53 protein-coding genes are annotated in these 55,851 nt (G+C 65.1%); 32 read left to right on the top strand and 21 right to left on the bottom strand.

What is annotated here, in order from left to right:
• Positions 1-420 precede the first annotated feature (420 nt).
• Entirely contained in the window at positions 421-648 is a 228-nt protein-coding gene (gene rpmE, locus ACFFWD_RS38455; RefSeq protein WP_016845230.1) for a 50S ribosomal protein L31, read from the bottom strand.
• Positions 649-868: 220 nt separating this feature from the next.
• On the opposite strand from rpmE, the gene ACFFWD_RS38460 reads away from it, so the two are divergent.
• The gene (locus ACFFWD_RS38460) at positions 869-2,725 is read left to right on the top strand and encodes an ABC transporter ATP-binding protein/permease (RefSeq protein ID WP_376974580.1); all 1,857 of its coding nucleotides are present in this window, start codon (positions 869-871) and stop codon (positions 2,723-2,725) included.
• Positions 2,726-2,870: 145 nt separating this feature from the next.
• Here ACFFWD_RS38460 and ACFFWD_RS38465 read toward each other — a convergent pair whose 3' ends face one another.
• Complete coding sequence (locus ACFFWD_RS38465) at positions 2,871-3,428, bottom strand: HNH endonuclease (protein ID WP_376974581.1); 558 nt, start codon at positions 3,426-3,428, stop codon at positions 2,871-2,873.
• Between the two features lie 198 nt (positions 3,429-3,626).
• Between ACFFWD_RS38465 and ACFFWD_RS38470 the strand changes: the two genes are divergently transcribed.
• Positions 3,627-5,387: a chloride channel protein gene (locus tag ACFFWD_RS38470; RefSeq protein WP_376974582.1), complete on the top strand. Its 1,761-nt coding sequence runs from the start codon at positions 3,627-3,629 to the stop codon at positions 5,385-5,387.
• Positions 5,388-5,457: 70 nt separating this feature from the next.
• Positions 5,458-6,438, top strand: coding sequence for a Bug family tripartite tricarboxylate transporter substrate binding protein (locus ACFFWD_RS38475; RefSeq protein WP_376974583.1), 981 nt, complete (start codon positions 5,458-5,460; stop codon positions 6,436-6,438).
• Between the two features lie 8 nt (positions 6,439-6,446).
• On the opposite strand, the gene ACFFWD_RS38480 is transcribed toward ACFFWD_RS38475, so the two are convergent.
• From ACFFWD_RS38480 to ACFFWD_RS38500, 5 genes are all read right to left on the bottom strand, one after another.
• Positions 6,447-8,249 carry a flavin-containing monooxygenase gene (locus tag ACFFWD_RS38480; protein ID WP_376974584.1) on the bottom strand — a complete coding sequence of 601 codons (1,803 nt, stop codon included), beginning with the start codon at positions 8,247-8,249 and terminating at the stop codon, positions 6,447-6,449.
• A gap of 98 nt (positions 8,250-8,347) precedes the next feature.
• Entirely contained in the window at positions 8,348-9,439 is a 1,092-nt protein-coding gene (locus ACFFWD_RS38485) for a DUF2855 family protein (protein WP_376974585.1), read from the bottom strand.
• An 88-nt stretch (positions 9,440-9,527) separates the two neighbouring features.
• Positions 9,528-11,054: an acyl-CoA synthetase gene (locus ACFFWD_RS38490; protein WP_376974586.1), complete on the bottom strand. Its 1,527-nt coding sequence runs from the start codon at positions 11,052-11,054 to the stop codon at positions 9,528-9,530.
• Between the two features lie 15 nt (positions 11,055-11,069).
• The gene (locus ACFFWD_RS38495; RefSeq protein ID WP_376974587.1) at positions 11,070-12,257 is read right to left on the bottom strand and encodes an ABC transporter substrate-binding protein; all 1,188 of its coding nucleotides are present in this window, start codon (positions 12,255-12,257) and stop codon (positions 11,070-11,072) included.
• Positions 12,258-12,286: 29 nt separating this feature from the next.
• Positions 12,287-13,258: an NAD(P)H-dependent flavin oxidoreductase gene (locus ACFFWD_RS38500; RefSeq protein WP_376974588.1), complete on the bottom strand. Its 972-nt coding sequence runs from the start codon at positions 13,256-13,258 to the stop codon at positions 12,287-12,289.
• A 209-nt stretch (positions 13,259-13,467) separates the two neighbouring features.
• Here ACFFWD_RS38500 and ACFFWD_RS38505 point away from each other — a divergent pair, with 209 nt between their 5' ends.
• Positions 13,468-14,355 (top strand): LysR family transcriptional regulator, encoded by an 888-nt coding sequence (locus ACFFWD_RS38505; protein ID WP_376974590.1) that lies wholly within the window; start codon positions 13,468-13,470, stop codon positions 14,353-14,355.
• A gap of 7 nt (positions 14,356-14,362) precedes the next feature.
• Here the strand turns inward: ACFFWD_RS38505 and ACFFWD_RS38510 are convergent, their stop codons facing one another.
• Positions 14,363-15,016: a DNA-3-methyladenine glycosylase family protein gene (locus ACFFWD_RS38510; RefSeq protein WP_376974704.1), complete on the bottom strand. Its 654-nt coding sequence runs from the start codon at positions 15,014-15,016 to the stop codon at positions 14,363-14,365.
• Positions 15,017-15,139: 123 nt separating this feature from the next.
• On the opposite strand from ACFFWD_RS38510, the gene gluQRS reads away from it, so the two are divergent.
• Entirely contained in the window at positions 15,140-16,042 is a 903-nt protein-coding gene (gene gluQRS / locus ACFFWD_RS38515) for a tRNA glutamyl-Q(34) synthetase GluQRS (protein ID WP_376974591.1), read from the top strand.
• A 57-nt stretch (positions 16,043-16,099) separates the two neighbouring features.
• The gene (locus ACFFWD_RS38520; protein ID WP_376974592.1) at positions 16,100-17,359 is read left to right on the top strand and encodes an ATP-binding protein; all 1,260 of its coding nucleotides are present in this window, start codon (positions 16,100-16,102) and stop codon (positions 17,357-17,359) included.
• On the opposite strand, the gene ACFFWD_RS38525 is transcribed toward ACFFWD_RS38520, so the two are convergent.
• Positions 17,286-18,179, bottom strand: a complete 894-nt coding sequence (locus ACFFWD_RS38525) for a YihY/virulence factor BrkB family protein (RefSeq protein WP_376974593.1) — start codon at positions 18,177-18,179, stop codon at positions 17,286-17,288. The two genes, ACFFWD_RS38520 and ACFFWD_RS38525, sit on opposite strands and share 74 nt — an antisense overlap.
• 136 nt (positions 18,180-18,315) lie before the next feature.
• On the opposite strand from ACFFWD_RS38525, the gene ACFFWD_RS38530 reads away from it, so the two are divergent.
• The 6 genes from ACFFWD_RS38530 to ACFFWD_RS38555 all read left to right on the top strand — a co-directional run bounded on the left by ACFFWD_RS38530 (position 18,316) and on the right by ACFFWD_RS38555 (position 22,260).
• Positions 18,316-18,510 (top strand): twin transmembrane helix small protein, encoded by a 195-nt coding sequence (locus ACFFWD_RS38530; protein ID WP_376974594.1) that lies wholly within the window; start codon positions 18,316-18,318, stop codon positions 18,508-18,510.
• 47 nt (positions 18,511-18,557) lie between these two features.
• Complete coding sequence (locus ACFFWD_RS38535) at positions 18,558-19,130, top strand: cob(I)yrinic acid a,c-diamide adenosyltransferase (RefSeq protein WP_376974595.1); 573 nt, start codon at positions 18,558-18,560, stop codon at positions 19,128-19,130.
• Positions 19,131-19,245: 115 nt separating this feature from the next.
• Positions 19,246-19,995, top strand: a complete 750-nt coding sequence (locus tag ACFFWD_RS38540) for an electron transfer flavoprotein subunit beta/FixA family protein (protein ID WP_376974596.1) — start codon at positions 19,246-19,248, stop codon at positions 19,993-19,995.
• A complete protein-coding gene (locus tag ACFFWD_RS38545; protein WP_376974598.1) occupies positions 19,995-20,942 on the top strand; it encodes an electron transfer flavoprotein subunit alpha/FixB family protein in 948 nt (315 codons plus the stop codon). Before ACFFWD_RS38540 ends, ACFFWD_RS38545 begins: the two co-directional genes overlap by 1 nt.
• 155 nt (positions 20,943-21,097) lie before the next feature.
• Complete coding sequence (locus ACFFWD_RS38550; protein ID WP_376974599.1) at positions 21,098-21,979, top strand: 3-hydroxybutyryl-CoA dehydrogenase; 882 nt, start codon at positions 21,098-21,100, stop codon at positions 21,977-21,979.
• 92 nt (positions 21,980-22,071) lie between these two features.
• On the top strand, positions 22,072-22,260 hold the full coding sequence (locus tag ACFFWD_RS38555) for a YjfB family protein (protein ID WP_376974600.1): 189 nt from the start codon (positions 22,072-22,074) through the stop codon (positions 22,258-22,260).
• A gap of 57 nt (positions 22,261-22,317) precedes the next feature.
• On the opposite strand, the gene tlpA is transcribed toward ACFFWD_RS38555, so the two are convergent.
• Positions 22,318-22,998 carry a thiol:disulfide interchange protein TlpA gene (tlpA, locus tag ACFFWD_RS38560; protein ID WP_376974601.1) on the bottom strand — a complete coding sequence of 227 codons (681 nt, stop codon included), beginning with the start codon at positions 22,996-22,998 and terminating at the stop codon, positions 22,318-22,320.
• Between the two features lie 99 nt (positions 22,999-23,097).
• Here tlpA and argH point away from each other — a divergent pair, with 99 nt between their 5' ends.
• The 3 genes from argH (at position 23,098) to lysA (ending at position 26,222) form a co-directional block, all read left to right on the top strand.
• Positions 23,098-24,495, top strand: coding sequence for an argininosuccinate lyase (gene argH / locus ACFFWD_RS38565; protein WP_376974602.1), 1,398 nt, complete (start codon positions 23,098-23,100; stop codon positions 24,493-24,495).
• A 91-nt stretch (positions 24,496-24,586) separates the two neighbouring features.
• On the top strand, positions 24,587-24,856 hold the full coding sequence (lptM, locus tag ACFFWD_RS38570; RefSeq protein WP_376974603.1) for an LPS translocon maturation chaperone LptM: 270 nt from the start codon (positions 24,587-24,589) through the stop codon (positions 24,854-24,856).
• Positions 24,857-24,956: 100 nt separating this feature from the next.
• Complete coding sequence (lysA, locus tag ACFFWD_RS38575) at positions 24,957-26,222, top strand: diaminopimelate decarboxylase (RefSeq protein WP_376974604.1); 1,266 nt, start codon at positions 24,957-24,959, stop codon at positions 26,220-26,222.
• A gap of 100 nt (positions 26,223-26,322) precedes the next feature.
• On the opposite strand, the gene ACFFWD_RS38580 is transcribed toward lysA, so the two are convergent.
• Complete coding sequence (locus ACFFWD_RS38580; RefSeq protein ID WP_376974606.1) at positions 26,323-27,234, bottom strand: NAD(P)-dependent oxidoreductase; 912 nt, start codon at positions 27,232-27,234, stop codon at positions 26,323-26,325.
• A 138-nt stretch (positions 27,235-27,372) separates the two neighbouring features.
• On the bottom strand, positions 27,373-27,753 hold the full coding sequence (locus tag ACFFWD_RS38585; RefSeq protein WP_376974607.1) for a carboxymuconolactone decarboxylase family protein: 381 nt from the start codon (positions 27,751-27,753) through the stop codon (positions 27,373-27,375).
• Between the two features lie 171 nt (positions 27,754-27,924).
• On the opposite strand from ACFFWD_RS38585, the gene ACFFWD_RS38590 reads away from it, so the two are divergent.
• Entirely contained in the window at positions 27,925-30,492 is a 2,568-nt protein-coding gene (locus ACFFWD_RS38590; RefSeq protein WP_376974609.1) for a TIGR02302 family protein, read from the top strand.
• Positions 30,493-30,609: 117 nt separating this feature from the next.
• Here the strand turns inward: ACFFWD_RS38590 and ACFFWD_RS38595 are convergent, their stop codons facing one another.
• Entirely contained in the window at positions 30,610-30,984 is a 375-nt protein-coding gene (locus tag ACFFWD_RS38595; protein WP_376974610.1) for a response regulator, read from the bottom strand.
• A 38-nt stretch (positions 30,985-31,022) separates the two neighbouring features.
• Positions 31,023-31,886, bottom strand: coding sequence for an MJ0042-type zinc finger domain-containing protein (locus ACFFWD_RS38600; RefSeq protein ID WP_376974611.1), 864 nt, complete (start codon positions 31,884-31,886; stop codon positions 31,023-31,025).
• Positions 31,887-32,045: 159 nt separating this feature from the next.
• Here ACFFWD_RS38600 and ftsE point away from each other — a divergent pair, with 159 nt between their 5' ends.
• The 4 genes from ftsE to ACFFWD_RS38620 all read left to right on the top strand — a co-directional run bounded on the left by ftsE (position 32,046) and on the right by ACFFWD_RS38620 (position 35,259).
• The gene (gene ftsE, locus ACFFWD_RS38605) at positions 32,046-32,705 is read left to right on the top strand and encodes a cell division ATP-binding protein FtsE (RefSeq protein WP_376974612.1); all 660 of its coding nucleotides are present in this window, start codon (positions 32,046-32,048) and stop codon (positions 32,703-32,705) included.
• Positions 32,698-33,669 carry a cell division protein FtsX gene (locus ACFFWD_RS38610; RefSeq protein ID WP_376974613.1) on the top strand — a complete coding sequence of 324 codons (972 nt, stop codon included), beginning with the start codon at positions 32,698-32,700 and terminating at the stop codon, positions 33,667-33,669. The genes ftsE and ACFFWD_RS38610 overlap by 8 nt, the downstream gene beginning before the upstream one ends.
• 98 nt (positions 33,670-33,767) lie before the next feature.
• Entirely contained in the window at positions 33,768-34,472 is a 705-nt protein-coding gene (locus tag ACFFWD_RS38615) for a YdcF family protein (RefSeq protein WP_376974614.1), read from the top strand.
• A gap of 13 nt (positions 34,473-34,485) precedes the next feature.
• Positions 34,486-35,259: a lysophospholipid acyltransferase family protein gene (locus ACFFWD_RS38620; RefSeq protein WP_376974615.1), complete on the top strand. Its 774-nt coding sequence runs from the start codon at positions 34,486-34,488 to the stop codon at positions 35,257-35,259.
• A 6-nt stretch (positions 35,260-35,265) separates the two neighbouring features.
• Here ACFFWD_RS38620 and ACFFWD_RS38625 read toward each other — a convergent pair whose 3' ends face one another.
• Positions 35,266-35,871 (bottom strand): gamma-glutamylcyclotransferase, encoded by a 606-nt coding sequence (locus tag ACFFWD_RS38625; RefSeq protein ID WP_376974616.1) that lies wholly within the window; start codon positions 35,869-35,871, stop codon positions 35,266-35,268.
• Between the two features lie 109 nt (positions 35,872-35,980).
• On the opposite strand from ACFFWD_RS38625, the gene ACFFWD_RS38630 reads away from it, so the two are divergent.
• The 12 genes from ACFFWD_RS38630 (at position 35,981) to ACFFWD_RS38685 (ending at position 51,007) form a co-directional block, all read left to right on the top strand.
• On the top strand, positions 35,981-37,168 hold the full coding sequence (locus ACFFWD_RS38630) for a DUF2125 domain-containing protein (protein WP_376974618.1): 1,188 nt from the start codon (positions 35,981-35,983) through the stop codon (positions 37,166-37,168).
• Positions 37,169-37,470: 302 nt separating this feature from the next.
• Entirely contained in the window at positions 37,471-39,441 is a 1,971-nt protein-coding gene (locus tag ACFFWD_RS38635; protein ID WP_376974619.1) for an AMP-binding protein, read from the top strand.
• On the top strand, positions 39,438-40,223 hold the full coding sequence (locus ACFFWD_RS38640; RefSeq protein ID WP_376974621.1) for an ABC transporter ATP-binding protein: 786 nt from the start codon (positions 39,438-39,440) through the stop codon (positions 40,221-40,223). Before ACFFWD_RS38635 ends, ACFFWD_RS38640 begins: the two co-directional genes overlap by 4 nt.
• A 9-nt stretch (positions 40,224-40,232) precedes the next feature.
• Entirely contained in the window at positions 40,233-41,162 is a 930-nt protein-coding gene (locus ACFFWD_RS38645; protein ID WP_376974623.1) for a branched-chain amino acid ABC transporter permease, read from the top strand.
• A 15-nt stretch (positions 41,163-41,177) separates the two neighbouring features.
• The gene (locus tag ACFFWD_RS38650; RefSeq protein WP_376974625.1) at positions 41,178-42,305 is read left to right on the top strand and encodes a branched-chain amino acid ABC transporter permease; all 1,128 of its coding nucleotides are present in this window, start codon (positions 41,178-41,180) and stop codon (positions 42,303-42,305) included.
• A 110-nt stretch (positions 42,306-42,415) separates the two neighbouring features.
• Positions 42,416-43,744: an ABC transporter substrate-binding protein gene (locus ACFFWD_RS38655; protein WP_376974705.1), complete on the top strand. Its 1,329-nt coding sequence runs from the start codon at positions 42,416-42,418 to the stop codon at positions 43,742-43,744.
• Between the two features lie 77 nt (positions 43,745-43,821).
• Positions 43,822-44,661: an ABC transporter ATP-binding protein gene (locus ACFFWD_RS38660; protein ID WP_376974627.1), complete on the top strand. Its 840-nt coding sequence runs from the start codon at positions 43,822-43,824 to the stop codon at positions 44,659-44,661.
• Positions 44,662-44,936: 275 nt separating this feature from the next.
• Positions 44,937-46,511 (top strand): hypothetical protein, encoded by a 1,575-nt coding sequence (locus ACFFWD_RS38665; RefSeq protein WP_376974629.1) that lies wholly within the window; start codon positions 44,937-44,939, stop codon positions 46,509-46,511.
• A 15-nt stretch (positions 46,512-46,526) separates the two neighbouring features.
• Positions 46,527-47,027 carry a hypothetical protein gene (locus ACFFWD_RS38670; RefSeq protein WP_376974631.1) on the top strand — a complete coding sequence of 167 codons (501 nt, stop codon included), beginning with the start codon at positions 46,527-46,529 and terminating at the stop codon, positions 47,025-47,027.
• 317 nt (positions 47,028-47,344) lie between these two features.
• Positions 47,345-48,514, top strand: coding sequence for a peptidase M15 (locus ACFFWD_RS38675; RefSeq protein WP_446680540.1), 1,170 nt, complete (start codon positions 47,345-47,347; stop codon positions 48,512-48,514).
• 129 nt (positions 48,515-48,643) lie between these two features.
• Positions 48,644-50,155 (top strand): L,D-transpeptidase family protein, encoded by a 1,512-nt coding sequence (locus ACFFWD_RS38680; RefSeq protein WP_376974635.1) that lies wholly within the window; start codon positions 48,644-48,646, stop codon positions 50,153-50,155.
• A gap of 123 nt (positions 50,156-50,278) precedes the next feature.
• On the top strand, positions 50,279-51,007 hold the full coding sequence (locus ACFFWD_RS38685; RefSeq protein WP_376974637.1) for an SDR family oxidoreductase: 729 nt from the start codon (positions 50,279-50,281) through the stop codon (positions 51,005-51,007).
• 75 nt (positions 51,008-51,082) lie between these two features.
• Here ACFFWD_RS38685 and ACFFWD_RS38690 read toward each other — a convergent pair whose 3' ends face one another.
• The 6 genes from ACFFWD_RS38690 to ACFFWD_RS38715 form a co-directional block, all read right to left on the bottom strand.
• Complete coding sequence (locus tag ACFFWD_RS38690; protein ID WP_376974639.1) at positions 51,083-51,238, bottom strand: hypothetical protein; 156 nt, start codon at positions 51,236-51,238, stop codon at positions 51,083-51,085.
• Positions 51,239-51,522: 284 nt separating this feature from the next.
• Positions 51,523-51,969, bottom strand: a complete 447-nt coding sequence (gene paaI / locus ACFFWD_RS38695; protein WP_376974641.1) for a hydroxyphenylacetyl-CoA thioesterase PaaI — start codon at positions 51,967-51,969, stop codon at positions 51,523-51,525.
• A complete protein-coding gene (meaB, locus tag ACFFWD_RS38700) occupies positions 51,953-52,954 on the bottom strand; it encodes a methylmalonyl Co-A mutase-associated GTPase MeaB (protein ID WP_376974643.1) in 1,002 nt (333 codons plus the stop codon). Before meaB ends, paaI begins: the two co-directional genes overlap by 17 nt.
• Positions 52,955-52,958: 4 nt before the next feature.
• The gene (locus ACFFWD_RS38705) at positions 52,959-54,638 is read right to left on the bottom strand and encodes an acyl-CoA mutase large subunit family protein (protein ID WP_376974645.1); all 1,680 of its coding nucleotides are present in this window, start codon (positions 54,636-54,638) and stop codon (positions 52,959-52,961) included.
• Entirely contained in the window at positions 54,635-55,081 is a 447-nt protein-coding gene (locus ACFFWD_RS38710) for a cobalamin B12-binding domain-containing protein (RefSeq protein WP_376974647.1), read from the bottom strand. The genes ACFFWD_RS38705 and ACFFWD_RS38710 overlap by 4 nt, the downstream gene beginning before the upstream one ends.
• The gene (locus tag ACFFWD_RS38715) at positions 55,078-55,689 is read right to left on the bottom strand and encodes a TetR/AcrR family transcriptional regulator (RefSeq protein WP_376974649.1); all 612 of its coding nucleotides are present in this window, start codon (positions 55,687-55,689) and stop codon (positions 55,078-55,080) included. Before ACFFWD_RS38715 ends, ACFFWD_RS38710 begins: the two co-directional genes overlap by 4 nt.
• Positions 55,690-55,851: the final 162 nt, after the last annotated feature.

Raw genomic sequence — 55,851 nt, forward strand, 5'->3', positions numbered from 1 at the left:
CGGATTCGTCCACCTCGCCGCCGCCATGGTCTGGCTCCGGTGAATGTCGATCCGGCCTAGTGGCAGGTGTCTCATTAGCGAGGGGCAAGATCTCTCGCTGATGACGGTGACAAGAAAGCCCTGTCTCGCCGGGGAGAGCACGTATAAGCCGTAACCCATCGCGCAGGGAAAGCCGGCGTGTTTTCCGGTTTCACCTGTGGTCCTACCCCCGTGCTCTATTGCACGGGACCCATGGGTGCGATCGGCACCCGGCTTTCCCTGCGCCCTCTGCTTTTCAGAGAGCGTCGAATGCTTGCAATCCTCGGACACATCGTGCCGCGAGAACGGGAATTCATGTCCTGCTGTTTCTTCGTGATCAAACAAAAACGCCCCCGCGATGGGGGCGTTTGGCGCGACCGCAAACGGCGATCGAAGCGGACTTTAGTCCTTCTTGAGGAAGCCCGAGAACTTCTTCTGGAAGCGCGACACGCGGCCGCCACGGTCCATCAGCTGCTGGGTGCCGCCGGTCCAGGCCGGGTGCGACTTGGGGTCGATATCGAGGTTCAGCGTGTCGCCTTCCTTGCCCCAGGTCGAGCGGGTCAGGTACTCGGTGCCGTCGGTCATGACGACCTTAATCGTATGATAATTCGGATGAATATCGGCTTTCATGGCAGTTCCTTCGGCGCGCCGGCGCCCGTCTCAAGATGTCTGGGATACGGGATTTAGCCGGCTCTATAACGCAAGGAGCCCCCCAAAACAAGGCCAAGAACAAGGCCAAGAACACGGCCAAGTCGGTGCCCTCAAGCCCATCACCGCATTGGGACTTTCCCGGATTTGCCAGCCGGGGGTTAGCGGGCCTATCTGGGGGCAGAGAAACCGGTCCGGATTGATGAGCGTAGCCGAACAGCTTGAGACCCCCCGCAGCGCCCCGCAGCATCAGCGCGATGCGCTGCTCGAGGACGAGGCCTTTATCGAAAGCCAATTGACGGAGCCGGCCAAGAACCGCGCCCGCCTGAGGCCGCTGTTGGCGCTGGCGCCCTATGTGGCGCGCTACAAGGGCCGCGCGATCCTCGCCTTCATCTCGCTGACAACAGCGGCGATGACCACGCTGATCGTGCCGGTCGCGGTGCGGCGGATGATCGATTTCGGCTTCACGCCGGAAGGCATCGCGATGATCAACAGCTACTTCAGCGTGATGATCGCGGTCGTGGCCGTGCTCGCCGGTGCCAGCGCGTCGCGCTACTACCTCGTCATGACGATCGGCGAGCGCATCGTCGCCGATCTCCGCCGCGATGTGTTTACGCATCTGATCTCATTGTCGCCGGCGTTCTTCGATTCCTCGCGCTCCGGCGAGCTGGTGTCGCGGCTCACCGCCGACACCACCCAGATTAAGTCCGCGGTCGGCGCGTCGGTCTCGATCGCGCTCCGCAACATGATGCTGTTCATTGGCGCCACCGCCATGATGGTGATCACGAGCCCGCGGCTGTCCGGCTTCGTGCTGCTGGCGATCCCGATCATCGTGATCCCGCTGGTGGCGTTCGGCCGCTGGGTCAGGCGGCTGTCGCGCAACGCGCAGGATACTTTGGCCGACGCCAGCGCCTATGCCTCCGAACTGATCGGCGCGATCAGGACCGTGCAGGCTTACACCAGCGAGCGGTTCGCCGACACGCGCTTTACCCGCGAGGTCGAGCAGGCCTATCAGGCAGCGCGCAGCTCGACCAAGGCGCGCGCGGTGCTGACGCTGATCATCATCTTCATCGTCTTCACCAGCGTCGTCGTGATCCTCTGGGTCGGCTCGCACGACGTGCTGACGGGGTCGATCAGCGCGGGCCGGCTCGGCCAGTTCATCCTCTACACCGCCTTTGCCGCGACCGGCCTCGGCCAGCTCAGCGAGGTCTGGGGTGAGGTCTCGGCCGCGTCTGGCGCCGCCGAGCGGCTGTTCGAAATCCTCCGCGTCAAGCCGGAGATCGCTGCGCCCGTTAAGCCCCGTGCGCTGCCGCAGCCGCCGCGCGGCGACGTCGGTTTCGACGATGTCAGCTTCGCCTATCCGACGCGGCCGAATGTATCAGCCGTCGACGGCGTGTCGCTGAAGGTCAGCTCGGGCGAGAAGGTCGCGATCGTCGGCCCGTCGGGCGCCGGCAAGAGCACGCTGTTCCACCTGTTACTGCGCTTCTACGATCCGAAATCGGGCACGATCTCGCTCGATGGCGTGCCGGTCAAAGAGGCCGATCCGATCGACGTGCGCGCGCGCATCGCGCTGGTGCCGCAGGACACCGTCGTGTTCGCAGCCAGCGCGCGCGAAAACATCCGCTTCGGCCGTCCCGATGCAACGGATGCGGAGGTCGAGCGCGCCGCCGACCTCGCCCACGCCACCGAATTCCTCCGGAAGCTGCCGGGCGGCTTCGAGGCGCAGCTCGGCGAGCGCGGCGTGACGCTGTCGGGCGGCCAGCGCCAGCGCATCGCGATCGCCCGCGCGATCCTGCGCGACGCGCCGCTGCTCCTGCTCGATGAGGCGACCTCGGCGCTCGATGCCGAGAGCGAGACGCTGGTGCAGACCGCGCTCGAGGAATTGATGCGCCACCGCACCACGCTCGTCATCGCCCATCGGCTGGCGACCGTCTTGTCCTGCGACCGCATCCTGGTGATGGACCAGGGCAGGATCGTCGAGCAGGGCACCCATGCCGAGCTGGTCGCGGCAAACGGCCTCTATGCGCGGCTCGCGCGGCTGCAGTTCGAGGGGATTTGAGGGCGCGTTGACCGACCGAACTTCATCTCGTCGCTGCGCTTCGACAGCAATTGGGGCCGGTACAGGCGGCGAGTTGGTGCACCCGCACCAAAGACGAGTTCGCAGCTACGCGATGCCGCCTTATCGGCGGCGCGCGCCAAGCCGCTTACGGATCCAGTTCCGTATCCCAGTAGAGATAGTCGAGCCAGCTTTCGTGCAGATAGTTCGGCGGGAACAGCCGGCCGTTGCGGTGAAGCTGGTGCACCGTCGGCGCATAGGGCGCCTGCTTCGGAAACATCCTGGCCTGTTGCGGCGTCAGGTTGCCCTTGCGCAGATTGCAGGGCGAGCAGGCGGCGACGACGTTTTCCCAGGTGGTCTGACCACCCTTGCTGCGCGGGATGATGTGGTCGAAGGTCAGGTCGTCGCCGGAGAGGCAATATTGGCAGACGAAGCGGTCGCGCAAGAAAACGTTGAAACGGGTAAAGGCGGGGTGGGTAGAGGGTTTGACGAAGGATTTGAGGGATACGACGCTCGGCAGCTGGATTTCGAAGGAAGGACTTCGTACCGCCCGGTCGTAGTATTCGACGATATTCACGCGGTCGAGAAACACCGCCTTGATCGCGTCCTGCCAGGACCAGAGCGACAGCGGGTAATAACTGAGCGGCCGGAAGTCCGCGTTCAGCACGAGCACCGGCCAACCGCCTTGTGAGACATGTGCGTTCAAATAACGCTCCTGACTCCCATTAGCTGCGAAGCAGCATGCACTCACATACTACAGGCAGCGTGACGGGATTGTGAAGAGCAATGAGCGGCTTATCCTTAGGCCGCTCGCCATGTTCCCGCCGCGATTGCCACCCGGCCGCGAAGCCCGCTAAACCGGTTTCCTCGGGCCTTTCTCGCCCGCCGACGGACCTTAAGCCACATGACCACCTCGTCCCGTTATCTCGAAGCGCCGCGCCGGCTCCGTGCCTTCGTTCGCGCGCATGAAACGAGCCTGGTGGTGCTGGCGGCGCTCGCCGGAACCGTCGGCGGCGTGGTCGTGTTGGCGATGAGCGTGGCGGTCGCGGGTCTCCACGCGCTGTTGTTCAACATCAGCATCCACGAGCGGCTGTCCGCCCAGCCCTTGATCGATTCGCTGCGGGCCCTGCTTGTTCCGAGCCTCGGCGGCTTTGTGCTGGGGGTCGCGTTCCTGCTGCTGTTGCGCTGGCGCCCGGCGCGCGAGGTCGACCCGATCGAGGCCAATGCGCTTTATGGCGGGCGGATGTCGTTCCGCGGCAGCGTGATCGTGGCGCTACAGACGATCTGGTCGAGCGGCGTCGGCGCCTCGGTCGGGCTGGAGGCCGGCTACACCCAGCTCTCGAGCGGGCTCGCCGCCTCGCTCGGGCGCGCGTTCCACATGCGCCGGAACGACCAGCGGATCATGGTCGGATGCGGCGCGGCGGCCGCCATCGCAGGCGCGTTCGGCGCGCCGCTCGCTGGTGCGTTCTACGCCTTCGAGCTTGTGATCGGCGGCTATACGCCGGCGAGTCTGGCGCCGGTCGGGGTTGCCGCGGTCGCGGGCTATTTCGTCACCCACGGTTTTGCGGAGCTGAAGCTCGGCATCGCGGTCGGCGCGGTCGGTGACGTGCTCGGCCGCGACCTTGCGATTGCTGTCGTGTTCGGGGCGCTGGCGGCGCTGACCGGCATCACCATCATGCGCGGCGTCACGCTGTTGGAGGCGGTGCTCGCGAAGACGAAGCTGTGGCCGCCGCTGCGTCCCGCGCTCGGTGGGCTCGCGGTCGGTGGGCTCGCCGTGCTGACCCCGCAGGTGATGTCGTCCGGGCACGGCGCGCTGCACTTTGCCTCGATCGTGTCGATGCCGCTCGGCTTCATCGCCTTCGTGTTCGTGCTCAAGGCGCTTGCCTCCATCCTCTCGCTCGGCTCCGGCTTTCGCGGCGGCCTGTTCTTCGCCACGCTGTTCATGGGCGCGCTCGGCGGCCGCCTGTTCGCCGCCGGTGTCGATATCGTCTGGCCGGGGCTGAACCTTGACCCCAACGCCTATGCGGTGATCGGCATGAGTGCGCTGTCGGCCTCGGTGATCGGCGGACCGCTGACGATGTCGTTCATCGCGCTGGAATCGACCGGCAATCTTTGGCTCACGACCGCGGTGCTGGTTGCCGTCATCATCTCGACCACGATCACGCGCGAGCTGTTCGGCTATTCGTTTGCGACCTGGCGGCTGCATTTGCGCGGCGAGACCATCCGCAGCGCGGCCGATGTCGGCTGGATCCGCGATCTCACCGTCGGGCGGATGATGCGGCGGGACCTGACCACGGTGGACGCGGCAATGCCGATGGAGGAATTCCGCGACAAGTTCCCGCCGGGCTCGAAGACGCAGGTCGTCGCTGTGGACGGCGAAGGCAGTTACGCCGGGCTGGTGCTGGTCGCGGAGGCGCATGCGCCCGATATCCAGACCGGCAAGGGGCTTGCCGCCATCCTGCATCACACCGACGTGGTGCTGCATCCCGGGATGAACATCCAGGAGGCGATCGCGGTGTTCGACGCGGCCGAAGCGGAATCGCTCGCGGTGATCGAGGGCGATGGCGACCGGCGGCCGATCGGGACCCTGACCGAAGCGCATGCGATGCGGCGCTATGCCGAAGAATCCGAACAGCGCCGGCGCGAGGTGATCGGGGAGGTTTGATTTCGCGGACAAAAGCCGCAAAGAATAGCCGATGACACGCGCCCGAAGAGCGCGACGCGGGAGGATGCCGATGCACAGGTGGCTCGCAGTGTTGGCGGCGATGGTGCTGTCTGGCGCGGTCGCAACTGAACCCGGTTTCGCGCAGGGCTACCCATCGCGGCCGATCACCATGATCGTGCCGTTCTCCGCCGGCGGCGCCACCGACACGCTGGCGCGCTTCCTGGCCGAGAGCATGCGGCCCGTGCTCGGCCAGCCGATCGTGATCGAGAATGTCGGCGGCGCGGCCGGGAGCATCGGCGTCACCCGCGCGGTGCGTTCGCCGAACGACGGCTACACGCTGTCGATCGGCACCTCGACAACGCATATGCTGACCGGCGGTCTCTACGCGCTGCCGTTCGATCTGCTGAGGGATCTCGAGCCGGTCATCGAGATCGGCAGCGAGCCGCTCCTGATCGTCGGCAAGAAGAGCCTTCCGGCCGACGACCTCAAGGGCCTGATCGCCTGGCTCAAGGCCAATCCCGACAAGGCCTCGGTCGGTATCGCCGGCGTCGGCGCCACCGGCCAGCTGGCCGGCATCGCGTTTCAAAAGGCCACAGGCACCAAATTCCAGTTCGTGCCCTATCGCGGCAACGGACCGGCGATGCAGGATTTGCTCGCCGAACAGATCGATTTCATGATCGAACCGGCGTCGAATTTCCGCGCGCTGCTCAGCGCCGGCAGCGTGAAGCCGTTCGCGATCGCCGGTCACGCGCGGCTGCGGTCGTCGCCCACGATTCCGACTGCCGATGAGGCCGGGCTGCCCGGCTTCTTCGCCTCGCTCTGGTACGGGCTCCGGGTGCCGAAGGGCACGTCGAAGGACATCATCGCCAAGCTGAACGCGACCATGACGCAGGTGCTGGCCAGCCCCAAGGTGAAGCAGCGCTTCGACGAACTCGGCATCGAGATCACACCGCTACAACAGCAGTCGCCGGAAGCGCTGCGGGCGTTCCAGAAGCAGGAAGCCGACCGCTGGTGGCCGATCATCAAGGCCTCGGGCATCAAGGCGGAGTGATGAGCTGCTTATGGCCGCGGGATTTGCGAAAGGTCCGCCCTTGGCCCGACGTCGCGCGGCAATAGCCCTTCCTCGATCGCCTTGATCTGCAGCGCCAGATAGAGCGAGTTGATCCGGCATTGCGCGAGGCTGCCGGCGATGAACCAGAGGCCCGGCTGCGGCGTGCGCGTGTACATGTTGCGCAGCTCCTGTCCGTCGCCGAAGCCCCAGATCGGGCCGACCCGTTCGGCCATGGCGTCGCCGAACAGCTTCTTCACCAGCTCCTCCTGCGGCCGGTAGCCGGTCGCGAGCACGATGAGGTCGGCGGCAACCGTTTCGCCATCCTTCAGCAGCGCGCCGTCGGCGACGAAGGTCTCGACATCCGAAAACTGCTTCAGCTTGATCGCGCCGCTGGCGACGAGGTCCGAGCAGCCGACGTTGAAATAATAACCGCCGCCGCGGGTGAGATATTTGAACTGCCAGCCGGTGCCACCGTCGCCGAAATCGAGCTTGAAGCCGACGTGCTTCAGCCCGTCGAGCAGCGCCTTGTCGAGCTCCTTCGATCGCTCGGTCATCAGGGTGTGGCTGCGCTTGGCGAGCGTCAGCGGCATCGAGGTCGCGATCAGGTCGTTGTCCTCGAGCGTGCCTTCATTGTAGGCGGCATAGGCGAGCTGCGCCGACGGCTCGATATTGGTGATCAGGGTCGAGGAGCGCTGCACCAGCGTGACCTCGGCGCCGGAGGAATGCAGGTCCTGCGCGATGTCATGGCCACTGTTGCCGGTGCCGATCACCAGCGCACGCTTGCCGTTCCAGTCCTCACCGTCGCCATAGCCGCTGGAATGCACCACCTTGCCGGCAAAGTTGTTCAAGCCGGCAATATCGGGCAGGTTCGGAATGCCGCTGACGCCGGTCGCCATCACCACATGGCGCGGCTGCATCTTGCGCGTAGTGCCGCCGGCGCGGCGCAGCGCCACGTTCCAGCGGCCCTGCGCCTCGTCATAGCTACCGCCGGCGAATTCGGTGCCGGTCCAGAAGTTCAGCTCCATCGCGTCGACGTAGGATTCGAACCAGTTGGCGAGCTTGTCCTTGGGGATATAGACCGGCCAGTTCGGCGGGAACGGCATGTAGGGCAGGTGATTGACCTGCACCTGGTTGTGCAGCGTCAGCGCGTGATAGCGCTTGCGCCAGTTGTCGCCGACGCGCGCCTCGCGGTCGACGATCAGCGTGTCAATCCCAAGCTGCGTCAGCCGCGCCGCGATCGCGAGCCCGGCCTGTCCGCCGCCGACCACCAGCACGGCGGGATCACGGTCGGTGTATTCGGCGGAAGCCTTGCGCTTGTCGAGCCAATTGGGGCCGCGGAAATCGCGCGAATGGGCCTGCCCGCGCGGTCGCGTGTGGCCCTGCTGCTCCTCGAAACCCTTGAGTTCCTCGAGCGCGGTGAGCAGCGTCCACGCCTTCAGCCGATCGTCGTCGGCCGCATCGGGGATCAGCCGCACGATGCCGTGGCCGCGGCCGACGGATGTTTCGAACTTGAAGATCGCCTCGATCGCGGTGGTGCCGGCGCGCATCACCCGCCGCGGCGCGGTGCGATCGGCATCGATGCGGAAATTATGGGGTTCGCTGCGCCGCGCATGCGCGGGCAATTCCTCGAGGATCGCGAAGGCACGATTGACGGTCTGGATATTCCAGCTCAGCGCCAGCACGTCGCGCCAGTAGCTGTCGGGGTGGAACAGTGGTTTCAGCAGCACGTCGTCGGGGCTTGCCAGCGCATCCTCAAACTGCACAAGCCAATTGTCGGCGGCAACCGAAATGTCGTCCGTCTTGTCGAGCATCGGGCGTTTCTCGTCATCGGCCGTCTGTGCGGCGTTTCCTTAGGCCCGAAGCCTATACCCATTCGGAGGCCCGCAGAAAGAGCGTGACGAGATGCCGCCTATTCGGCCAGCGACAGGATCAAGCCCTGGTTTGGCGGAACGCGGCCCTGAAGGGTATCGAGATAGGCCTCCCGCACCGCTGATGGCCCGCGCCGCTCGATCACCTCGAGCCAATCGGGCAGTCGCGGCGCTAGGCCGGCCCACGCGGCGCCAAAGCGCTGGTCGACACCGCCCGGTCCCCATTCCTTGGCGCGCTTGCGGATCTGGTCGGGGGCGAAGAACCAGGTCGGCTTGGCGCCCGGCAATGCCGGCTCGTCGGGTGCGCTGGCGCGGTGGGTCAGCCCGACCCGGCCGGAATATTTCATCTGCGCGCCGAAATGCCGATGCAGCGTCTCGCGCAGCGCGGAACTGCCGGCCATGTCGACATAGGCGACCGGTTCGGTTGCCGGTATCGACGTGACGCGGTCATAGGTGACGACCTTGTCGTAGCAGCCGAGCGATTTGACGAAATCGACATTGCCTGCCGATGTCAGCCCGACCACGCGGACGCTCGGGCGCTGCGTGTGCACGAGATGCGCAAGCCCGAAGGCGGTCTTGCTCGAGGCTGACGACAACAGGACGCTGCGGGCGCCATAGAAGTCGTTCTCGGCGAGGAAATCGTCGACCAGGAACGACAGCATGAACAAGGGGCGGAGCAGCGCCTGGTAATCGCCCTGCCGGCCGGCAAAGGCGGGTTCGCCGGAGACGCGGGCATAGGCATTGTAGACCGGTGCCACGCCCTGGCGGTGCGCGGCGGCATCGCGCAAGCCCCGCTTGCTGACGTCGGCGGCCTCGATGACGAGATGGGTCGCCATCGGGAAATAGCCAAACAGCGTTTCGCCGACCGCGACCGCAGGATGCCGCGAGGCGATCACCTCGCCAAAGCCCCACACCGGGATGTTGCCGTAGCCCTCAGGCGTCGGGAACAACTGCCAGTATTTCAGCTCCTCGCCGATCACGGCGTAGGTGATGTTGTTGGCGGTGAGAGCGAAACGCGTCACCTTCACCAGCAGGGTGTCGGCCGGCAGGGCGGCGGCGTCGGGCAGTTGCGTCTCGATCACCTTGCATTGCTGCAGATCGTTGCGGACGACGATGAAGTCGGTGGATTTCATGATGACGATCCCGGATCAGATGCGCCGCATCATTGCGTCGAGCGATGACCCTTTTGCAACAGCAACAAAGTTTGAAACGCTGTTCGTTTCACCCCGCGCCGCGGAGCTGCCCGTCGCGGTAGAGATCGCGCAGCTTGCGCTTGAAGATCTTGCCGGTGGCTTCGCGAGGCAGGGCATCCATGAACTGGATGTCCCTCGGCACCTTGAAGTTGGCGAGCTTGCCGCGCAGGAAATCCTTGATGGCGTCGATTGACAGTGTCGCACCGGCCTCCGGCTCGACGCAGGCGAACAGCCGCTCGCCATATTCATCGTCGGGCACGCCGAACACCGCGCAGTCGCGGACACCAGCCATGCCGATCAGCGCATTCTCGATTTCGGCGGGATAGATGTTGACGCCGCCCGAGATCACCATGTCGCGCTTGCGGTCGCACAGGAAGAGATAACCGTCGGCATCGAGATAGCCGACGTCGCCGACGCTGACGAGACCGTCGCGGTCGGCCTCGGCGCGCGCCTTGGCATTGCCGTGATAGTCGAAATCCGACGTCGCCGTCTGCCGCATGAAGATCTCGCCGGGCTCGCCGACGTCGCACGGCGTGCCGTCGGGGCGGAAGATCTTGACGATGCCGCCCTCGATCACGCGGCCGACGGTGCCGGGCTTCGCCAGCGCTTCCGCGGCCGAATGCCAGACCGGGATGCCGGTCTCGGTGGAGCCGAGATACTCGTTCACCACCGGTCCCCACCAGTCGATCATCGCGCGCTTGACGTCGACCGGGCAGGGTGCCGCGCCATGGACGATGAAGCGCAGCGAGGACAAATCGTAGCGGCGCCGTGTCTCCTCGGGCAGGCGCAGCAGCCGCACGAACATGGTCGGCACCATGTGCATGTGGGTGACGCGGTGGCGTTCGATCAATTGCAGCAAATCCTCGGGATCGAAGCGCGGCTCGAGCACGATGCTGCAGCCGTTGCGGAATGCGAGCATGCCGTAGGAGTGCGGGGCCGAATGGTACATCGGCCCGTTCATCAGGATCACCTGATCCTCGTTCGGCTTGATGCCGTAGGTGACGGCGCCGACGCGGGCCGCGGCCGCCTGCTGCTCGGGCCGCATCGGCTTGCGCTTGACTCCCTTCGGCAGGCCCGTGGTGCCCGACGTGTAGAACATCGGCGCCGCGCCGATCGGCGCCTCGGCTAGCGGCGGGTGCGTGTCGCGCCAGCGGTCCCAGTCGGTCATATCGGCCGGCACCTCGGCAAGCGCCGGGGCCACGCCGTAGGCAGCAGCGATCTCGGGCGGCGTCGTCACGACCAGGAGCTTGAGCCCTTCCGGCAAGCCATCCTTGATCTGCGGCAGCAGATCGGCGTGGCAGACCAGGGTGTCGGCGCCACTGTCGGCGAGGATGTAGGCGACCTCCTCGGCCTTCAGATGCCAGTTGATCGGCACGACGGGACTGCCGAGCGCGGCTGACGCCGCCACCACCTCGAACAGCGCGAAATCATTGCGCAGCATCATGCCGACCGGCTTGCCGTCGCGCACGCTGAGCGCACGGAAGCCGCTGGCCGCCCGCGCGATGCGGGCGTGGATATCGCCGTAGCTGATTTTTCTCTCGCCGCTGATGATCATGTCATGTCTCGTCTGTTAGCGGTCGTCCAGGATGCCGCCGATGTTGATCCAGCTCTTGCCGTTGAAGCGGCGGAGCTGCAATTGCTGGAACGGCAGATAATCGTCCGGCCCGGTCGAAACCGTCATGCCCGGCAACAACAGCGGCAGCGGAACCTCGCGCAGCGATGCCGCCTGGCGCAGGATGTTCTCGCGGCTGAAATCCTCCTTGCAGGCCTTGAGCACGGCCATCAGCAGCGTCGCATAGTGGTAGCCGGCCGCATAGTTCGAATTGTTGAGATCGGCATTGGGCAGATACTGCTTCATGAAGGCAAGATACTCCTTCACCGCCGCGTCGTCGGCCCATTGCGCGTCCATCGTGTCCTTCTGGTTGCTCGACGAGATCAGGCCGACCGCATTGTCGAGGCCCGCGGGTTCCAGGAACGAGATCGAGGAGGCCGAGGTCGGGACGAAGAACAGCTCCGGCTTCCAGCCGATTTCGGCGACGCCCTTGATCATCTGGGACGTGAATTTGCCGAGCACGACGCCGAACAGCACGTTGGCGCCGGACGCCTTCAACGTCGCAAGCTGCGAGCTGATGGTCGGCGCGGTCGGCTCATAGCTCGCCTCCGCCACGATCATGCTCGCGGCCTTGCCGCCGAGCGCGCGCTTGAAGCCGGCGACGTAGTCGCGGCCGAAATCGTCGTTCTGCGAAAGGATCGCGATCTTCGCATCCGGCTTGGTCTGCAGCACGTGTTTGGCGTAGACTACGCCCTCGGATTCGTAGGCCGCCATGCCCGGCATGGTCCAGGGATAGGCCTTCGGGTCGGCCCATTTGGTCGCGCCGCTCAGCACGAATAGCTGAGGGATTTTCTTGGTGTTGAGATAGCGGTGCACGGCGTTGTTGGTGGCGGTTCCGAGCGAGCCGAACATCATCAGCATCTCGTCCTGCTCAACCAGCTTGCGGGTCTGCTCGACGGTCTTCGGCGGGGAATAGGCGTCGTCCAGCGTGATGAATTTCACCTTGCGGCCGTTGATGCCGCCCTCCGCGTTGATCTTGGCGAAGAACGCCTCCTGCGTCCGTCCGATGGTGCCGAAGCCGGACAGCGGCCCGCTATAGGGCAGGGTCTGGCCGATCCGGATTTCCTCCTTGCCGTTGTCGGCGGCGGCGCCCGTGATCGCGCAGGCGGCCAGCACGGCCGCCAGCGCATATTGCGCGCGTTTCATCGTTCACTCCCGGTCTTGATCTGATTGAGTCAGGCGCTGGCGCGCATGAAATCGTTGCGCGCCTCGGCGAATTCCGACTTCAGCCGCGCCACCAGTTCGGCGACCGGCGGTGCGTCGGCGATCTGGCCGATGCCCTGGCCGGAGCCCCAGATGTCGCGCCAGGCCTTGGCCTTCATGTTGCCGCCGGAGCCGAAGTTCATCTTGGATTTGTCGGCGACCGGCAGGTTGTCGGGATCGAGGCCCGCGGCCGCGATCGACGGCCCGAGATAATTGCCGTGCACGCCGGTGAACAGGTTCGAATAGACGATGTCGTGCGCGGCGTATTCGGTCAGCGCCTGCTTGTATTTGACATCGGCGTTGGCCTCTTCGGTCGCGATGAAGCGGGTGCCGATATAGGCGAGGTCGGCGCCGAGCGCGAGCGCGGAGGCGATGCTCGCGCCGTCGGAGATCGCGCCCGACAGCAGGATCGTGCCCTTGAACCATTGCTTGACCTCGCGCACCAGCGCGAACGGCGACAGCGTGCCGGCATGCCCACCGGCGCCGGCGCAGACCAGGATCAGGCCGTCGACGCCCTGTTCGGCGGCCTTGCGCGCGTGCTTGACGTTGATGACGTCATGGAACACGACGCCGCCATAGGAATGCGCGGCCTCGACGATCTCGGACGGCGGGCGCAGCGAGGTGATGATGACAGGCACCTTGTGCTTCACGCAGGTTTCCATGTCGCGCATCAGGCGGTCGTTGGAGGCGTGACAGATCTGGTTGACCGCGTAGGGCGCGACCTTCTTCTCCGGATGCAGCGCCTGGTACTCGCCGAGTTCGTTCTCGATCCGCGTCAGCCACTCGTCGAGTTTTTCGACCGGGCGGGCATTCAGCGCCGGGAACGAGCCGACAATGCCGGCCTTGCACTGGGCGATCACGAGCTCGGGCCCCGACACGATGAACAGCGGCGAGCCGACGACGGGCAGTTCAAGCTTGTTGGCGAGCGAAGCGGGTAGCGGCATCTCTTGGGGTCCTCCATGCATGCCAATCGGCCGGTGGCCGGGGGGTGGATCGCGCCTTGTTGTGATGGCTGGAGCGGCGGCGCCTGTCTCTGGTCGGCGCCCGGCTCTCTTGGGAAGGCAATATAAGGCTGGACGGAAGCGGCACGACGTTCAATATTGAACGATGGTTCGATCAAGAATGAACACGGGTACAAGGGCGGCGGAGCGGCATGGACTGGGAGCTTTGCAGAATCTTCGTCGCGGTGGCCGAGACGCGCAGCCTGGCCGGCGCCGCGCGCCGCCTGCGCATCAGCCACCCGACCGTCGGCCGCAACGTCGCGGCGCTGGAGAAGCAGCTCGGCACGCGCCTGTTCGCCCGCGCCAATGACGGCCTGTCGTTGACCTCGCAGGGAAGAAAGTTTCGCGAACACGTTGACGCCATGGCGGCCGCGGCATTGCGCGCCGAGGCAGCCGTGTCGGCGACCGGAGCGCAGGCGCGCGGAGTGGTCAAGCTGTCGATCGGGGCGTCGCTGGCCTCGGACTGGCTTATCCCGCGGTTGGAGCCGTTCCTGCTCGCGCATGACCATATTCAGCTCGAGATCATCACCCACCCATTTCCGGCCAGCGTCCGCCGCCGCGAAGCCGATATCGTGCTGCGCCCGGTCGATAGCGGCGAGGAGAATTTGATCGGGCGGCGGATCGGCCGACTCGGCACCGGCTTCTACGCCTCGCGCGACTACGCGGCGCGACGGCCGCTGCCGCAACGGCGTGACGAATGGAAGGGGCATAGCGTCATCGGCTTCGCCGACCCGACGTCATACGTTGGGCTCGCGCGCTGGAGCGAGGTCATCACCCGGCAAGGGACGGTGGTGCTGCGCTGCTCGTCACGGGAAGAAATGCTGGCCGCTGCAAAGGCTGGCCTCGGCATCTCGACGCTCTCCTGTTTCGTCGCCGCCGGCGATCCCGATCTGGTTCGGGTCGCCCCGCAAAAATTGGTCAACGTGGCCGATCTCTGGCTACTAGCGCATCCCGATCTCGTCGAGCTTCCGGCGGTGCGGGCCGTGATCGGTTTCGTCACCGATTGCGCGCGCGAGGATCGCGTCAGGCTGCGCGGCTAGAGCGCTCCTACTTCGCACTGTCCATGACACCCTCGCGCTTCTTGAGCACGCGGTAATAGGCCCACCACAAATGCGCGGCGGCGCCGCGCAGCGGGCGCCATGGTTCGGCGAGCGGCGCCATCTGCTTTGGCGTCGGGCGCGTCTTCAGCCCGAGACCGGCCTTGACGGCTTCCTGGACGGCGAGGTCGCCGGCCGGCCAGGCGTCGCCATGACCGAGGCAGAACAGCAGGTAGATGTCGGCGGTCCACGGGCCGATGCCGGGCAGCGCCGTCAGCGTGTTGTGCGCGGCGTCGGCCTCTTCATTGGCGAGCACCTCGAGGTTCAGCCGCTCCTCGGCGAGCTCGCGCGCGATGTGCTTCAACGTCTTGATCTTGGCTGCCGACAGGCCGAGCCGGCCGAGCCGGTCGGCCCGGGCTTTGCGGATCGTGTCGTGATGGAACGGATCGAACGCCGTGCTGACGCGGCCCCAGATCGCCGCAGCGCTCGCGGTCGAAAGCTGCTGGCCGCAGATGATCGCGGCCAAGCCGGCAAAGCCCGGCTCGCGCTGGCGGATCGCCGGCATGCCGGTCTGTTCGAGGATCGGCCGCAGCCGCCGATCCTGGTCGACCAGCTTGTGGATCGCGTCGTCGAGGTCGGTCTGGGTTTCGAGGTGGATCAGCATGGCGGAATCAACTTTGTCGTGCGCGGGCTTGACCTGCGCATCCATCTTCTATCGTAACAGAGTCTTGCTCAGATGGATTGCCGGGTCGAGCCCCGGCAGTGAAGTGACGTGCGACCAACTGCCATGCCACCCGTTTTCCGCTTCGCCCCCAGTCCGAACGGCTATCTGCATCTCGGCCACGCCTATTCGGCGCTGCTCAATTTCGATTTGGCGCAGCAGTCGGGCGGGCGCTTCCTGCTGCGGATCGAGGACATCGACGGGACGCGCTGTCGACCCGAATTTGAGGCCGCGATCTACGAGGACCTGGCCTGGCTCGGCATCGCCTGGGAGACGCCGGTGCGGCGGCAGTCGGAGCACTTTGCCGCCTATCGCGAGGCGATCGACCGCTTGCAGGCCGACGGCCTGATCTATCCGAGTTTCGAGAGCCGCGCCGAGATCGCGCGGCTCGTTGCCGAGAGGGAGGCGCGCGGTGCGTGGCCGCGCGATCCGGACGGCGCGCCGCTCTATCCGGGGACGGCCAAATCGCTCACGGAGGACGAGCGCGGCCGGCTGATGGAACAGGGCGCGCCTTATGCGTTGCGGCTCGACATGGCGGCAGCGTGCGCGCGCGCCGGCGACTTGCACTGGCGCGAGCAGGGCGAAGGGCCCGCCGGGGAGACCGGCGATGTCGCCGCCCGGCCGCAAGCCTGGGGCAACGTCATCCTGGCGCGCAAGGAGACCCCGACCAGCTATCACCTCTCCGTGGTGATCGACGACGCCTTGCAGGGTGTCACTGAGGTGGTCCGGGGCACTGACTTGTTCTGGTCGACCAGCGTCCATCGCCTGCTGCAGGATTTGCTCGGCCTGCCCGCACCGGCATACCGGCATCACCGGCTGATCCCGGATGACGCCGGAAACAAGCTCTCGAAATCGACCCGGGCGACCGGCCTCCGCGAGCTGCGGGCTGCGGGGGCAAGTCCGGCCGATATCCGCCGCCTGATCGGCCTGCCGCCGTTTTGTGGTGGTCAGCCGGCGTCGCCGCCGTGACTCCGACAGTCCTGGCATGCCATTCTGTTCCGCAAGGGGCGGGGGACAGCGGAGACCATGGCGGCAACATCGCGCGCACGGCGCAGCACGCGGCAACCGAAGCGGAAGCTGCCGAAGAAGCGCGTCCCCAAGCGCGCTGCAAAGGCTGCCGCGAAGCCGCGCCGCAAGCCCGCCTCGGCCAAGGCCGGCGCTGCAATGGTCGAGACCGCGCTGGCGGCCTTTGCCCATGAGGTGCGGACGCCGCTGACCGGGATTCTGGCGATCAGCAACCTGCTTGCGACCTCCGATCTCGGCGAGCGCGAACGGCGTTGGGTCGACACCATCAGGGCCGGTGCTGAGCATCTGGCGAGCCTTGCGACCTTGTTCGTCGACGCTGCCCGCAGCGAGGGGCCGGGGTTGGCGGTCCGGCAGGATTTCTTCGATCTGCACACGCTGGCGCGGAACATCGGGGATTCGCTCTCAGGCCGCGCGGCGGCCAAGGGGCTGCAAGCCGCTATCGAGATTTCCGGCCAACTTCCCGTCTTCGCGGTCGGCGATCCCGTCCGCCTGCGCGCGGCGCTGGAGAATTTGATCGACAATGCGGTGAAGTTCACCGAGCGGGGGGCCGTCGCGCTCAAGGTGTCGCCGCTGCGGGCCGGGAAGGGCAGGATCGGCGTCGCGTTTGCGGTGTCCGACAGCGGCATCGGCCTGACACTGTCGGAGGTGAAGCGCCTGTTCCGGCCATTCTCGCAGGCCAATGTCGCGATCGCCTCCAGGTTTGGAGGCGCCGGGCTCGGCCTTTCGTCGGTCAGGCAGCTCGCGCGCGCCATGGGCGGCGACATCGTCGCAACTGCGCGCAAAGGCGGCGGCACCACCTTCACGCTGAACGTGGTGCTGACGGCGGCCGAAGGGGCCGTGACCTTGATGCCCGACAGCGAAGCCGCCGCGGGCGAGACGCAGCGGCTGCGGTTGCTCAGTGTCGAGGACAATCCGTTCGGCCGCGTCGTGCTCAACACGATCCTGACCGAGCTCGGCCATCAGACCGAGTTCATCGGCCAGGGCGAAGCCGCGCCTGAAAGGCTCGGGCAGCGGGCATTCGACGCCGTGCTGATGGACATGGTGCTGCCGGGCATCGGCGGGGTCGAGGCGATCAGGCGGATCCGCGCGCTGCCGTCGCCGCTCGGCCGCATCGCCATCATCGGGATCTCCGGCAAGGCCGAGGACGAGGCCGCCGCGCGCGCGGCCGGCGCCGACGCCTTCCTGGTCAAGCCTGTGTCTCCGCGGGCTTTAGCGACTGCGCTGCTTGCAGCGACACGCCCTGCGGCAGGCGCGACTTGATGATCGCCGCGTTCAGTTCGCCGCCATAGACGAAGATCGCGGCGATGAAATACAGGAACACCAGCGCGATGATGACGGATGCCAGCCCCGCATACATCGTGACGTAGTTGTTGGCGAAGCGCGCCAGATACTGGCCGAACACGATGCCCGAGATCAGCGACGCCACCATGGTGAAGATGATGCCGGGCAGGATCTGTAGGAAGCGGCGGCGGCCGGCCGGCACCCAGGCATGCAGGATGAACAGCGCAATCGTCAGCGCGCTGATCGTGATTCCATAGCGAGCAAAATTGAGGATGCGCTCGTTGCTCTCGACAAAGAACGGGATGTGGCGCCGCGCCGCCTCGATCATCAACGGACCGAGCACGATCAGGAACGCCATTGCCAGCGACGTGACCGCCGCCACCAGCGTGTAGCCGATCGATTCCAGCCGCAGCCAGTACCACCGCCGCGTTTCGACCACGGCGTAGGCGCGGTTCAGCGCGATGCGCAGCGCCTCGACGCCGTTGGAGGCGAAGTAGACCGCGAGCACCGCGCCGATGGTCAGGATATCGCCGCGCGTGGTGGTCAGGACGTCGTGGATTTCGCCCGACAGCGTGTCGGCGACCTGCTTCGGCCAGACCTGCAGCAAGAGCCCGGCGGCCTGGTCGGCAAGCTCCTTGGAGCCGAAGAAGCCGGCCAGCGAGGTCAGCACGATCAGGAACGGAAACAGCGCCATCAGGGTCGAGAGCGCGATGTGGCTCGCGATCGCCCAGCCGTCATCGGTCAGGAACGTGTAAAAGGCATCGATCACGACGTGGAAGACGTAACGAAGCTGTTTCACATTCCACCTTGACCTGGCCAGACGGGGCGGTCCGTCAATGGACCTAGCTTCCGACATAATCGGGTTAAAGACCAGATGGTTGCACACTCCGCCCGGGCGTGTGGAAGTCCGCCCGATGCGGTGTTATGTAGCGTCGATGACATCCATTCTAAGCATGATTATCCTTCCTATCGCGGTCGGCGCCGTGGCGCTGGTGCTGCTGCTCGGCCTCGTCAACATGATGAGGGGCGGTTCGCCGAACCGTTCGCAGAACCTGATGCGGCTGCGCGTGCTGTTGCAGTTCATCGCGATCATCATCACCATGGTCACGGTCTGGGCGATGGGCCGCTAGCGCGCCCCTGCCGTCGGGGCGCGCGCAAACTCTAGGAGACCACGACAATGGTCGTTCTCAACCGCATCTATACGCGCACCGGCGATGACGGCACCACCGCGCTCGGCTCCGGCGAGCGGCGGCCGAAATACGATCTGCGCGTCGCGGCCTATGGCACGGTCGATGAAACCAACGCCGCGATCGGCGCGGTGCGGTTGCATCTCGCTGATAGCCCAGACGTCGATGCGATGCTCGGCCGGATCCAGAACGACCTGTTCGATCTCGGTGCCGACCTCGCGGTGCCCGAGCGCGAAGGCAAGGCCGAGCGCTTGCGGATGCTGGCGAGCCAGGTCGAGCGGCTCGAGCGTGACATCGACAGTCTGAACGACCAGCTCGCGCCGCTGACCTCGTTCGTGCTGCCAGGCGGCACGCCCGCTTCCACATATCTGCATCTTGCGCGCACCATATGCCGCAGAGCGGAACGGATGATGGTGGAACTCGCAGCCCGGCCGGACGAGCCGGTCAATGCCGCTGGTATCCAGTATATGAACCGGCTGTCGGATTTCCTGTTCGTTGCCAGCCGTTTCCTGAATAACAAAGGCGCTGGAGACGTGTTGTGGGTGCCCGGCCAGAACAGATAGACTACCCGGATCGGGGGCCGGTTTTTTGGCTTTCGCGCGTTGACCGAGGGTAACGGGACCTTTAGGTTCCGCGCCAGCCAACCAAAACCCACAAAATCAAAGCGAAAGAGGATCGATGAAGGTTCTTGTGCCGGTAAAGCGGGTCGTCGACTACAACGTCAAGGTCCGCGTCAAGAGTGACGGATCGGGCGTTGAGCTCGCCAACGTCAAGATGTCGATGAACCCGTTCGACGAAATCGCCGTCGAGGAAGCGCTGCGGCTGAAGGAAGCCGGCAAGGCGACCGAGGTGGTGGTGGTGTCGATCGGACCCGCGCAGGCTTCGGAGACCATCCGCACCGGCCTTGCGATGGGCGCCGACCGCGGCATCCTCGTGAAGGCCGACGGCAATGTCGAGCCGCTCGCGGTCGCCAAGATCCTGAAGGCGGTGGTCGAGGCCGAGAAGCCCGGCCTCGTCATCCTCGGCAAGCAGGCGATCGACGACGATTCCAACCAGACCGGCCAGATGCTGGCCGCGCTGCTTGGCTGGTCGCAGGCGACGTTTGCCTCCAAGCTCGAGGTCGAAGGTTCGGACTTCAAGGTCACGCGCGAAGTCGACGGCGGCCTGCAGACCATCAAGCTGAAGGGCCCGGCGATCGTCACCACTGACCTGCGCCTCAACGAGCCGCGCTATGCGTCGCTGCCCAACATCATGAAGGCGAAGAAGAAGCCGATCGACGAGAAGGCGGCGGCTGATTACGGCGTCGATCTCGCGCCGCGCCTTGAAGTGCTGAAGACTTCGGAACCGGCAGGCCGCAAGGCGGGCGTCAAGGTCAAGGACGTTGCCGAACTCGTGAACAAGCTCAAGACCGAAGCCGGGGTTCTCTGATGACGACGCTGTTGATTGCCGAACACGACCAGGGGTCGCTGAAGGACTCCACCAACAAGGCGCTGACGGCGGCAAGCCAGCTCGGCGGCGACGTCCATGTGCTGGTCGCCGGCGGCGCAGGCGCCAAGGCGGCCGCGGAAGCCGCTGCCAAGCTCGCCGGCGTGAAGAAGGTGCTGGTCGCCGAGGGCGACGCCTATGCCCACGACCTCGCCGAGCCGCTGGCCGCGCTGATCGTGTCGCTGGCGGGAGGCTATGACGCCTTCGTCGCGCCCGCGACCTCGCGCTTCAAGAACGTGATGCCGCGCGTCGCCGCCCTACTCGACGTCATGCAGGTGTCGGAGATCATCAAGGTGGTCGCCCCCGATACCTTCGAGCGGCCGATCTATGCCGGCAACGCGATTCAGACCGTGAAGTCGAAGGACGCCAAGAAGGTCATCACCGTCCGCACCTCGACCTTCGCCGCGGCCGGCGAAGGCGGCAGCGCGCCGGTCGAGGGCGCCGCGGCGGCGGCCGATCCGGGCCTCTCCAGCTTCGTCGGCGAGGAGGTCGCCAAGAGCGATCGTCCCGAACTCACGTCCGCCAAGATCATCGTCTCCGGCGGTCGCGCGATGCAGAGCCGCGAGAACTTCGCCAAGTACATCGAGCCGCTCGCCGACAAGCTCGGTGCCGGCGTCGGCGCCTCGCGCGCCGCGGTCGATGCCGGCTATGCGCCGAACGACTGGCAGGTCGGCCAGACCGGCAAGGTGGTGGCTCCGGAACTCTATGTCGCGGTCGGCATTTCCGGCGCGATCCAGCATCTGGCCGGTATGAAGGACTCCAAGGTGATCGTCGCCATCAACAAGGATGAGGACGCGCCGATCTTCCAGGTGGCCGATTACGGCCTGGTGGCGGACCTCTACCAGGCGGTTCCGGAGCTGACCGAAGCGCTCGGCAAGCTCGGAAAGTAAGCGACAAGACACCGGCCGGATGGGTAAACTCCGGCCGGTGTTATTATTTTTGAGGGGAGCGTTTTCCGGCGAATTGGGCACCCGGAAGGCCGCGCTTTCAGGTATCGTTGGGATTGGGCAGGTGCGATGTGCGCGCCGTTCCGGTGGATGAGAAGATGACGGTGGCAATCAAGAAAGTCGGCGTGATCGGTTCGGGCCAGATGGGCAATGGCATTGCGCATGTGGCGGCGCTGGCCGGCTTCGACGTGGCGCTCAATGACGTGTCGGCGGAGCGGCTGAAATCGGCGCTCGCGACCATCAACGGCAATCTGACCCGCCAAGTCGCAAAGAAGCACATCACCGACGACGAGCGCAAGCAGGCGCTCGACCGCATCTCATCGGCCGATTCGCTGGATGCGCTGGCGGATTGCGATCTCGTGATCGAGACCGCGGTCGAGAAGGAAGAGACCAAGCGCAAGATCTTCCACGACGTCTGCGCGGTCCTGAAGCCCGAGGCGATCGTCGCGTCCAACACCTCGTCGATCTCGATCACGCGACTGGCTGCCTCGACCGACCGTCCCGAGCGCTTCATCGGCATTCATTTCATGAATCCCGTGCCGGTGATGGAACTCGTCGAGCTGATCCGCGGCATTGCTACCGACGACGCCACCTTCGACGCCGCGAAGGGGTTCGTCGGCAAGCTCGGCAAGCAGGTCGCAGTTTCGGAGGATTTTCCGGCCTTCATCGTCAATCGCGTCCTGCTGCCGATGATCAACGAGGCGATCTACACCCTCTATGAGGGCGTCGGTAACGTCGAGGCGATCGATGCGGCGATGAAGCTCGGCGCGCATCATCCGATGGGACCGCTTGAGCTTGCCGATTTCATCGGCCTCGACACCTGTCTGTCGATCATGCAGGTGCTGCATGAGGGGCTCGCCGATTCCAAGTACCGGCCGTGCCCGCTGCTGGTGAAGTATGTCGAGGCCGGTTGGCTCGGGCGCAAAACCCAGCGCGGCTTCTACGATTATCGCGGCGACAAGCCGGTCCCGACGCGCTAAGGCGCCCTGAGCGGTGCCCGATGTCGTACACACGGGAAACAATCGTTAACCGTTAGCCGACTAGGCTGCTCCTGGAATTGGGAGTGCCGCGTATGGACACGGTCAGCATGGTCACCAGCCTTCTGTCGATGCAGCAAGGCAATCTGCAGGGCCAGATCGCAACCAGCGTGATGAAGCAGAATCTCGACGCCGAGAAGTCAGCGGTTCAGACCCTGCTCGGCACCCCCTCGACCGCCAATCTGACGCCCGGCGTCGGCGGCAATCTCAACGTCGTCGCCTAGCGCATGACCCGGAAAAGTGGGAACCGGTTTTCCGCTGGGATCATGCGCCAATAATAATTAGAATCCTGCCGCGGCCGGCTGCAGCGCCGCCTTCACCAGATTGATCGCGTCGTCGCTCGCCCATTCCGCAGGCCCCGCGATATTGGCGATTTCGCAGCCCTTGGCGTCGACCAGCAGTGACGTTGGCATGCCCAGCGCCTTGCCTATATTCTTAAGATCCTGAAAAACCTTGGCTTTCTGATCGCTGAAATAATCGAGCCTGGTCAGATTGGCGTCTTTCAGGAAGGCCTTCGGCTTGTCGGGGTCGCGGGTGTCGATGTTGATCGCCACCACCTCGAAATCCTTGCCGCCGAGCTTGGCCTGCAGGCTGTCCAGCGCCGGCATTTCCTTGCGACAGGGCACGCACCAGGTGGCCCAGAGGTTCACCAGCACCGTCTTGCCACGCCAGTCCGAAAGCTTCTTTGGCTTGCCGTCGGCATCCTCGAACGCCAAATCCGGCAGCCGCAACGGTGTGGTGGCCATAGTCAGCGCGGCCACCTCACCATGGGCCAGCGGCGCGATCTTTTTCGCGAGCTCGACCGCGCCGGTGCAGGCGGTATCCCCGCCGGGGGCGCGCTTGAAGCTGGACACCCCGACATAGCCGAGCACGGCGCCGACCAGCACTGCGCCGACGACGAGCGGGATCCGGCGCATGGCGGCAGGCTTCAGCGGGGTCGTCTCGGGCATATCGTTTGTCATCCTGGGTCAGATATGGCTATGCAGTGCCTGACATTACGGTCGGCGCCGCAACGGCGTTTCGCCGTTACGGCTAAAAAAACAAGGCGTGAGCAAGAGGTCATGAGCAACAAGATGTGGGGCGGCCGGTTCTCGGAGCGTCCCGACGCGATCATGGAGGAAATCAACGTCTCCATCGACGTCGACCGTCACCTTTATGCCCAGGACATTGCCGCGTCCAAGGCCCACGCGGCCATGCTGGCCGCGCAAGGCATCATCACCGCGGGTGATGCGAAAAATATCGGCAGAGGTCTAGACACGATTTTGTCAGAGATCGGCAAGGGCGATTTCGACTTCAAGCGCGCGCTCGAAGACATCCATATGAACGTCGAGAGCCGGCTGTCCGAGCTGATCGGGCCCGCCGCCGGACGGCTGCACACCGCGCGCTCGCGCAACGACCAGGTCGCGACCGACTTCCGCCTCTATGTCCGCGACACTATCGACGAGACCGACGCCGCCCTGGCCGCGTTCCAACAGGCGCTGGTGGCGCGCGCGCTGGAGCATGCCGCAACCGTGATGCCGGGCTTCACCCATCTGCAGACCGCGCAGCCGGTGACCTTCGGCCACCATCTGCTCGCCTATGTCGAGATGGCCTCCCGCGACCGCGGCCGCTTTGTCGATGCACGCAAGCGGCTGAACGAATCGCCGCTGGGCGCCGCCGCGCTTGCCGGCACCTCGTTCCCGATCGACCGCGCGGCGACGGCAAAAGCGCTCGGCTTCGACCGGCCGATGGCCAACTCGCTCGATGCGGTGTCCGATCGCGACTTCGTGCTGGAGACGCTGTCGGCGGCTTCGATCTGCGCGGTGCATATGTCGCGCTTTGCTGAGGAGATCGTGATCTGGACCTCGCCGCTGGTCGGCCTTGTCAAGCTCAGCGACAAGTTCACCACCGGCTCGTCGATCATGCCGCAGAAGCGCAACCCGGACGCCGCAGAGCTGGTGCGCGCCAAGACCGGCCGCGTGATCGGCGCGCTCACCGCGCTCCTGATCGTGATGAAGGGCCTGCCGCTCGCCTATCAAAAGGACATGCAGGAGGACAAGCAGGGCGCGATGGAGGCCTTCGCGGCGCTGTCGCTTGCGATCCGCGCCATGACTGGCATGGTCGAGGACCTCGTCCCCGACGAGGCGCGCATGAAGCTCGCTGCCGGCGAGGGCTATGCCACCGCGACCGACCTCGCCGACTGGCTGGTGCGGACGCTGAAAATGCCGTTCCGCGACGCCCACCATGTGACCGGCCGCATCGTCGGATTGGCCTCGAAGCAGGGCGTGGCGCTGCACGAGCTGCCGCTGAAGGCGATGCAGGAGGTCGAGCCGAAGATTACGGCCGAGGCGTTGAAGGTGCTCAGCGTGGAGTCCTCGGTGAAGAGCCGGACGAGCTTTGGCGGCACCGCGCCGAAGAACGTGACCGCGCAGGCCAAAGCCTGGGCCAAGCGGCTGGAAAAAGAGCGAAAATTGGGCTGAACGAAAAATTTCGCCGTGGTTTCATGGCTATCCGGGTCTCGCCAGAGCATAGCAATGTTTGTATGGTGCGGCCCGCATTGGGGATTTCGTCGTGATTAGCAAGCATCGCCTGACCCCGTCGGGATGGGCCATCATTGTGCTGAGCGCCACAGCGCTCGCGCTCGGCGGCTGCGGCCGCAAGGGACCGCTCGACCTGCCGCCGACCGCGAACGTCGCGCCGACGGCGGCACCGGCCGATACCGAGGCCGAGCGGGCGGCGCAGCCCAGCGTGTTCAATCCGACCTACGGAACGGACGCGGGACCGACCGCGCCGAAAGGCGCCAAGAAACCCTTTATCCTCGATCCGCTGCTCGGTAACTAGAGCAGCGGTCTTGAGAGCCGCGGCTCCGGTCTCCTGTTTTGATGCGTTTTCCTGACGCGAGCCGGTCCCCACTTCGCTTGAAAACGCCATAGAGCGAACCATGAACCATTTCGACTATCGCGACGGCGTACTGCACGCCGAAGCGGTCAATCTCATTGAGCTCGCCGAGACCGTCGGCACGCCGTTCTACTGCTATTCGACGGCGACGCTCGAGCGTCACTACCGCGTCTTCACCGAGGCCTTTGCCGGCGAGAAAGCCCTTGTCTGCTACGCGATGAAGGCCAATTCGAACCAGTCGGTGCTGCGCACGCTGGCCAAGCTCGGTGCCGGCGCCGACGTCGTGTCCGGCGGCGAGTTGAAGCGCGCGCTGGCCGCCGGCTTCCCGCGCGAGAAGATCCTGTTCTCCGGCGTCGGCAAGACCGAAGCCGAGCTGCGCGCCGCGCTCGCGGCCGACATCCTCTGCATCAACGTCGAATCCGAGCCCGAGCTCGAGCAGTTGTCGCGCCTTGCGGCCGAGATGGGCAAGACCGCGCGCATCTCGGTGCGCGTCAATCCGGACGTCGATGCCGGCACGCATGCCAAGATTTCCACCGGCAAGTCCGAGAACAAGTTCGGCATTCCGCTCGAACGGGCGCGCGACGTCTATGCGCGTGCGGCCAAGCTGCCGGGGATCAAGGTGACGGGCGCCGATGTGCATATCGGCAGCCAGATCACCGATCTCGGGCCGCTTGAGGTCGCATTCAGGCTGCTGGCCGAATTCGTCCAGACGCTGCGCGCCGACGGGCACACCATCTCGCATATCGATTTCGGCGGCGGGCTCGGCATTCCCTATTACATGGACCGCGAGGCCCCGCCGGCGCCCGACGCCTACGCCGCGATGGTCAAGCGCGTGACCCACAATCTCGGCTGCACGCTGATGTTCGAGCCGGGCCGCATGATCGTCGGCAATGCCGGCATCCTCGTCACCCGCGTGATCTATGTGAAGCCGGGCGACGCCAAGAACTTCGTCATCATCGATGCCGCGATGAACGATCTGATCCGGCCGACGCTCTACGAAGCGCATCACGACATTCTGCCGGTGCGTGAGCCGGCAAAGGGCACGCCGACCATCGTCGCCGACGTGGTCGGCCCGGTCTGCGAGACCGGCGACTATCTTGCGCTCGATCGCTCGCTGCCCGAGCCCAAGGCCGGTGATCTCTTGGCGATCATGACCGCCGGCGCCTACGGCGCAGTGCAGTCCGGGACCTACAACACGCGCCCCCTCGTGCCGGAGGTGCTGGTCAAGAACGACCAATACGCCGTGATCCGTCCGCGCATCGACGTCGAAGCATTGATCGCGATGGACAAGCCCGCGCCGTGGCTGTGATTGCGTAGCCCGGATGGAGCGAAGCGAAATCCGGGACAGTCCATCAGGTGGTGCGAACCCCGGATTGCGCTGCGCTCCATCCGGGCTACGGTTTTCTGGTTTACTTGGCGGCGTGACTGCCCTTTCCACCGCTACCCACGATCACGCCGGCCGCCTTCTCGATGGGCTTGATCGCCGCGGTGAAATCCGACTCCGCGCCCTCATCGCGGATGATGACTTCCCAGAGGCGGCCGACGGCTTCGGCGACTTCCATCGACAGGCCGAGCGACCTCATTTCCTCGACCGCGAGCCGCACGTCCTTCACCATCAACCCGGTGGCAAAGCCGAAGTCGAAGGTGCGCGGCAACACCGCGCGCGGAAACTTGTCGCGGCTTGCGGTGTTCAGGCCGGAGCCGGCGTTGATGACGTCGATCATCACGGCCGGATCGAGGCCCGACTTCACGCCCATCACCACCGCTTCCGAGGTCGCGACCATCGCGGTGGCCGAGAGGAAATTGTTGGCGAGCTTCATGGTCTGGCCGGAGCCCGGCTTGGTGCCGATGAAGAACACCTTGCCGATCACGTCGAGCGCCGGCTTCACCAGCTCGAAGTCGGCTTTCGGCCCCGACACCATCACCGCCAGCGTGCCCTTCTCGGCACCGCCGACGCCGCCGGAGACCGGGCTGTCGATCTGCACGATGCCGCGCCTGGCGAGCAAGTCATGAATCTTCACGGCCATCTGCGAGCCGACTGTGGAGAGATCGATGAAGCGCTTTGCCCGTTTGCCCTCGATCACGCCGCCCGTGCCGGTCGCCACCTCGAGCGAAGCCTGCAGCGAGGGCAGGCTCGCCATTATTGTCTCGACGCGGTCGGCGACGTCCTTCGGCGATGCGCCCGCCTGCGCACCGAGCGCGACCAGCTTGTCGACGACGTCCTTGCGCGTGTCGAACACGACCAGTTGATGTCCGGCCTCGATCAGCCGGCGCGCCATCGGGAAACCCATTTTCCCGAGGCCGATGAATCCGATTTCCATGGCTTTGTTTCCTCCTTGCGTCATTGCGAGGAGCGAAGCGACGAAGCAATCCACGTCTCAGCTTGCGGAACTATGGATTGCTTCGCTTCGCTCGCAATGACGGCGTAAGCGGCTTGCTTGCTTTGCGTTCGGGATCGGTCACGCCTTGTCGAGTTCGGCGAACACTTCGCGCGCGATGCGGAAGCTGTCGACGCCGGCGGGGATGCCGGCATAGATCGACACCTGCATGAAGATCTCGCGGATCTCGTCGCGGCTGACGCCGTTGGTCAGCGCGCCCTTGATATGCGCCTTCAATTCGTGCGGCCGGTTGAGGATCGAGATCATGGCGAGGTTGAGCATGCTGCGCGTCTTGCGCGGCAGTTCCTCGCGGCCCCACACCGCGCCCCAGCAATATTCGGTGACGAGTTCCTGGAACGGCTTGTTGAAGCTGTCCGAGTTCTTCAGCGCATTGTTGACATAGGCCTCGCCGAGCACCGCCTTGCGGATCTCGAGCCCCTTGTCGCGCGTCTTCTGGTCCATGACGTTTCCTCATAGGTTAAGGCGTTGGTTCGGCCCGGGAAGTTACGGGGTCGGAACGCCGCAGTCACGCCTTCGTGTTATGCGTATTTCCCGGTGTGGGTTACGCCCTGAGGCGGATGCCTCACTGCCGCCCTTGTGCTACGCTGACTTGCCGGCAACCCGGAGATTTTATTGAGCGGTGCCAACCTCGATCCGTCAGAGAAGCCGTCACGATCCGTGCGCGACAGCGATGCGATCGCGCGGCTGAAACTGACGCAGGCTCTGCAGCGGGCAAAGTCTTCCATCGCGTGGGAACGGGCCTGGCCGCATCTGGCGCGGTTCCTCACCGTGATCGGCCTCTTCCTGGCAGCGTCCTGGGCCGGGCTGTGGCTGGCGTTGCCGTTTGCCGCGCGCGTGGCCGGCACCGGCCTGTTCGCGCTTGCTGCACTCGCTGCATTGTCGCCGATGCTGCGCTTCCGCTGGCCGACCCGCGAGGAGGGCCTGAGCCGGCTCGACCGCGGCGCCGGCGTTCCTCATCGCCCTGCGACCACGCTCTCCGATACGCTGACGACGCAGGATCCGTTCGCTCGCGCGCTGTGGCAGGCGCAGCGCGAGCGCACGCTGGCCTCGATCAAGCGGATTCGCGCCGGCCTGCCGCGGCCGCGGCTCTCGCTCCACGATCCCTGGGCGCTGCGCGCGCTTGTGATCGTGATGATGGTCGCTGCCTATGTCGCAGCCGGCGACGAGCGTGGCCTGCGCATCGCCTCCGCTTTCGACTGGAACGGTATCATGGCGCCGGCCAATATCCGGGTCGATGCCTGGGTCACGCCGCCGAACTACACCGGCAAGCCGCCGATCATCCTGTCGAACGCAAACCGGGAGGCTGCGGCCGCCGACGGTCCGCTGGCGGTTCCGGCGGGCAGCACGCTCCTGGTGCGCTCCAGCGGCGGCACCATCGACGTCGTGGTCGGTGGCGGCGTCACCGAGGTCGCGGCCGCCGAGCAGGCGCCGAAGGGCACCAATGAGCGGCACTTCAAGATCGCGGCCGACGGCACCGCGCATGTCCGCGCCCCGGCCGGCCAGCCGCTGTGGAAGTTCACCGCGACCCCCGACCGCCCGCCGACCATTGCGCTGGCGAAGGACCCGGAGCGCCAGGCGCGCGGCGCGCTGCAATTGTCCTACAAGCTCGAGGACGATTACGGTGTCAGCGAAGCGCGCGCCCAGTTCGTGGCGCGTCCGGGCGAGGCGTTGAAAGACCCGAGCCGCGACACCACCAAGGCGGCAGAGGCGCGGCCGCTGTTCGAGCCGCCGCAATTCCCCTTGGTGCTGCCGAACGCGCGCACCAGGAATGGCGTCGGCCAGACCTTGAAGGACCTGAGCGAGGATCCCTACGCCGGCGCCGAGGTGACGCTGACGCTGACCGCGAAGGACGAGGCGGGCAACGAGGGCAAGAGCGAGCCGTTCAACATGCGGCTGCCCGAGCGTCTCTTCACCAAGCCGCTGGCGCGCGCGCTGATCGAGCAGCGCCGGATTCTCGCGCTCGACGCCAACCAGAATTCGCAGGTCTTTGCCGCGCTCGACGCGCTGATGATCGCACCCGAGATGTTCACGCCGGAGGCGGGCCACTATCTCGGCCTCTACAGCGTGAGCCGGCAGCTCGAGGCGGCACGCACCGACAATCAGCTGCGCGAGGTCGTGGCCAGCCTGTGGGCGCTCGCCGTCACCATCGAGGACGGCAACATTACCGACGTCGACAAGGCGTTGCGGGCGGCGCAGGACGCGCTCAGGCAGGCGCTGGAGCGCGGCGCGAGCGACGAGGAGATCAAGAAGCTCACCGACAATCTGCGCGCCGCGCTCGACAATTTCCTGCGCCAGCTCGCCGAGCAGTTCCGCAACAACCCGCAGCAGCCGGCGCGCCCGCTCGATCCCAAGACGCGGATGCTGACCCAGCGCGATCTGGACAATTTGCTCAACAAGCTCGAACGCGATGCGCGGCGTGGCGACCGCGAGGCCGCGCTCGACGCCCTCAAGATGCTCGATCAGTTGATGGAGGGGCTGCAGATGGCGCAGCCCAATCAGGGCGGCGACGACGATCTCGACGCGATCCAGCAGGAGCTCAGCGACATCATCCGCAAGCAACAGCAGTTGCGCGACAAGACCTACAAGCAGGGCCAGGATTCGCGGCGTGACCGCATGCGCGGCAAGCAGGGTGACCAGTCGATGTCGGACCTGCAGCAGGATCAGCAGGCGCTGCGCGACCGCTTAAGGAAGCTCCAGGACGAGCTTGCCAAGCGCGGCATGGGGCCGGGACAGCGTGGCGAGAAGGGCCAGCGCGGCGACCAGGGACAACAGGGCGACCAGGGCGACGGCGAGGACGGCTTCGAGCAGGCCGATTCCGCCATGGGCGACGCCGATGGTCGCCTCGGCGAGGGCGATGCCAGCGCCGCGGAGCAGTCGCAGGGCCGTGCGCTCGACGCGCTGCGCAAGGGCCAGGAACAGATTGCGCGGCAGGGCGACGGCGACCAGCAGGGCCAGGGCAACAGCCCCGGTCGTCAGCAGCCCTCGGCCAAGTCGACCGACCCGCTCGGACGTCCGCTCCACGGCCGCGAATTCGGCGACGACTACACCGTGAAGATCCCCGGCGAGATCGACGTGCAGCGGGTGCGCCGGATCCTGGAGGAGCTGCGCCGCCGTCTCGCGGACCCGTCGCGGCCGCAGATCGAGCTCGACTACATCGAGCGGCTGTTGAAGGACTATTGAGGGCGGGTATCCCTCCGCGCATTGCACGCGTCATGCGCGGGCTTGACCCGCGCATCCATCAACCTTCAAGAATTTCTTGCGATGGATTGCCGGGGCAAGCCCAGCAATGACGAACGGTTACGCCTTCCTCGCCGACAGCGCGTCGGCTACGGCAGTACGGATATCCGCCACCGAGAACGGCTTCGTCACCACGTCGTGCACGATGGCGTTGAGGCCCGAGGCGCGTTCGCGCTGGTCGGCGAAGCCGGTCATCAGCAGGATCTTCAGTTGCGGGAAATCGCGCGCCGCGGTGAGCGCGAGCGCGATGCCGTCCATGACCGGCATCTGGATGTCGGTGAGCAGCAGGTCGAACCCGCCCTGTTCGCGGGTCAGGATCTCCAGCGCGTCGGCGCCGTCCATCGCGGTGACGATCTCATGGCCGTCCATGGCGATGGCGCGCGCCACCAGCGTGCGCATCGAGTCCTCGTCGTCGGCAATCAGAACGCGCGGCATGTCGATCGATCCGTTTCGCAAGGCCGCAGGCTGCGTCGTCAGACGTGGCCACCGGCGAGATCCCGCTTGTTGAAGAATCGTACGTCGATATTGCGGCCTTCGGGCGGCGGCGAGGCGAGGCGCGACTTGAAGAAGGCGGTCTCGCCCGGCCTGAGCACTGGCTGTTCCAGCACCGCGTTCCAGGCATAGATCTCGGCGCCCTGCGCGTCGCGCACCGCGAAGCGCAGCCGCGGCAATTCGACCGGCTTGCGGGTCTGGCCGACGATCACGCCCTCGATCACCAGCACCGGCTTGCCGTCGACCGTCTCGTTGGTGATCTTGATATCCTTGAACGCCAGCCCGCGCAGGTTCACCTCGAGGCCGACCATTTTGTAGAACAGTGCCGTCTGCGGCAGCAGGCGCACCACGTCGTTACGCCAGACCACGAGCGCGATGATCAGCGCGGCCATGGTCGCGCAGGCGGTCGGCAGCGCGCCAACCTGGGGCATGAAGGGAATCCGGGGCAGCGCCGGCAGGCGGAACAGTTTTGGCAGCTTGAAGCGGCGCTTCGCCGCGCCGGCGGCATGCGCCTCGGCGTCTTCCTGGGCGACCGCCGGCCAGTCGCCGGTCGAGCCGTCATCCGCGGCCGGCCAGTCGGCCGAGAGCGGCGGGCTTTCGACGATGGGGGTCTCGGACGCCTCCTCCTGCCGGGCCATCGCCTCCCATTCGGCGGCGGCGTCGGAACCCGCCGATCGGCCGGCCGCCATCGCAGGCGCGGCGGCCGCAACCTCCTCGACCGCGTCCTCCGGCCGGGCCAGCCAGACCTCCTTGCAGCGGGAACAGCGGACGGTCCGTCCGGCCCCGCCCAGGGTGGCCAACTTGATGGCATAGGATGTTGTACAATGCGGGCAAACGATATGCATGGAGCCGAATCTCCACCGTGTCTTTGCCCGGATGCTACAAAGCGACCGTTAACGAATCGGAAACCATAACCGAAGCACAACCCTTTTGTGCGGTTCGCGGGCGGCGGGCCGGATGTGTGGGGTATTGGGCTCTTGCCCATCTCGAACGGAGCTAGCGCTTTGGTTCGGTTCGAAAATGTCGGTTTGCGCTACGGGCTCGGCCCGGAGATTTTGCGCGACCTCTCCTTCATGATCCCGGCGCACTCCTTCCAGTTCCTCACCGGGCCGTCGGGCGCGGGCAAGACCTCGCTGCTGCGGCTGCTGTTCCTGTCGCTGCGGCCGACCCGCGGGCTGGTCAATCTGTTCGGCCAGGACATCTCGCTGCTCAACAAGGATCAGGTTGCCGATCTGCGCAAGCGCATCGGCATCGTGCTGCAGGACTTCCGCCTGCTCGACCACATGACGACCTACGAGAACGTGGCGTTGCCATTCCGCGTCATGGGCCGCGAGGAATCGAGCTATCGCCGCGAGGTGATCGATCTCCTGAAATGGGTCGGTCTCGGTGAGCGCATGGACGCGCTGCCGCCGATCCTGTCGGGCGGCGAGAAGCAGCGCGCCGCGATCGCGCGCGCGGTGATCTCGCGGCCGCAATTGCTGCTGGCGGACGAGCCGACCGGAAGCGTCGATCCGACGCTCGGGCGACGCCTGCTGCGCCTGTTCATCGAGCTCAACAAATCGGGCACCGCCGTCATCATCGCGACCCACGACATCACGCTGATGGATCAGTACGAGGCGCGGCGGCTGGTGCTGCATCAGGGACGGCTGCACATCTATGAGTAGGAGCGGCGACGAGCAGGTGTCGTTGGTGGATCTCGGGCGTGAACGCCCGCAGGTCCCGGCAACCGCGCGCAACATGTCGCCGATTGTGCCGCGCGCCTCGATCTCCGGCCGCGCGCTGGTCGCGGTCGTCGCGATCATGACCTTCCTCGCCTCGATGACGACAGGCACCGTGCTGTTGGTCAGCGCCTCGGCGGCCGAATGGCAGTCGGAGGTCGCAAGCGAGATCACCATCCAGGTGCGGCCCGCGCCGGGGCGCGACCTCGAGCGCGACGCGCAGGCCGCGGCAGAGGCGATGCGCACGCAGCCGGGCATCGTGCAGGTCCGCTCGTTCAGCAAGGAGGAATCGGCCAAACTGCTCGAGCCGTGGCTCGGCAGCGGGCTCTCGATCGAGGAACTGCCGGTGCCGCGCGTCATCGTGGCGCGGGTGCAGCCCGGCACGACGCTCGATCTCGCCGCGCTGCGCGGGCGGGTGAAGCCGGTGGCACCCTCGGCGAGTGTCGACGATCACCGCGCCTGGATCGAGCGCATGCGCTCGATGACCGGCGCCACCGTGTTCGCCGGCGTCGGCATCCTGATCCTCGTGATCGTCGCCACCATCATCTCGGTGTCGTTTGCGACGCGTGGCGCAATGGCGGCGAATCGCCCGATCGTCGAGGTGCTGCATTTCGTCGGCGCCGGCGACAGCTACATCGCGAACCGCTTCCTGCGGCATTTCCTCAGGCTCGGCCTCGAAGGCGGGCTGATCGGCGGCGGCGCAGCGATGCTGGTGTTCGGCTTCTCCGAATCGATCGCCGGCTGGTTTTCCGGCACGCCGGTCGGCGACCAGTTCGCGGCCCTGCTCGGCACGTTTTCCCTGCGTCCGTCGGGCTATCTGGCGCTGGCGGCCCAGGCGGTGCTGATCGCGGCGATCACCGCCTGGGCATCGCGTCGCACCCTGTTTGCGACCCTTGACGACATCGATTGACGCCGCGCAAACGCTTGCGTTTGTCGCGCGAAAACCGGACTCCACTTCGCTCGAAATCGCTTCTAAAATTGGCCCCGGGGGAAGGACAGCCGCATCACATGAGTTTGCAGCCCGACGATAGGTCGCCGAACAGGCGTGCCGCGCGCCCGCGGGGCTGGCTGCGCGCCGCGATCGTGGCGTCCATGGCGCTCGCCTTCGTTGCGGCCGCGATCGGCTTCGTCGGCTTCCTCTCGCAGTTGCGCGGCGTCGAGACCAACCCGCCCCGCAATGCCGACGGCATCGTGGTTCTGACCGGCGGTTCCTCGCGGGTATCGGATGCGATGGAGTTGCTGGCGGCGGGCTATGGCCAGCGGCTCCTGATCTCGGGCGTGCATCCGACCAATGATGCCAGCGACATCTCGCGCTCGCTGCCGGACAGCCAGCGGCTGTTGAGCTGCTGCGTCGATCTCGACCGCTCGGCGGTCAACACCCGCAGCAATGCGGCCGAGACGCGGCGCTGGGCGCGCGAGCGCGGCTTCAAGTCGCTGATCGTGGTGACGTCCAACTACCACATGCCGCGGGCCATCGTGGAACTGTCACACGCGATGCCCGACGTGACGCTGATCCCGTTCTCCGTCGTCGGCGACAGATGGCGCGACGAACCCTGGTGGACGAGTGGCGCGACGTTCCGCCTGCTGCTATCGGAATATGCGAAATATGTCGCCGCGGAGGTGCGGGTTCGGCTCGCTGATGTCGGCCTCGACCTGACCTCCGATCTCGGCGAGCCGGCACTGCGCCGCGCGACCACGGCGCAGGCGAACTGATACTGGGACACAGATGGCTTCGATCTTCCTGCGCTCGCTCGTTTTCAACGTGCTGTTTTATCTGGTGCTGGTGGTGCTGTGCATCGTCGCGATCCCGACGGTCGTGCTGCCGCGCCAGGCGATGATGGCGCTGGCGGCGTTGTGGGCGAATACCAGCCTGTTCCTGATGCGGGTGGTCTGCAACATCAGGATCGAGTTCCGCGGCGTCGAGAAGATCCCGAAGGGCGCGCTGATCGTCGCCTCGAAGCACCAGTCGTTCTGGGAGACCTTCGCGCTGCTGGGCTTCTTCGACCACCCGCTGTTCATCCTCAAGCGCGAGCTCATGATGATCCCGGTGTTCGGCCAGTACCTGAAGAAGGTCGGCATGATCTCAGTCGAGCGTGGCGGCGGTCCGCGCTCGCTGGTGAAGACGCTGAAGCAAGCCGCCGCCGAGGTGAAGCGTGGCCGGCAGCTCGTGATCTTCCCGGAAGGCACACGCAGACCGCCCGGCGCACCGCCGAGCTACAAGGCCGGCGTCGCCCAGATCTATGTCGAATGCGGCGTGCCGTGCCTGCCGGTGGCGCTCAATTCCGGGCTGTTCTGGCCGCGCCGCACCTTCATGCGCTATCCCGGAACGCTGGTGGTCGAATTCCTCGATCCGCTGCCGCCCGGATTGCCGCGCGACGAATTCCTTCACCGCCTGCGTGACGAGATCGAGACCGCCACCGGCCGCATCGTCGAGGCGGCGCGCGCCGAGCAGGCGCAACTGTTCGGCGCGGTGCCGAGCCCGGCGAAGGCCAAGGGATAGCCTCTCTTATTCTCCCCCGAAGGGGGAGGGTGAAGCTTCGCGGTGCAGCGGGTGCGCATCATGCAGCATCGTCGCGAGCCGATGCAGTTGCTCATCGCGAAAGCCCTGCTTCTCGATCGACGTCACCGTCGACATCACGTAGTCGCGGTTGTTGCCGGAGCGGCCGTGGCCCTGCTGCACCAGGCGCAATTGCTCGACCAGCGACAGCCGCCCGGCATACTGCACATGGCCGCGATCGACGACATAGGCGAGCGCGGCGACGCGCTGCCGCGCCTCGTTCTCAAGCCACACCGAGCGCATCACCTCGCGATAGACATTGGTGGTCTGCTCGCGCGAGCGCAGATAGGCGATGGTGTCGTCGCGATGTCCGGCGGCGACCCGGAAGGCGATGCCGCGGCAGGCGCCACCGCGGTCGAGGCCCAGCACCAGGCCGGGCTTCTCCGGCGTGCCGCGGTGGTCGAAGGAATAGACGCAGAGCGCGCGGTGCTCGCCGATCAGCCGCGCCGGCACCTGCTCGATGAACGCGAATCCCGGCTTCCACATCAGGGAGCCGTAGCCGAACACCCAGAGGTCGCCGTCGGACAATTCGGGGGAGGGAGCACTTGTTGGCATCGCTCTCACGGGCTAGCAGAACGTGCGGTCGAAGCGAAGTGATTTCCTTTGCTTTCCGGGGCCTCCCCGCCGCTTAGATTTTGACAAATTCGCGCGCCAAAGGAGCCGCATGTCCAATATGACCTCCGCCCCGCGTCGGCGCTCGCTCCGGGGCCTTCTGTTCATGCCGGTCCTGGTCCTCGTCGCCGCGGTGGCGTGGAGCGGGTTCTGGTTCTACGCCGCCTCGCAGGTCGGCGTGCAGGCCGACGCCTGGCGCGCCCAGGAGGCCAAGGCCGGCCGGGTCTATGATTGCGGCAAGCGCTCGGTGGCGGGCTACCCGTTCCGGCTCGAGATCCGCTGCGCGGATCCGAGCGTAATGCTGGTGTCTCAGACGGCCGCGCCGCAGACCTCGTTCACCGCACGGCTGGCCGAGATCCTGGTGGTGGCGCAGATCTACGATCCCAAGCTCGTGATCGCCGAGTTCAAGGGGCCGGCCACGCTCGCCGAGTATGGTGCGCAGCCGTCGCTGTCGATCAACTGGAGCAAGGGGCGGAGCAGCGTCGTCGGCCTGCCGGCCGTGCCGCAGCGCGCCTCGCTGGTGTTTGACGACCTCGCCATCGATCGCACCGGCGGCGCGGTCGCGGCGCCGCTGGCGCGCGCCGGTCACGTCGAACTGCACGGCCGGCAGATCGATGGACCGACCCCCGGGCTTCCCGTGATCGAGACCGTGCTGCAGATCGCGCGCGGCAGCTTGCAGGACGTGCATCCGCTGCTCGCGCAGCCGTTCAACGCCGACATCCGCACCCGCCTCTCCGGGCTCAAGGACCTGACGCCGAAGCCGTGGCCGGAGCGCTTCCGCGAGCTGCAGGCGGCCGGCGGCAGCGTCGAGATCGTGCAGTCGCGTATCGAGCAGGGCGACCTCGTCTCGGTCGCGGCCGGCACGCTGCGGCTCAACGCCCAGGGCCGCATCGAGGGCGAATTGCAGATGACGGTTGCCGGCATCGAGCGCGTGATCCCCGCGCTCGGCATCGACAAATTGCTGGAGGAGGGCGTGCCGCAGGCGACGCTCGATCGCGTCGCGCCGGGCGTCAAGTCGCAGGATCTCAACAATCTGTTCGGCGCGCTCGACAAGGCCATCCCCGGCCTCGGCAAGGTGATCAAGCAGAATGCTAATGCCGGCGTCGCCGCGGGCGTCAACTCGCTCGGGTCGGAGGCGGTGCTGGAAGGCAAGAAGGCGCGCGCGTTTCCGCTCCGCTTCGTCGACGGCGGCGTATTCCTTGGACCGCTGAAGGTCGGGCAGATTCCTCCGCTGTTCTAAGGCGGGATTTCGGCCGAGCGCGAGGACTGTACGCATTGGGATTACCCCTTCAGGCGCCGGCCAGCGCTGCAACGTATTTCCGGACTGGTTCGATGGCCGGATCGCCACGGGATTGGCAGCCGGCACGACATGGATCGCGCGTGCCCCGTGGAAGACCGGGATCTATCAATCTGGTACTTGTCGGCCTTGCGATCCGTTGTAATGTTGGAACATGCGGCACTCGCATGGCTGTTGCCCAAAAAGGGCAGGCATCACCATAACAGGTGCGGACCAACGCGCCGGTTTTTGGGACCGAGACCGACATGGCTGGTGGCGGATCGTTTGACACGTTCCCCAAATTGCTGCTGCGCAATGCAGCGCGATTTGGCACGCGTCCGGCGTTTCGGCACAAGGATCTTGGCATCTGGCAGAGCTGGACCTGGGCTCAAATTGCCGAGATCGTACGCGCCTACGCCGCGGGCTTGCATCGCCTGGGCTTGCAACCGGGCGACACAATAGCTGTCGTCGGCTCCAATCGGCCGAAGCTTTACTGGACCATCATGGCAGCGCAGGCGCTGCACGCAATTCCCGTTCCGGTTTACGCGGATGCGGTGGCCGACGAGCTTGCTTTTGTTCTCGCTCACGCCGAGGTGAAGCTGGTCGCGGCGCAAGACCAGGAGCAGGTCGACAAGGTCCTGTCGGTGTCCGATCGACTGCCGCACCTCGACAAGATCGTCTATGACGAGCCGCGCGGCCTTGATGGCTACGATCGCAGTCGATCGATCGCAATCGGCGATGTCATCGAAGACGGCCGCGCCGCGCTTGCGGCCGACGCCGGGCTTGGTGAACGGATTGATGAGTTGGTTCGGGCAGGCAAAGGCTCGGACGTCGCGATCATCCTCTACACATCGGGAACGACCGGCGCGCCGAAGGGCGTCGTGCTGTCGACGCGAGGCTGCATTGATGCCGCAACCGATACCACGAGCTTCGACCGGCTGACCGAGCAGGACGTCGTGCTCGCCTATCTGCCGCTGGCCTGGGCGGGCGATCATTACCTCAGCTACGTGCAAGGCCTTGTGGCCGGATTCTGCATGGCGTGTCCCGAGAGCAGCGACACGATCGAGCAGGATCGGCGTGAGATCGGACCGACCTTCTACTTCGCTCCGCCGCGCGGTTTCGAGGCCATGCTGACGCGGCTCATGATCCGTATGGAGGACGCTGCACCTATCAAGCGGCGGATGTTCACCTACTTTCTCGGCGTGGCGCGCCGCTACGGCGAGCGGGTCTTGACCGGAGATCCGGTGCCGCTGTCAGGCCGGTTGCTCTATGCGCTCGGGCGCTTGCTGGTCTACGAGCCTCTCAAGAACGTTCTCGGCCTGTCCCGGGTGCGCGTCGCCTATACGGCCGGCGAGGCGATCGGTCCGGATCTGTTCGCATTCTACCGCTCGATAGGACTAAACCTGAAGCAGCTCTACGGCCAGACCGAAGCGTTCCTTTACGTGACGTGCCAGCCTGATGGCGAGATCTACTCCGATACGGTTGGTCCGGCGGCGCCAAATGTCGACATCCGCATCGCGGAATCGGGCGAAGTCCAGTTTCGCTCACCCGGCATGCTCGTCGGGTATTTCAAGGATCAGTCAAAGACTGCGGAAACCATGACGCCCGACGGCTACGTCAAGACCGGTGACGCGGGCTTTTTCGACGAGAAGACCGGACATCTCAAGATCATCGATCGCGCGAAGGACGTCGGCAGGCTGGCCGACGGCACGATGTTTGCGCCGAAGTACCTCGAGAACAAACTGAAGTTCTATCCCAATATCAAGGAAGCGATCACGTTCGGCGACTCAAAGGATTTCGTTTGCGCCATGCTCAACATCGATCCGGTCGCCGTCGCGAATTGGGCGGAACGCAACAACGTCGCCTACGGATCCTATCAGGAGCTTGCCGGGCATCCGCTGGTTTACGACATGGTGGCGAAAGACGTGGCCGAGGTGAACCGCTCTCTCGTCAAGGAGAAGGTGCTCGCGGGCGCTCAGATTCGCCGCTTCCTCATTCTGCACAAGGAGCTCGATGCGGATGACGGCGAATTGACCCGCACGCAGAAGGTGCGCCGCCGGTTCATTGCCGAACGCTACGCGCCGCTGCTTGCGGCACTCTACGACGGCTCGCATGAGGCCGACATCTCCACCGAAGTCACCTTTGAGGATGGCCGCAAGGGCACAATCGCGGCACGGGTCAAGATTCGCGACATGCAAGCGATCGGCGCGGCGGAATCGCTGGGGAAGGCCGCATGAGGGCGCCGGACACAAATGAAATCCTGCTGCAGGTCGAGGGCGTCGCGCTGTCCTTCGGCGGCGTCCGGGCGCTGAGGGACGTTTCCTTCAACGTCAGAAAGGGCGAGATTCGAGCCATCATCGGCCCCAACGGCGCCGGCAAGACCTCGTTGCTGAATGTGGTCAACGGCTTCTATCACCCTAATCACGGCGCCATCACCTTCAAGGGACGCACCCGGGCCAGAATGCAGCCTTTCGAGGCGGCGCGCGGCGGCATCGCACGCACGTTTCAGAACGTCGCCCTGTTCAGGGGAATGAGCGCGCTCGACAACATCATGGCCGGCCGCACCTTGAAGGTGCGGCGCGGCCTGTTGTGGCAGATGCTGCGATACGGTCCTGCTCTGGCAGAGGAGCTCGAGCATCGGCGCCGGGTCGAGGAGATCATCGACTTTCTGGAGATCGAGGCGATCCGCAAGGTGCCGGTTGGGCGTTTGCCGTACGGCTTGCAGAAGCGGGTCGAACTTGGTCGTGCGCTGGCGATGGAGCCCGACCTTCTGCTCCTCGACGAGCCGATGGCGGGCATGAATCTCGAGGAGAAGGAGGACATGTCGCGGTTCATCATCGACGTGAACAGTCATTACGGAACGACCATCGCGCTGATCGAGCACGACATGGCCGTGGTCATGGATCTCTCGGATCGCGTCGCGGTGCTCGATCACGGCGTAAAGATCGCTGACGGCACGCCGAACGAGGTGAAGAAGAGCCAGGCCGTCATCGAGGCCTATCTTGGCGTTGCACACTGAGGAGCGTTCGTGATCGCATTCGGTCAGTTTCTCGAGATCCTGATCGGCGGATTGATGTCCGGCGTGCTCTATTCGCTGGTCGCGCTCGGCTTCGTGCTGATCTTCAAGGCATCCGGCGTGTTCAATTATGCCCAGGGAGCAATGGTCTTGCTTGCAGGGCTGGCGCTGGTTCGCACCCTCGATCTCCTGGTTGCCAACGGCTTTCCGCTGTGGGCCGCGATCGTCCTCGGTATCGGTTTTGCCGTCGTGATCATGGCGGCGACGGCCTGGCTCATCGAGCGGTTCGTGATCGGGCCGCTTGTCAACCAGAACGCCCTCACGCTGTTCATGTCCACGATCGGCGTGACGTTCGTCATCGAGGGCGCGGCGGAGATGATCTTCGGGTCGGATGTTTACCCGTTACGGCTGTTCCCGACGGACGCCTGGTTTGTGTTGGAGGGGCTCTTTCCGGGTGGAATTCTGATCAACAAGCTGGATGTCTGGGGTGCGTTGATCGCAGGCATCCTGGTCGCCGGCCTCGCGATCTTCTTTCAGCGTACCAAGACCGGTCGCGCACTCCGCGCCGTGGCCGACGACCATTTGGCCGCGCACTCCGTCGGGATTCCAATCAGCTGGATCTGGTTCGTGGTCTGGCTCGTTGCCGGTCTCGTTGCGCTCGTTGCGGCGACCGTGTGGGGGACCAAGCTTGGCGTCCAGTTCTCCATCACCTTTCTCGCGCTGAAGGCGCTCCCGGTCCTGATCATCGGGGGACTCACCTCGATTCCGGGAGCCATTGTCGGCGGGCTCATCGTGGGGGCGGGTGAGAAGATTGCAGAGGTGTACCTGGGGCCGTCCATCGGCGGCGGTATCGAATATTGGTTTGCCTATGTGCTGGCGTTGGCGGTGCTGCTCGTGCGGCCGCAAGGTCTGTTCGGCGAGCGGATCATTGAACGTATCTGAGGCGAGGAGTTCGTTGTGCTTTATCGCGAGGCTGGCCAGTTCAAGACGAGTTACGCAGAGGATATGGCGATCTTCCCGATCCGTCAGGACCGCATTGCGCTCGCTGTCTTGCTCAGTATCGCCTTCATCGGCGTGCCGGTGTTGGCCACCTTCCATATCTGGCCGTTCCGCAGCGAGTATCTGTTGTGGGCCATCCTGCTGCCCTTCCTTATCCTGGCGCTCGCCGCCATCGGGACCAACATTCTGGTCGGCTATTGCGGCCAGATCTCGCTCGGCAGCGGCGCGTTCATGGCGATCGGTGCCTATTCCGCCTACAAGCTGGCGACAGGCGTTCATATCCCGCTTGGCTTTCTTGGCGTCGCGGTCTCGATCCCGCCGTTGCCGGTGCTGGCATCCATTCTGCTTGGCGGGTTGATGGCGGCTTGTGTCGGAATCCTGTTCGGTATTCCCAGTCTGCGGATCAAGGGTCTCTATCTGGCGGTTGCAACGCTCGCCGCGCAGTTCTTCTTCGATTGGGTATTCCTGCGGATCCCATGGTTCACCAACTACGCCCCGTCGGGATCGGTGAATGCGCCGGCCCTGGATTTCTTCGGCCTGGTCGTTCGCTCGCCGGTCGAGCGCTACCTGCTCTGCCTGCTCTTCGTGGTGGTCATTGCGGTGTTGGCGAAGAATCTCGTTCGCAGCAATCTTGGCAGACAATGGATGGCGATCCGCGACATGGATATCGCCGCGGAACTGATCGGTATCCGGCCGCTCTATGCTAAGCTCACGGCTTTCGCGGTCTCTTCATTCATCGTTGGCGTTGCGGGCGCACTCTGGGCGTTCGTCTACCTGGGTTCATGGGAGCCGCTTGCGTTTTCGATAGACCGTTCGCTGGAGCTTCTGTTCATGGTCATCATCGGCGGGCTCGGATCGATCATGGGGTCGTTCGTCGGGGCAGCCTTCGTCCTGATCGTGCCGATCATGCTGAACCTCGTTCCAACCGAGCTCGGCGTGCCGCTATCGACGCAAACGATCACGCACCTCGAATTCATCATCTTCGGATCGTTGATCTGCTATCTTCTCATCAAGGAACCCCATGGCTTCGCCCGGCTGATATCGATCGGCAAGGAGAAGCTTAGACTTTGGCCGTTTCCCTATTGAAGCAGCGATCGCAACTGGATCGCAACGCGGATGGCGGCCGCTGGAGGAGGAGGAAGGACAACAAAGCTCCCGGACGGAAAAAGAGGGGCTCAAAAGAGGAGGATATCAATATGGCAGCTATTGCACGCAATGTACTGATACTGGCGGCGGCCGTCCTGTCTGGCGCGCCGTTCGCCGCACCGGCCGCAGCGCAAAACGAGCAGTTCGTCCCTATACTGTCCTACCGGACAGGACCGTACGCCGTGAACGGCGCGCCTTATGCAAACGGCGTTGCCGACTACTACAACCTGGTCAATGAACGCGACGGCGGCATCAACGGCGTCAGGCTTCTGGTCGAGGAGTGCGAGACCGCTTACGCGACCGACAAGGGCGTCGAGTGTTACGAGCGCCTCAAGGGCAAGGGGCCGACCGGCGCGGCCTTCATCAATCCGCTGTCGACCGGCATCACCTTCGCACTTACCGAAAAGACGGAAGCGGACAAGATCCCGATCATTACGATGGGGTACGGCCGAGCCGACTCGAAGAACGGTGCGGTGTTCCCGTACAACTTCCCATTGCTCGGCACCTATTGGTCCGCGGCCGATATCGCAATCCAGCATGTCGCCAAGGAACTCGGCGGGTTCGACAAGCTGAAGGGCAGGAAGATCTCGCTGCTGTATCACGACAGCCCGTACGGCAAGGAGCCGATCCCGATGCTGCAGGTGCTGGCAAAGAAGTACGGCTTCGAGTTCACGCCGATCCCGGTCACGCACCCCGGTGTCGAACAGAAGTCGCAATGGCTGGCGATCCGCCAGAACCGGCCGGACTATGTGCTGGTCTGGGGCTGGGGCGTCATGAACAGCACGGCAGTCAAGGAAGCGGCGGCCGTTGCGTATCCGCGTGACAAGATGATCGGTGTCTGGTGGTCCGGTGCGGAGCCGGATGTGACGCCCGCAGGCGATCAGGCCACGGGCTACAAGTCGCTGATGCTTCAGCATGGCGCAGGCAAGTTTCCGGTGCATGCCGAGATCGCGAAATACGTCTACGCCAAGGGCAAAGGTTCAACGGAGCCTGGCAAGATCGGCGAAGTTCTCTACAACCGCGGCATGACGAATGCCATGCTGGGCGTGGAGGCGATCCGCAAGGCGCAGGAAAAGTTCGGCAAGAAACCGCTGACGGGCGAGCAGGTCCGTTGGGGGCTTGAGAACCTCATCCTCACCGATGCACGTATCAAGGAACTCGGCTTTGAGGGGATGATGAAGCCGGTCAGCATTTCCTGCTCCGACCACGAGGGCTCGCGCTACGGACGCGTCCAGCAGTGGGATGGCAAGGGTTGGAAAGTGATCTCCGACTGGTACACGGCCGACGAATCGCTCATCGAACCGCTCGTCGCCGATGTGTCCGCGAAGTATGCCGCAGAGAAGAAGATCAAGCCGCGCGACTGCGCGAAAGAAACCTGAGCCCGTGTAGAGCGATCCGGGAGGCAGGTTTGCCTGCTCCCGGATCCCGGAAGGTGCAACTGTTTGGAGGTCTGCGGGTGTCAACTGCCAAGGTCGCCACGGCGACGGAAGCGGCAGTTCCGGTTCTGTCGGTCAACAATATCGAGGTTGTCTACGATCACGTCATCCTCGTGTTGAAGGGGGTATCGCTGGAGGTCCCGCAGGGCGGCATTGTCGCGCTTCTCGGCGCCAATGGTGCCGGCAAGACCACGACGCTGAAGGCGATCTCCAACCTGCTGCACGCAGAGCGCGGCGAGGTCACCAAGGGCTCGATCCTGTTCGACGGCGTCGAGGTGCAGTCGCTGTCGCCGAACGACCTGGTGCGGCGCGGCTGCATTCAGGTGATGGAGGGGCGGCGCGCCTTCCCGCATCTTACGGTCGAAGAGAATCTCCTGACCGGCGCCTTCACGCGCAGGGACGGCAAGTTGGCGATCGCGCAGGATCTCGAGCGGGTCTACGCCTATTTTCCCCGTCTCAGAGAGCGGCGCGGTTCCACGGCCGGCTACACGTCGGGCGGCGAACAGCAGATGTGCGTGATCGGGCGCGCGCTGATGTCGCGCCCCAAGATGATTCTGCTCGACGAACCCTCGATGGGCCTCGCGCCGCAGATCGTCGAGGAGATCTTCGAGATCGTGAAGGATCTCAACGTCAAGGAAGGTGTATCGGTTCTTCTCGCCGAACAGAACACCAATATGGCGCTCAGATATGCGAGCCACGGCTACATCCTCGAAAATGGCCGCGTGGTGATGGACGGCGAAGCCCGCGCGCTCGCCGCAAACGAGGACGTCAAGGAGTTCTATCTTGGCGTCGCCGGCGACAAGCGGAAATCATATCGCGATGTGAAACACTACAAGCGGCGCAAGCGTTGGCTCGGTTAGCGACGACGGTGGAGGTCGTTGCGGCCGTGACGAATGTCGCGGCCGACACCCCATGCGGCGGCATGGTCCTGGGCAACTGAAGGTCGGGCGGATTCCTCCGTTGTTCTGATCGGGACTCCTTTACATCTCACGCGCGATATCGAAGTTAGTGGCGAGTTATTCCCGCCGTCGCGATGAAGAAATTGTGACCGGGATATTGCGGGCGCACACGAATATTGGCGCCCCAGATTCGCTCTCTCCTGCCTGAGGAAACGTCCTCGCTTGGGAGGGAGCATATGAGAGTACTCAAGGGGATTCTGCTCGGCAGCATTCTTGTTTCGGCCGGTCCGGCACTGGCGGACGATGCGGCGGAGCTGCAAGCATTGAAGGCGCGGCTGAAGCAGCTCGAGCAGCGAATGGATACGCAGGCGCGCAAGCAGGAGGCGCAGGCCGCAAAGGTCAACAGCGTGGTGGCAACGAAGGCGCCGTCGCCGTTCGATCCATGTCCGGGCGGAAAGCTCTGCTACAAGGGCATCACGCTGACCTTCGGCGGCTGGCTCGATCTCACCGACATCTACCGCACCCGCAACCTGTCATCCGACGTCGGATCGATCTACAACTCGATTCCGTTCCGCGGGAATAGGAACTACAACATCGGGGAAAATCGCTTCTCAGCGCGCACAAGCCGCCTGTCGCTGCTGGCGGAAGGCAACGTCAGTCCCGAATTTAGCGTCAAGGGGTACGGCGAGATCGATTTCGAGAGCGCCGGCAGCACCTCAAACCCCGTTGCGACCAACTCGTTCACGCCGCGCATGCGCCAGGCCAGCATCGAGATCGACCGCAACGATCTCGGCTGGCACGTGCTCGCCGGTCAGACCTGGTCGCTGACCTCGCCGAGCAAGGTTGGCATCGATCCGCGCGGCATCGATGGACCACCCGTGGTCGACTTCGAATCCGTTCCCGGCATCTTCGCGGCGCGGCAACCGGGCGTCCGCATCTGGATGGACTTTGGGCCGGAGTTCTCGCTCGCGGTGTCGGCTGAGAACGCCCAGACCATCTTCGTCGGTGGCAACGGTGACTTCCGCGGTGCCACTCCATTCGTCGGAACAGGGGTGTCCGGAATTCCGGGAGTCGTGACCGGCACGACGCTGTTCGGCGTGACCGGCCCAGGCGGAAGCTTCTTCAACCCGCTGACCAACCTCTCGCTCAATCGTGTGCCCGATGTCACCGTGAAGGGCGCGTGGGATCCGGTGGTCGGCGGCCACAAGCTGCACGTCGAAGCCTGGGGGCTGTACCGCGAACTCCTGGATCGCTCCTTGACCGTCAACCACCCCGTCAGCGCGTTCGCGGTCGGCGGACACGTTGCCTACGAGGTCCTTCCCAAGGTTCTCGAATTCCAGTTCACTGCCGCGCAGGGCGCGCTGGGTCGCTTCAGCGCGACTCCGTTCAGCGACGCGACGTTCCGCGAGGACGGCACCTTCCAGGTGCTTCCGATCCTCGGCATCCAGGGCGGACTGATGTGGCATGCGGTGCCTGGGCTCGACATCTACGGCTTCGCGGGACTGGAGAAGACGAAAGCTACGTTCTCGTTCGGATCCACCGGCCTGCCGTTCGGCTACGGCAATCCGCTCTACGACAACCGCGGCTGCAATGTGGAAAATTCACCGGCGGTCCAGTGTAACGGCAATACGAAGGAGATCCGGCAGCTCACGGGCGGCTTCTATAAGACGCTGTATCAGGGGGCGTTCGGCGCGGTCAAACTCGGCACGCAATACTCCTACACTCAACGGTTCACGTTCGAGGGTGTCGGCGGCGCGCCGAAGACCGACGAGCACATCGTGATGACCCAGCTTCGCTACTATCCGTTCTGAAATGAGGACATTGCAATGTCGAAGGACAGAACCGCACATGCGCGCGAGCTGATGCTGATCAGCGAAGTCGCGCATGTGGTCGAGCGCAGCGGGCTGGCGATGGCCGGCGCCATGGGCGGGACGTTCGTCGCCGCCCAGCTCGGCAAGATCCATGTCGCGATGTTCGATTCGATCGAGTTCGTCGCGATGTCGGTCCTGATGGGATCGGTCGGCTTCTATCTCGGGATCGACATTCCGCGGCGGGCGGCATTTGCCGCCCGCCTGCGGCGGGTCGATGTCGTCGAGCTCCTGAGCGCGAGCGGCACCTTCCTCGCCGCCGCGGCGGCGCTGGTGTCGGTCTACGGCATCATCCTCGACGAGGTCCCGCGGCGGGCCTGGGAGCTCGTCATCGGGTCATGGTGGATGGGCGGCGTGGCCATGCTGGCCACGGCCGGACTGCTCGGCCGCCAGCGGCTGGCGCAGAAGGTTGCGGCGATCTCCGGTGCGCCGGCACGATACCCCGCTCCGCGAGGCTGATGCCGTCGCGGCGGCGGGAACTCCGCTGCCGCAAAGTGCCGACAATGGACGTGGCCGTCGATCACGGCCACGCAGTCGATTTCTGAGACCTCAATAATCGCACCATGCTCCGGCGACAGACGCTCTATCGCGTGACGCGCGGCGCCTCGTTCGCAAGAATGTGTCGACGGTCGCGAGTTGCATCGGGGCAACACCCTTAGGAAACATCGCTCGTTAACCCTTTTTCGCCATTGCGCGACCACACCGACGGCCGACAATCCGCAGCGTCACATGCTTGGCTGTGCAACCTGGCTCCGCAGGAGCCTGTGGAGGCTGGGATGATGAACGCGCGGCGAATGGGGACGGCGGCGTTGTGCCGAACGGTCGTGTTCCCGAGCTGGATTGTCGCCTGGCTCGCTGCTTTCGGCTCGACTGGAATCGAGACCGCCGACGCGCCGATCGTCGATCGATATGCACCCCTTGCCATCGCCGACGCCGCGCCCGCCGCTCCGCCCCCGATCGCCAACAGCAACACCATCGCGATCGGCAACGCCGTCGTCGCCAGCGCCGATTCCGCAATCACGGACGGATCTGAGCCGGTCGCGGCCACCGACACGACGACGTCGTCGCGCAAGGCAGGAGCGATCGTCGAGGCCGCGTTGACCGATCCGGCGCAGTTGCTGCCGCTCGAAGGCGAGCCCGTGCAGGTTCCCGCGGCGAGCGTGCCGGATTCACAGCCGCGTCAGGCCCGGCAGTTTGTGGGGTCCATCGACATTCTCGACGAGTGCTGGGACGTTAATGCCTGCGTCGACCGCTACCTTTGGGCGCTCTATCAACGAACGCCGAAGGAGGACACCATCAAGGTGCAGGACTCGAGGAAGGTCACCGTCAAGAAGAGGGGCAAGATGGTGACGGTCACCAGAAGCTTCACCCGGCTGGTCGATGAAGATTTTGGGTGGAAGGATCCGAAGGCGGCCGAACGGGTCGGCATGCCGATGATGGACTATGTGATCGGAGGCATGTCGCGGCCCTTCAAGCTGAAACTCTTTCATGCGCTGCTCGCGGCGGAGCAGGCCGGCCTGTCGCCCGGCATCACCAGCGCATTCCGCGACGACTATCGACAGTCGATCGCAAGCGGCCTCAAGGCGGCCAGCAACCGCTCCTATCATGGCGGGAGCTTGCGCGGCGGCTACGGCTATGGGCTTGCGGCCGATGTCGTCAGCGTCGATGGCGCGACCCGCGATCAGCGATGGAGGGCCTCGGAGAAGCTCTGGAAATGGATCGATGCCCGCGGCAAGGAGTTCGGCGTCGCGCGACCATATCTCGATCGGGATCCTCCGCATCTGGCGCCGGTCGACGGCAATGAATACGCCGCGCATAGCCGCGGCACCAGCACTCACCAAGCGGCAGCGGACGTGAAGAAGCGCAACCGGCTCGCCGTGCGTAACCATCACGGCGGGGCGAAACGCGCAAGAACCGCAAAGTCATCGAAAGTGAGAGCGACCTGACCCGCGCGCGGGAGATCCGCTTTGCGCCGGACGTGAAGTGCTTGGCACCACGCGTTTCCGAACTGGCCGGATCGGACGAGTGACGTTAATCTCGGCACGAGCCCGCGTAACTCGGATCAGGAGATGCGCATGACCTACGGGCTTTCGGGCCGGACGCGCAGGCAGAGCTGGCTGCGGCCTGCGCAGCTTGCCATTGTCGGCCTGGCCGCGCTGGTCGGAGCGGGCTGCGATGCCAGCGCCCGTGGCGTTGGCAGCGCGCGTCCGATCGAGTCCGTCGCCACGCGCGAGCCCGGCGCACCCATCCTGGCAATCGTGTCGCTGCAGAAGCAGCGGATCACCATCTACGACGCCGATGGCTGGATCCTGCGCGCGCCGGTGTCGAGCGGCCAGAAGGGACGCGAAACGCCATCCGGGGTCTTTAGCGTCATCCAGAAGGAGCGGGAGCATTATTCCAACCTCTATGACGACGCCTTCATGCCGCACATGCAACGCCTCACATGGTCCGGCATCGCGCTTCACGGCGGGGTTTTGCCGGGGCGCGCGGCGTCGCATGGCTGCATCCGAATGCCGTTCGACTTCGCCGAGAGCCTGTTCGAAGCGACCCATCTGGGTTTGCGGGTGATCGTGGCGCCGGCCGACGCAGCGCCGGTCGAGGTCGTTCACCCGCTTCTGCTCCGGACCAAGCCGGACACTGGTGTCTCGGCCGCCGCCCGTCTCGTCGAGGCGGAGGAGGCGACGCGGCGGGACGAGCAAGCCAGGGGCGTGGCCGGGCAAGCCTATCGCGAGGCGATGCAGGTGATGATCCCGGTGCGAGCGGCGGAAAACCTGAAGGCCCGTGCCGAAGCGCGCTTGGCCGCCTCCGAAACCGCGCTCGCCGCCGCAACCTCGGCCGACGCCAGGCAACAGGCCGAGGACGCCAGGGCCAAAGCGACCGCCAACCTCGTCGAGCTCGACGTGAAGCTGGCCGCTGCCAGGGACGAGCTGCAACCGAAGCTCGATGCGCTCGCGGCTGCGCGGGAAGCCGCCAAGTTCGCGCAGGCGGCGCGGGCCGCGGCAGCCCAGGCGGCGCGCCAGGCCGCCCGCGAACACGCGCCGATCTCGGTCCTGATCAGCCGCAAGGCCCAGCGGCTCTATCTGCGGCAGGCCTCTGAAACGGTCTACGAGAGTCCCGTCACGATCCAGGATGCCGATCGCCCGATCGGCACGCATGTCTTCACCGCACTCGAGCGCACCGGCGAGGGGACCGGCACGCGATGGAATGTCGTCTCGCTGGGCCGTGCGCGGCCGCGCGGCGACGAAGCCGAGCGCCGCGCTCCGGCTGCTCAGGCAAGTGCTCGGGATATCGAAGTACCGCCCGCGCCCGACAGCGCACAGGCCGCGCTTGATCGCATCGAGATGACGCCGGAGGCGCTGGATCGCATCGCCGGCATGCCGCCGCGATCATCCATGATCGTCACGGATGAGGCCATGAGTGCGGAAACCGGCAAAGGAACCGACTTCGTGATCGTGCTGAGTGACGAACCGCAAGGCGGCATCAAGTTCCGACGCCGCCGTCCGCCGACGGAGGTCGGCTACATGCGCTCGCGCGATCGTCAGCTTTATTGGGGCCCGTCCTTCAGGAGCCCGTTCTCGATCTGGTGAGGCGTCGAGCTCGTGGTGCTCGTCTCACCTCGCTCGCAATGGTCACCAATGAATGCGGTTTTGCGTCGCCTGGGCTTGCTATACTGCGGCGCGTGTTATGGCGACCTCGGCAAGGGAGGACTCATGGCGAGAGAATTGGCAGGCAAGGTTGCCGCCGTGACCGGCGCTGCGTCGGGCATCGGATTGGCGAGCAGCGAGGCGATGCTGGCAGCGGGTGCGCGCGTGGTGATGGTCGACCGCGACGCGGCAGCGCTAACGGCACTCGGCAGCAAGCATGGCGACGCCGTGATCCCGTTGGTCATCGATCTGCTCGATCCGAAGGACTGCGCGACGCTGCTGCCGCGGGTCCTGGAGAAGGCCGGCCAGCTCGACATTCTGCATGCCAATGCCGGTACCTATGTCGGCGGCGACCTGGTCGACGCCGACAGCGGGGCGATCGACCGGATGCTGAACCTGAATGTCAACGTCGTGATGAAGAATGTGCACGACGTGCTGCCGCACATGATCGCGCGTCGGACGGGCGACATCATCGTCACGAGTTCGTTGGCGGCGCATTTTCCGACGCCGTGGGAGCCGGTCTATGCGTCGTCCAAATGGGCGATCAACTGCTTTGTCCAGACCGTGCGACGCCAAGTCTTCAAGCACGGCATCCGCGTGGGCTCGATCTCGCCCGGGCCCGTCATCAGCGCATTGCTCGCGGACTGGCCGTCCGAGAAGCTGAAGCAAGCCAAGGAATCCGGGAGCCTGCTCGAGGCCAGCGAGGTGGCCGATGTGGTGATGTTCATGCTGACGCGGCCACGCGGCATGACCATTCGCGACGTTGTCATGCTGCCGACGAACTTCGATCTTTAGCGGGCATCTTGGTTCGAACGGCGCGAGCAAGAGGGCAACCCTTGCCGTTGCGCCGCCGTCACTCGAAACTCGAAATCAGTCACGTTCGAAGACCTTGGCGCCAGGGTAGACACGCCGGGCGTAGGCCACGACCAACTCCCGGTCCTGGCTCTCCAGGAACGGAGTGCGGAGCTGGCACGACCCGACGATGAGGTGCCACAGGCCATTGAGCTTTTGAATGGTGACGTTCATTTGAGTGTTCCTCGACGAACCCGCATTCCAGCCGAACACCTGTTTGTCGCATCAATCTTGCGATTCGTTCGGCTGAGCAGCGATCTTGATCACAGGTTTTTGAACCCAACTCGTGCCGGCTCCAAACGACGATTGCTCTCGTTGGAAGCTACCGCGGTGAGTGTAAAAACTTCTCGCCGTCACTCAATTGTACGAGCGTCAGCGCAGGGCATGAGAAGGGATGAAGGACGTATACGAAGGTATGCCGATGTCTGCCCCGGCGATGGCGCAAACGAGCGCCCGCGCTAGATCGGCGTCGGCATTGCATCCGCGATTGTCCGCGAATGGCCGCGGAACTCGGCAATCACCTTTCCATCCCGTGCATTGGTCAGGGTGCAGTCATAGATCGCCGTCCGGCTCGTGCGGCAACGTTCAAACGCGCGGGCGATCAAGTGATCGCCCAGTCGGACCGGACGCACGAAGGTGATGCTGCATTGCTGGGCGACCGACTGCCGGCCGTAGCTGTTGCAGGCGATCGAAAGCGCCGTATCGGCCAACGTGAAGAGCGCGCCGCCATGGCATGTCCCGAACGCATTCAAGCTGCTCTCGGAAACCGTCATCTCGAGTTCGGCCTCGCCGGGCGCAACCTTGCGCAGCGAGAAGCCGAACGCCCGTGCGGGCGCATCGCCCGCGAGCATGACGGCGGCGCATTGCTCGGCCAGCCGGCACGGATCGTCAGGTAACGGGGTCATTGCGTTCGATGCACGTCATGTGCCGGAGGCGAGGATGATCGCGCTCGTCGGCGAATTCGAGCGCCGCGCGCACGGCCTCCTCGATCGAGATCTCTCCCGCCTCGGCTTGCCTGAGGGTGTCCGAGAACGCTGGATCGCTCCGCTCCATGATCCTGCGCCGGATCTCGGCCGCAGCGGCCTCTGCCACAAGGCGGCGGACGCGGGTGCGGCGGCGCGCCTCGCGCTCCGCGGGCGTTTGCGGCGCTGACTTGAGGACGGCGCAGAGCAGTTCGTCGACGCCCTGTCCGGAGCTTGCCACCGTCTCGATAACCGGCACATTCCGGTCGCCCTCGCGGCGCAGGCTCAACATGCTGCGGAGCTGCCGGACCGTGCGTGAGGCCAGTGGAAGGTCCGCCTTGTTGACAACAAGCACATTCGCGATTTCCAATATTCCGGCCTTGATCGCCTGGATGTCATCGCCGAGGCCGGGGGCATTGACGACGATCCGGACATCGGCAATCTCGGCAATCTCGACCTCGGACTGTCCGGCTCCGACGGTCTCGATCACGATCACGTCGCGGCCGGCGAAATCGAGAATGTCGACGATCGGCTGGATGCTGTCGGTCAGGCCGCCGAGGTGGCCGCGCGAGGCAATCGAGCGGATGAATACGCCGGCGTCTTCGGTGTGCCGCCCCATCCGCACGCGGTCGCCAAGCACCGCGCCCCCGGACAACGGGCTTGACGGATCGACCGCGGCGACGGCCACCGTTCGTCCGCTCCGGCGCAGCTCGGTCACGAATGCATCGATCAGTGTCGATTTGCCGGCGCCGGGCGGCCCGGTAAAGCCGACCGTAAGCGCGCGGCCCGTCTGCGGCAGGATCGCCCGATGCAAGGCGGAGGCGGCCGGACCTCCGGCTTCCATGATCGTGATGCTTCGTGCGATCGCCCTGGCGTCGCCGGCCTGTAGCCGCTCCAAAAGCGACGTTGCGATGGAATCCGCTGTCATCGGATCAGGCAACGATCAACGGATGCCCGAAACCGAGCTCGCGGCGAAGACAACTCACCACTTCGCCGTGTGTGACGCCGGCCTCGGTCGCTTCCACCACTTTTTCAAAGACATTCTCGTCCGTGCTGTTGGCGGCGCGCGCCAAGGCGTCGAGCGCGCGGGCGACCTCGCGCTGGCTGCGCTCCTGCTTGAATGTCTTGAAACGCTCGACATGACGGAGCATCGCGTCGGCATCGGGCCGCTCGGCCGGAGGGACCGTGGAATCCTCCTCGATCTGATAGCAATTGACCCCGACGATCTTGCGCTCACCGGAGTCAACCTGCTCCTGGAACGCAAGCGCCGATTCGCCGATCATGGTCTGCACCAGGCCGGTTTCAGCGGCCTTGTACATGCCGCCGGCGGCGTCGATCTTCGCAATCACGGCTTCGATTTCCGCCTGCATCTCGTCGGTCAGTCGCTCGACGTAATAAGAGCCGCCCAGCGGATCGATGACGTCGCAAAGCCGGGCCTCGTCGCGCAGGATGTTTTGCGTCGCCACCGCGACACGCGCGGTCTCCTCGCTCGGACAGGCGATCGCCTCGTCATAGGCGTCCGTATGCAGCGATTGCAGCCCGCTGAGAATGCCTGCGATGGCCTGGATCGATACGCGCGCGATGTTGTTGAGCGGTTGCTGCTGGGTCAGATCGACGCCCGACGTTTGGCCATGGAACTTGAACCGCCAGCAGGCGGGATCCTTCGCCCCCAGCCGGTCGCGCGCGATCTTCGCCCAGATGCGGCGTCCGGCACGGAATTTCGCAACCTCCTCGAACAGCGAGATCGAGATGTCGAAGAAGAAGGTAAAGCGGCGCAGCACGTCGTCGATATCCATGCCGCGCGCGATGCAATCCTCGGCATACTGGATCGCGGTGGAGAGCGTGAAGCCCATGGTTTCCGCCGGCGTCGCGCCGGCCTGCTGCATGTGCTGGCCGACGACGGAGACCGGATTCCAGTTCGGAACGCGGCGTCGGCAAAATTCGATGTGGTCGAGCAGCACCCGCCGCGATCCCGGCAGCGACAGGCGGTAGAACTGGTGATTGGCGATGAAGTGCGAAATGTAGTCGCTCTGATTGGACGTTCCCGTCACCGAACGCCAGTCGATGCCGCGCCGCCGCGCCACGCCGAGCGTGAAGGCAAGCAGCGTGAAGGGCGAGGGGTCGTTCATCGCCGTCGAGATTTCACCGATCGGAACGCCGTCAAGCGCATCATCCATGTGGTCGGTGGTGTTGATTACGGTGCCGCAGGTTCCGAGCAGCACCGGATCGACCTCGTCACAGTCGATGCCGCGAAAGCCCGAACAGCACGGCAGCAGGCTGATTGCCGTGGCGCCCGCCTCGATGATGCGTCGCACCCGCTTGTTGTAGTCTTCCGGAGTGCCGAGGCCGATCAATTGACGCTGCGTCCAGGTGCGGCCGCGATGCATCGTCGGATAGATGCCGCGCGTGAACGGATACTGGCCGGGAAAGCCGAGGTCCTCGAGATACCGCTCGCCATTCCAGTCGCGCGGCGAATAAAGCGGCTGGATCTCGATTCCGGATCGGTTACGGATCGCCTTCTCATCGCCGATCTGACGGGCATATTGCGTGCGCCATTCGCCCTGCGCATGTTCAAAGCCGGGGAGCGGAAGCTGGATCGCGGTGCGGGTCATGGGGTCGCCTCCGAAAATTCGTCGCTGCGCGCTGCGCGCGATTGCCGGCCGAGCGCTGTGACGCAATCGACGATCTCCTCGCGGGCCGAACCGGGGCCAAAAATCCGGCTGACGCCGGCCGCGAGTAATGCAGTTTTCTCCTCGTCGGGCACGATGCCGCCGACGATGACTTGCACATGGCCAAGCCCCGCCGCCCGCAGCGCATCCATCATTTTCGGCACGATCAGGTGATCGGTTGCCAGCGAGCTGATGCCGATGACGTCGACATCTTCTTCGGTCGCGAGCTTCACCACGCCCGGAATGGTCTGCCACGGCGGGGTATAGATCACCTCCATGCCGGCGTCGCGCAGATAGGCGGCGACGATGCGGCTGCCGCGATCGTGTCCGTCGAGGCCGATCTTCGTCACCAGCGCACGGATCGGCAGCGCGTCGACCTTCATCATCGGTTTGATCTCCGTCGGGGCTTGGCATTCGGGCCAGACGGGCCGCTGCCGAACACGGCAACGAACTCGTCGACGATGGTATCCAGGCCGCCGCTTGAGCGCCGATACCAGATGGGTGTTGAGTTCAGGGCGCCCAGCAGCAGCATTCTCAGCAACGTCGGCGACCGGTCGGAGGGGAGGCCGAGGGCGGCGATGAGGGCGCGGAATCGCGTTTCATACCGATCGCGCTGGGCGCGCAGCTCGGCCGCAGCTTCCGGCACATCGTCCGGGATGACCCTGACGATGACGCGCGCGAACGCGCTTGCATCAAGGATGGATTCCAGATGCGCCTCGATCGCGCGCCGAAACCGCCGCGCAGGCTCGGTCTCCTGATCGACCAGATTGTCGACATGGCGGACGATGCGGTCGACGCCTTCGGTATAGACCGCGACAAGCAGCGCCTGCTTGGTCGGGACATGGAAATACAGCGCGCCCGGCGTCACGCCGGCTGCTTGGGCGACATCGCGGATGGTCGTTGCATGATAGCCGCGCTCGGCGAAGAGCGTGGCGGCGGCTTCCAGCAGCGCCGGCCAACGGTTCGCCTGTTGCTTTGCAAGAGTGGCAGCCAAAGTGTGCCTCCAAGATAACCAAACGATTGTTTAGCATTCGACCGAAAAGGGCCAGCGATCGCGCCAAGTTACTCCATTTTCTGAAGCTGAAAAGCGTCGACCTCGCCAGCATCTTGACGTTTTCTGAGATTACAGCTAAACAAGCGTTTAGTCAATAAAAAA

Source organism: Bradyrhizobium erythrophlei (genome assembly GCF_042430365.1).
Taxonomy (GTDB): Bacteria; Pseudomonadota; Alphaproteobacteria; order Rhizobiales; family Xanthobacteraceae; genus Bradyrhizobium; species Bradyrhizobium erythrophlei.

What these genes read in the sequence shown, in the direction of transcription:
- ACFFWD_RS38585 (WP_376974607.1), bottom strand. Translation starts at nt 27,753, where the DNA reads ATGGACCAGAAGACGCGCGACAAGGGGCTCGAGATCCGCAAGGCGGTG.
- ACFFWD_RS38630 (WP_376974618.1), top strand. Translation starts at nt 35,981, where the DNA reads ATGTCCAATATGACCTCCGCCCCGCGTCGGCGCTCGCTCCGGGGCCTT.
- ACFFWD_RS38680 (WP_376974635.1), top strand. Translation starts at nt 48,644, where the DNA reads ATGACCTACGGGCTTTCGGGCCGGACGCGCAGGCAGAGCTGGCTGCGG.
- lysA (WP_376974604.1), top strand. Translation starts at nt 24,957, where the DNA reads ATGAACCATTTCGACTATCGCGACGGCGTACTGCACGCCGAAGCGGTC.
- ACFFWD_RS38475 (WP_376974583.1), top strand. Translation starts at nt 5,458, where the DNA reads ATGCACAGGTGGCTCGCAGTGTTGGCGGCGATGGTGCTGTCTGGCGCG.
- gluQRS (WP_376974591.1), top strand. Translation starts at nt 15,140, where the DNA reads ATGCCACCCGTTTTCCGCTTCGCCCCCAGTCCGAACGGCTATCTGCAT.
- ACFFWD_RS38595 (WP_376974610.1), bottom strand. Translation starts at nt 30,984, where the DNA reads ATGCCGCGCGTTCTGATTGCCGACGACGAGGACTCGATGCGCACGCTG.
- ACFFWD_RS38685 (WP_376974637.1), top strand. Translation starts at nt 50,279, where the DNA reads ATGGCGAGAGAATTGGCAGGCAAGGTTGCCGCCGTGACCGGCGCTGCG.
- ACFFWD_RS38705 (WP_376974645.1), bottom strand. Translation starts at nt 54,638, where the DNA reads ATGACCCGCACCGCGATCCAGCTTCCGCTCCCCGGCTTTGAACATGCG.
- ACFFWD_RS38655 (WP_376974705.1), top strand. Translation starts at nt 42,416, where the DNA reads ATGGCAGCTATTGCACGCAATGTACTGATACTGGCGGCGGCCGTCCTG.
- ACFFWD_RS38505 (WP_376974590.1), top strand. Translation starts at nt 13,468, where the DNA reads ATGGACTGGGAGCTTTGCAGAATCTTCGTCGCGGTGGCCGAGACGCGC.
- ACFFWD_RS38545 (WP_376974598.1), top strand. Translation starts at nt 19,995, where the DNA reads ATGACGACGCTGTTGATTGCCGAACACGACCAGGGGTCGCTGAAGGAC.
- ACFFWD_RS38555 (WP_376974600.1), top strand. Translation starts at nt 22,072, where the DNA reads ATGGACACGGTCAGCATGGTCACCAGCCTTCTGTCGATGCAGCAAGGC.
- ACFFWD_RS38510 (WP_376974704.1), bottom strand. Translation starts at nt 15,016, where the DNA reads ATGCTGATCCACCTCGAAACCCAGACCGACCTCGACGACGCGATCCAC.
- ACFFWD_RS38580 (WP_376974606.1), bottom strand. Translation starts at nt 27,234, where the DNA reads ATGGAAATCGGATTCATCGGCCTCGGGAAAATGGGTTTCCCGATGGCG.
- ACFFWD_RS38675 (WP_446680540.1), top strand. Translation starts at nt 47,345, where the DNA reads ATGATGAACGCGCGGCGAATGGGGACGGCGGCGTTGTGCCGAACGGTC.
- ACFFWD_RS38530 (WP_376974594.1), top strand. Translation starts at nt 18,316, where the DNA reads ATGACATCCATTCTAAGCATGATTATCCTTCCTATCGCGGTCGGCGCC.
- tlpA (WP_376974601.1), bottom strand. Translation starts at nt 22,998, where the DNA reads ATGACAAACGATATGCCCGAGACGACCCCGCTGAAGCCTGCCGCCATG.
- ACFFWD_RS38520 (WP_376974592.1), top strand. Translation starts at nt 16,100, where the DNA reads ATGGCGGCAACATCGCGCGCACGGCGCAGCACGCGGCAACCGAAGCGG.
- ACFFWD_RS38490 (WP_376974586.1), bottom strand. Translation starts at nt 11,054, where the DNA reads ATGATCATCAGCGGCGAGAGAAAAATCAGCTACGGCGATATCCACGCC.
- ACFFWD_RS38495 (WP_376974587.1), bottom strand. Translation starts at nt 12,257, where the DNA reads ATGAAACGCGCGCAATATGCGCTGGCGGCCGTGCTGGCCGCCTGCGCG.
- ACFFWD_RS38540 (WP_376974596.1), top strand. Translation starts at nt 19,246, where the DNA reads ATGAAGGTTCTTGTGCCGGTAAAGCGGGTCGTCGACTACAACGTCAAG.
- ACFFWD_RS38690 (WP_376974639.1), bottom strand. Translation starts at nt 51,238, where the DNA reads ATGAACGTCACCATTCAAAAGCTCAATGGCCTGTGGCACCTCATCGTC.
- ACFFWD_RS38500 (WP_376974588.1), bottom strand. Translation starts at nt 13,258, where the DNA reads ATGCCGCTACCCGCTTCGCTCGCCAACAAGCTTGAACTGCCCGTCGTC.
- ACFFWD_RS38620 (WP_376974615.1), top strand. Translation starts at nt 34,486, where the DNA reads ATGGCTTCGATCTTCCTGCGCTCGCTCGTTTTCAACGTGCTGTTTTAT.
- argH (WP_376974602.1), top strand. Translation starts at nt 23,098, where the DNA reads ATGAGCAACAAGATGTGGGGCGGCCGGTTCTCGGAGCGTCCCGACGCG.
- ACFFWD_RS38625 (WP_376974616.1), bottom strand. Translation starts at nt 35,871, where the DNA reads ATGCCAACAAGTGCTCCCTCCCCCGAATTGTCCGACGGCGACCTCTGG.
- ACFFWD_RS38550 (WP_376974599.1), top strand. Translation starts at nt 21,098, where the DNA reads ATGACGGTGGCAATCAAGAAAGTCGGCGTGATCGGTTCGGGCCAGATG.
- meaB (WP_376974643.1), bottom strand. Translation starts at nt 52,954, where the DNA reads ATGACAGCGGATTCCATCGCAACGTCGCTTTTGGAGCGGCTACAGGCC.
- ACFFWD_RS38485 (WP_376974585.1), bottom strand. Translation starts at nt 9,439, where the DNA reads ATGAAATCCACCGACTTCATCGTCGTCCGCAACGATCTGCAGCAATGC.
- ACFFWD_RS38615 (WP_376974614.1), top strand. Translation starts at nt 33,768, where the DNA reads ATGAGTTTGCAGCCCGACGATAGGTCGCCGAACAGGCGTGCCGCGCGC.
- ACFFWD_RS38480 (WP_376974584.1), bottom strand. Translation starts at nt 8,249, where the DNA reads ATGCTCGACAAGACGGACGACATTTCGGTTGCCGCCGACAATTGGCTT.
- ACFFWD_RS38670 (WP_376974631.1), top strand. Translation starts at nt 46,527, where the DNA reads ATGTCGAAGGACAGAACCGCACATGCGCGCGAGCTGATGCTGATCAGC.
- ACFFWD_RS38535 (WP_376974595.1), top strand. Translation starts at nt 18,558, where the DNA reads ATGGTCGTTCTCAACCGCATCTATACGCGCACCGGCGATGACGGCACC.
- rpmE (WP_016845230.1), bottom strand. Translation starts at nt 648, where the DNA reads ATGAAAGCCGATATTCATCCGAATTATCATACGATTAAGGTCGTCATG.
- ACFFWD_RS38635 (WP_376974619.1), top strand. Translation starts at nt 37,471, where the DNA reads ATGGCTGGTGGCGGATCGTTTGACACGTTCCCCAAATTGCTGCTGCGC.
- ACFFWD_RS38460 (WP_376974580.1), top strand. Translation starts at nt 869, where the DNA reads ATGAGCGTAGCCGAACAGCTTGAGACCCCCCGCAGCGCCCCGCAGCAT.
- ACFFWD_RS38610 (WP_376974613.1), top strand. Translation starts at nt 32,698, where the DNA reads ATGAGTAGGAGCGGCGACGAGCAGGTGTCGTTGGTGGATCTCGGGCGT.
- ACFFWD_RS38710 (WP_376974647.1), bottom strand. Translation starts at nt 55,081, where the DNA reads ATGATGAAGGTCGACGCGCTGCCGATCCGTGCGCTGGTGACGAAGATC.
- ACFFWD_RS38470 (WP_376974582.1), top strand. Translation starts at nt 3,627, where the DNA reads ATGACCACCTCGTCCCGTTATCTCGAAGCGCCGCGCCGGCTCCGTGCC.
- paaI (WP_376974641.1), bottom strand. Translation starts at nt 51,969, where the DNA reads ATGACCCCGTTACCTGACGATCCGTGCCGGCTGGCCGAGCAATGCGCC.
- ACFFWD_RS38640 (WP_376974621.1), top strand. Translation starts at nt 39,438, where the DNA reads ATGAGGGCGCCGGACACAAATGAAATCCTGCTGCAGGTCGAGGGCGTC.
- ACFFWD_RS38600 (WP_376974611.1), bottom strand. Translation starts at nt 31,886, where the DNA reads ATGCATATCGTTTGCCCGCATTGTACAACATCCTATGCCATCAAGTTG.
- ACFFWD_RS38665 (WP_376974629.1), top strand. Translation starts at nt 44,937, where the DNA reads ATGAGAGTACTCAAGGGGATTCTGCTCGGCAGCATTCTTGTTTCGGCC.